Annotated in this window: 46 protein-coding genes; 23 read left to right on the top strand and 23 right to left on the bottom strand. The window is 68.5% G+C overall.

Annotated features, from left to right (window positions below; all coding sequences use genetic code 11):
* The 4 genes from A5646_RS23455 to A5646_RS23440 all read left to right on the top strand — a co-directional run.
* Positions 1 to 643 (top strand): TOBE domain-containing protein (locus A5646_RS23455; protein ID WP_197498135.1); only part of this gene is annotated, 643 nt, incomplete at its 5' end.
* Positions 644 to 764: 121 nt separating this feature from the next.
* Positions 765 to 1,862, top strand: coding sequence for an alanine and proline-rich secreted protein Apa (locus A5646_RS23450; RefSeq protein ID WP_067024541.1), 1,098 nt, complete (start codon positions 765 to 767; stop codon positions 1,860 to 1,862).
* A gap of 146 nt (positions 1,863 to 2,008) precedes the next feature.
* Positions 2,009 to 2,311, top strand: coding sequence for a GlsB/YeaQ/YmgE family stress response membrane protein (locus tag A5646_RS23445; RefSeq protein WP_066872807.1), 303 nt, complete (start codon positions 2,009 to 2,011; stop codon positions 2,309 to 2,311).
* Between the two features lie 45 nt (positions 2,312 to 2,356).
* Complete coding sequence (locus A5646_RS23440) at positions 2,357 to 3,385, top strand: zinc-binding alcohol dehydrogenase family protein (RefSeq protein WP_066872810.1); 1,029 nt, start codon at positions 2,357 to 2,359, stop codon at positions 3,383 to 3,385.
* A 6-nt stretch (positions 3,386 to 3,391) separates the two neighbouring features.
* Here A5646_RS23440 and A5646_RS23435 read toward each other — a convergent pair whose 3' ends face one another.
* The 4 genes from A5646_RS23435 to A5646_RS23420 all read right to left on the bottom strand — a co-directional run bounded on the left by A5646_RS23435 (position 3,392) and on the right by A5646_RS23420 (position 8,560).
* Positions 3,392 to 4,153, bottom strand: a complete 762-nt coding sequence (locus tag A5646_RS23435; protein ID WP_067024539.1) for a CPBP family intramembrane glutamic endopeptidase — start codon at positions 4,151 to 4,153, stop codon at positions 3,392 to 3,394.
* Positions 4,154 to 4,234: 81 nt separating this feature from the next.
* Positions 4,235 to 6,628, bottom strand: coding sequence for a phosphoketolase (locus tag A5646_RS23430; RefSeq protein ID WP_067024537.1), 2,394 nt, complete (start codon positions 6,626 to 6,628; stop codon positions 4,235 to 4,237).
* 44 nt (positions 6,629 to 6,672) lie between these two features.
* Positions 6,673 to 7,533: an SDR family oxidoreductase gene (locus A5646_RS23425; protein ID WP_066872817.1), complete on the bottom strand. Its 861-nt coding sequence runs from the start codon at positions 7,531 to 7,533 to the stop codon at positions 6,673 to 6,675.
* Between the two features lie 109 nt (positions 7,534 to 7,642).
* Entirely contained in the window at positions 7,643 to 8,560 is a 918-nt protein-coding gene (locus A5646_RS23420) for an undecaprenyl-diphosphate phosphatase (protein WP_066872820.1), read from the bottom strand.
* A gap of 214 nt (positions 8,561 to 8,774) precedes the next feature.
* Between A5646_RS23420 and A5646_RS23415 the strand changes: the two genes are divergently transcribed.
* The 3 genes from A5646_RS23415 (at position 8,775) to A5646_RS23405 (ending at position 14,973) form a co-directional block, all read left to right on the top strand.
* A complete protein-coding gene (locus A5646_RS23415) occupies positions 8,775 to 11,177 on the top strand; it encodes a CoA transferase (protein WP_067024535.1) in 2,403 nt (800 codons plus the stop codon).
* A gap of 83 nt (positions 11,178 to 11,260) precedes the next feature.
* Entirely contained in the window at positions 11,261 to 12,745 is a 1,485-nt protein-coding gene (locus A5646_RS23410; protein WP_067024532.1) for an acetyl-CoA acetyltransferase, read from the top strand.
* Positions 12,746 to 12,858: 113 nt separating this feature from the next.
* Entirely contained in the window at positions 12,859 to 14,973 is a 2,115-nt protein-coding gene (locus A5646_RS23405; protein WP_067024530.1) for an NAD-dependent epimerase/dehydratase family protein, read from the top strand.
* A 13-nt stretch (positions 14,974 to 14,986) separates the two neighbouring features.
* Here the strand turns inward: A5646_RS23405 and A5646_RS23400 are convergent, their stop codons facing one another.
* The 7 genes from A5646_RS23400 to A5646_RS23370 all read right to left on the bottom strand — a co-directional run bounded on the left by A5646_RS23400 (position 14,987) and on the right by A5646_RS23370 (position 21,420).
* Positions 14,987 to 15,712 carry a DUF72 domain-containing protein gene (locus tag A5646_RS23400; protein WP_067024527.1) on the bottom strand — a complete coding sequence of 242 codons (726 nt, stop codon included), beginning with the start codon at positions 15,710 to 15,712 and terminating at the stop codon, positions 14,987 to 14,989.
* A gap of 7 nt (positions 15,713 to 15,719) precedes the next feature.
* Positions 15,720 to 16,346 carry an endonuclease gene (locus A5646_RS23395; protein WP_067024524.1) on the bottom strand — a complete coding sequence of 209 codons (627 nt, stop codon included), beginning with the start codon at positions 16,344 to 16,346 and terminating at the stop codon, positions 15,720 to 15,722.
* Between the two features lie 41 nt (positions 16,347 to 16,387).
* Complete coding sequence (locus A5646_RS23390; RefSeq protein WP_067024521.1) at positions 16,388 to 16,720, bottom strand: TfoX/Sxy family protein; 333 nt, start codon at positions 16,718 to 16,720, stop codon at positions 16,388 to 16,390.
* 7 nt (positions 16,721 to 16,727) lie between these two features.
* Positions 16,728 to 17,117, bottom strand: a complete 390-nt coding sequence (locus tag A5646_RS23385; RefSeq protein ID WP_066870781.1) for a nitroreductase family deazaflavin-dependent oxidoreductase — start codon at positions 17,115 to 17,117, stop codon at positions 16,728 to 16,730.
* A gap of 65 nt (positions 17,118 to 17,182) precedes the next feature.
* A complete protein-coding gene (locus tag A5646_RS23380) occupies positions 17,183 to 17,533 on the bottom strand; it encodes a hypothetical protein (protein WP_066870779.1) in 351 nt (116 codons plus the stop codon).
* Between the two features lie 230 nt (positions 17,534 to 17,763).
* On the bottom strand, positions 17,764 to 20,085 hold the full coding sequence (gene lon / locus A5646_RS23375; protein WP_067024546.1) for an endopeptidase La: 2,322 nt from the start codon (positions 20,083 to 20,085) through the stop codon (positions 17,764 to 17,766).
* A gap of 93 nt (positions 20,086 to 20,178) precedes the next feature.
* Positions 20,179 to 21,420 (bottom strand): alpha-hydroxy acid oxidase, encoded by a 1,242-nt coding sequence (locus tag A5646_RS23370; RefSeq protein WP_067024518.1) that lies wholly within the window; start codon positions 21,418 to 21,420, stop codon positions 20,179 to 20,181.
* An 18-nt stretch (positions 21,421 to 21,438) separates the two neighbouring features.
* Between A5646_RS23370 and A5646_RS23365 the strand changes: the two genes are divergently transcribed.
* Positions 21,439 to 21,876: a DUF1810 domain-containing protein gene (locus A5646_RS23365; protein WP_067024516.1), complete on the top strand. Its 438-nt coding sequence runs from the start codon at positions 21,439 to 21,441 to the stop codon at positions 21,874 to 21,876.
* Between the two features lie 22 nt (positions 21,877 to 21,898).
* Here the strand turns inward: A5646_RS23365 and A5646_RS23360 are convergent, their stop codons facing one another.
* Genes A5646_RS23360 through A5646_RS23350 form a run of 3 tightly spaced genes read right to left on the bottom strand, consistent with a single transcriptional unit; the run spans position 21,899 to position 24,402 of the window.
* On the bottom strand, positions 21,899 to 23,227 hold the full coding sequence (locus A5646_RS23360) for an alpha-amylase family protein (RefSeq protein WP_156765681.1): 1,329 nt from the start codon (positions 23,225 to 23,227) through the stop codon (positions 21,899 to 21,901).
* Between the two features lie 10 nt (positions 23,228 to 23,237).
* Entirely contained in the window at positions 23,238 to 23,774 is a 537-nt protein-coding gene (locus A5646_RS23355; RefSeq protein WP_066870770.1) for an alkyl hydroperoxide reductase, read from the bottom strand.
* 40 nt (positions 23,775 to 23,814) lie between these two features.
* Entirely contained in the window at positions 23,815 to 24,402 is a 588-nt protein-coding gene (locus A5646_RS23350) for a peroxiredoxin (protein ID WP_066870766.1), read from the bottom strand.
* A 101-nt stretch (positions 24,403 to 24,503) separates the two neighbouring features.
* On the opposite strand from A5646_RS23350, the gene A5646_RS23345 reads away from it, so the two are divergent.
* The 4 genes from A5646_RS23345 to A5646_RS23330 are packed head-to-tail and all read left to right on the top strand — an operon-like array spanning position 24,504 to position 27,397.
* Entirely contained in the window at positions 24,504 to 25,439 is a 936-nt protein-coding gene (locus A5646_RS23345) for a hydrogen peroxide-inducible genes activator (protein ID WP_067024513.1), read from the top strand.
* A 35-nt stretch (positions 25,440 to 25,474) separates the two neighbouring features.
* Entirely contained in the window at positions 25,475 to 26,176 is a 702-nt protein-coding gene (locus A5646_RS23340) for an EthD domain-containing protein (protein WP_066878165.1), read from the top strand.
* Between the two features lie 9 nt (positions 26,177 to 26,185).
* A complete protein-coding gene (locus A5646_RS23335; RefSeq protein ID WP_067024510.1) occupies positions 26,186 to 26,629 on the top strand; it encodes a TIGR03618 family F420-dependent PPOX class oxidoreductase in 444 nt (147 codons plus the stop codon).
* 18 nt (positions 26,630 to 26,647) lie between these two features.
* Positions 26,648 to 27,397: an enoyl-CoA hydratase/isomerase family protein gene (locus tag A5646_RS23330; RefSeq protein WP_066870755.1), complete on the top strand. Its 750-nt coding sequence runs from the start codon at positions 26,648 to 26,650 to the stop codon at positions 27,395 to 27,397.
* Positions 27,398 to 27,417: 20 nt separating this feature from the next.
* Here A5646_RS23330 and A5646_RS23325 read toward each other — a convergent pair whose 3' ends face one another.
* Positions 27,418 to 27,603 carry a bacterioferritin-associated ferredoxin gene (locus A5646_RS23325; RefSeq protein ID WP_066870751.1) on the bottom strand — a complete coding sequence of 62 codons (186 nt, stop codon included), beginning with the start codon at positions 27,601 to 27,603 and terminating at the stop codon, positions 27,418 to 27,420.
* 339 nt (positions 27,604 to 27,942) lie between these two features.
* Here A5646_RS23325 and bfr point away from each other — a divergent pair, with 339 nt between their 5' ends.
* The 10 genes from bfr (at position 27,943) to A5646_RS23280 (ending at position 38,475) form a co-directional block, all read left to right on the top strand.
* Positions 27,943 to 28,422: a bacterioferritin gene (bfr, locus tag A5646_RS23320; RefSeq protein ID WP_066870748.1), complete on the top strand. Its 480-nt coding sequence runs from the start codon at positions 27,943 to 27,945 to the stop codon at positions 28,420 to 28,422.
* Between the two features lie 36 nt (positions 28,423 to 28,458).
* Positions 28,459 to 30,528 (top strand): MDR family MFS transporter, encoded by a 2,070-nt coding sequence (locus A5646_RS23315; RefSeq protein WP_067024507.1) that lies wholly within the window; start codon positions 28,459 to 28,461, stop codon positions 30,526 to 30,528.
* Positions 30,529 to 30,593: 65 nt separating this feature from the next.
* Complete coding sequence (locus tag A5646_RS23310; RefSeq protein WP_066870794.1) at positions 30,594 to 31,088, top strand: carboxymuconolactone decarboxylase family protein; 495 nt, start codon at positions 30,594 to 30,596, stop codon at positions 31,086 to 31,088.
* 102 nt (positions 31,089 to 31,190) lie between these two features.
* Positions 31,191 to 32,072, top strand: a complete 882-nt coding sequence (locus A5646_RS23305; protein ID WP_067024504.1) for a TIGR03854 family LLM class F420-dependent oxidoreductase — start codon at positions 31,191 to 31,193, stop codon at positions 32,070 to 32,072.
* 57 nt (positions 32,073 to 32,129) lie between these two features.
* Entirely contained in the window at positions 32,130 to 33,482 is a 1,353-nt protein-coding gene (locus A5646_RS23300; protein ID WP_067024502.1) for a glutamine synthetase family protein, read from the top strand.
* 9 nt (positions 33,483 to 33,491) lie between these two features.
* On the top strand, positions 33,492 to 34,625 hold the full coding sequence (locus A5646_RS23295; RefSeq protein WP_067024500.1) for an amidohydrolase family protein: 1,134 nt from the start codon (positions 33,492 to 33,494) through the stop codon (positions 34,623 to 34,625).
* A 92-nt stretch (positions 34,626 to 34,717) separates the two neighbouring features.
* On the top strand, positions 34,718 to 36,676 hold the full coding sequence (locus A5646_RS23290) for an adenylate/guanylate cyclase domain-containing protein (protein WP_156749310.1): 1,959 nt from the start codon (positions 34,718 to 34,720) through the stop codon (positions 36,674 to 36,676).
* A gap of 135 nt (positions 36,677 to 36,811) precedes the next feature.
* Positions 36,812 to 37,066 (top strand): DUF3761 domain-containing protein, encoded by a 255-nt coding sequence (locus A5646_RS30500; RefSeq protein WP_156749311.1) that lies wholly within the window; start codon positions 36,812 to 36,814, stop codon positions 37,064 to 37,066.
* Between the two features lie 141 nt (positions 37,067 to 37,207).
* Complete coding sequence (locus tag A5646_RS23285) at positions 37,208 to 38,041, top strand: lysophospholipid acyltransferase family protein (RefSeq protein ID WP_066870792.1); 834 nt, start codon at positions 37,208 to 37,210, stop codon at positions 38,039 to 38,041.
* Positions 38,041 to 38,475, top strand: a complete 435-nt coding sequence (locus tag A5646_RS23280; protein WP_067024495.1) for an SRPBCC family protein — start codon at positions 38,041 to 38,043, stop codon at positions 38,473 to 38,475. The genes A5646_RS23285 and A5646_RS23280 overlap by 1 nt, the downstream gene beginning before the upstream one ends.
* A 64-nt stretch (positions 38,476 to 38,539) precedes the next feature.
* On the opposite strand, the gene A5646_RS23275 is transcribed toward A5646_RS23280, so the two are convergent.
* From A5646_RS23275 to ag85B, 8 genes are all read right to left on the bottom strand, one after another.
* Complete coding sequence (locus tag A5646_RS23275; protein ID WP_066878151.1) at positions 38,540 to 38,983, bottom strand: nuclear transport factor 2 family protein; 444 nt, start codon at positions 38,981 to 38,983, stop codon at positions 38,540 to 38,542.
* 47 nt (positions 38,984 to 39,030) lie between these two features.
* A complete protein-coding gene (locus A5646_RS23270; protein ID WP_066878149.1) occupies positions 39,031 to 40,353 on the bottom strand; it encodes a cytochrome P450 in 1,323 nt (440 codons plus the stop codon).
* A 57-nt stretch (positions 40,354 to 40,410) separates the two neighbouring features.
* A complete protein-coding gene (locus tag A5646_RS23265; protein WP_066878146.1) occupies positions 40,411 to 40,833 on the bottom strand; it encodes a lipoprotein LpqH in 423 nt (140 codons plus the stop codon).
* 12 nt (positions 40,834 to 40,845) lie between these two features.
* The gene (locus A5646_RS23260; protein WP_066878144.1) at positions 40,846 to 41,679 is read right to left on the bottom strand and encodes an SDR family oxidoreductase; all 834 of its coding nucleotides are present in this window, start codon (positions 41,677 to 41,679) and stop codon (positions 40,846 to 40,848) included.
* Between the two features lie 5 nt (positions 41,680 to 41,684).
* The gene (locus tag A5646_RS23255) at positions 41,685 to 42,161 is read right to left on the bottom strand and encodes an SRPBCC family protein (RefSeq protein WP_197498137.1); all 477 of its coding nucleotides are present in this window, start codon (positions 42,159 to 42,161) and stop codon (positions 41,685 to 41,687) included.
* A gap of 35 nt (positions 42,162 to 42,196) precedes the next feature.
* Positions 42,197 to 42,634: a resuscitation-promoting factor RpfC gene (rpfC, locus tag A5646_RS23250; RefSeq protein WP_066870708.1), complete on the bottom strand. Its 438-nt coding sequence runs from the start codon at positions 42,632 to 42,634 to the stop codon at positions 42,197 to 42,199.
* Between the two features lie 105 nt (positions 42,635 to 42,739).
* A complete protein-coding gene (locus A5646_RS23245) occupies positions 42,740 to 43,315 on the bottom strand; it encodes a chorismate mutase (RefSeq protein WP_369806985.1) in 576 nt (191 codons plus the stop codon).
* A gap of 23 nt (positions 43,316 to 43,338) precedes the next feature.
* Positions 43,339 to 44,331 (bottom strand): diacylglycerol acyltransferase/mycolyltransferase Ag85B, encoded by a 993-nt coding sequence (gene ag85B, locus A5646_RS23240; RefSeq protein WP_066870705.1) that lies wholly within the window; start codon positions 44,329 to 44,331, stop codon positions 43,339 to 43,341.
* Positions 44,332 to 45,062: 731 nt separating this feature from the next.
* Here ag85B and A5646_RS23235 point away from each other — a divergent pair.
* A partial coding sequence (locus A5646_RS23235) for a hypothetical protein (protein ID WP_156765680.1) occupies positions 45,063 to 45,968 on the top strand: 906 nt, incomplete at its 3' end.

Genomic DNA, 45,968 nt, shown 5'->3' with positions numbered 1-45,968 from the left:
CGCCGAACCCGACGTGTTGCTGCTCGACGAACCGCTGGCCGGGCTCGACGTCGCCGCGGCGGCCGCGATCCGGGCCGTGCTGCGCAGGGTGATCACCCGCACCGGCTGTGCGGCGGTCCTGGTCACCCACGACCTGCTGGACGTGTTCACCCTGGCCGATCGCGTCCTGGTGCTGGAGTCGGGCACAATCGCCGAAATCGGGCCGGTGCCAGACGTTCTCACCGCACCACGCAGTCATTTCGCGGCCCGGATCGCGGGCATCAACCTGGTGAACGGAACCGTCGGCCGGGACGGCTCGCTGCGCGCGGACTCCGGTGTCCGCTGGTATGCGGCCCCTGCACAGGGCGGCGAAGCCTTTTCGCCCGAGCAGCATGCGATCGCGGTGTTTTCGCCGACGGCGGTGGCCGTCTACCGCGATCGGCCGCACGGCAGCCCCCGCAACACCGTCGAGGTCACCGTCGCGGAGCTGGATGTCCGCGGCCCCGCGGTCTTGGTGCGCGGTACTCAGCAACCCGACGGCGCCCCGGGCCTGGCCGCGGAGATCACCGTCGACGCCGCTTCGGAGCTGCAGTTGGCGCCCGGCGACCGGGTGTGGTTCTCCGTCAAGGCGCACGAAGTGGCGCTGCATCCCGCCGCCCGGTGACGGCGCCGCGCGGGGCCGCGCCGCCCGACGAAGGTTGCACATTGGCAACATCGGTAAATCCGCGCAGCATTCGTCGCAATGCATCCTTGCGTCACAGCGGTAACACGGTAGGTTCGTCGCCATGGAGCAGGTGGATCCGACCTCGACCCGTCGCAAAGGATTGTGGACGACCCTGGCAATCACCACGGTGACCGGCGCCAGCGCCGTCGCCATCGCGTTGCCGGCAACCTCGAACGCCGATCCCGAGGTGCCGACCCCGGTCCCGCCAACCACGGCCACGGCCCCACCCGGCGCCCCGGCGCCCACGGTGCCGCCGGCCGCCCAGGCGCCGAACGGGCAACCGGCACCCGGCGATCCCAACGCCGCCCCGCCGCCGCCGATCAACCCGAACGGCGCACCGCCGCCGCCCGTCGACCCGAACGCCCCGCCGCCACCGCCGGCCGATCCGAACGCCGGGCGGATCACCAACGCGGTCGGGGGATTCAGCTACGTCCTGCCCGGCGGCTGGGTGGAGTCGGACGCGTCGCACCTCGACTACGGCTCGGCGCTGCTGAGCAAGGTCACCGGCCCGCCGCCGGCGCCCGACCAGCCACCGGCCGTCGCCAATGACACCCGCATCGTGATGGGCCGCCTGGACCAAAAGCTCTACGCGAGCGCGGAAGCCAACAACGCCAAGGCCGCCGTGCGGCTGGGCTCGGACATGGGCGAGTTCTTCATGCCCTATCCCGGCACCCGGATCAACCAGGACGCCACGCCGCTCACCGGGAGCAACGGCAGCACCGGCAGCGCGTCGTATTACGAAGTGAAGTTCAGCGACGCGTCCAAGCCCAACGGCCAGATCTGGACCGGGGTCATCGGCGCGGCCAACGGCGGGACCGCCCAACGCTGGTTCGTGGTGTGGCTCGGAACCTCGAACGACCCGGTGGACCGGGGCGCGGCCAAGGCGCTCACCGAGTCGATCCAGGCGTGGACACCGCCGGCGGCACCGGCGCCGGCTCCGGGAACCCCCGCGGCGCCGGGCGCCCCGGCTGCGCCCGCACCGGCACCCGGGGCAGTGCCACCGGCCGCCCCGGCGGCGCCGGCCGCCCCTGGTGCCCCAGCGCCGGCTCCCGCGGCCCCCGCGGCGCCCGGAGCACCGGCGCAGGCTCCGGGTGGGGCGCCCGCCTCCGAGGTGAGCCCGCCCCCCACGCCGACACCGCAGCAGACCCTGTCGGCCTGACAGCTCCGCCGACCGGTTCGGCCGCGACGGAAAACCGACTGGTCAACCGTCTCCGATTCGGCACTCATTTCGTGACCCAAACTGGGTATACCGGAATGACGCCCAGCAAATAGCTGGGCTTTGCCAGCGATTGCAAGGAGACTTTCATGACTGTCATGGCAGCAACCGAATTTCTTGCCCGCTCCACCACTTTGACCAGCGTCGGCTGGATCGGCTACATCATCATCGGCGGTCTCGCCGGAGCGCTCGCCAGCAGGATCATCCGGGGCAGCGGGGCCGGCATCCTGATGGACATCGTCATCGGCATCGTCGGCGCCCTGATTGGTGGGTTCATCCTGAGCTTCTTCGTCAACACCGCGGGCGGCGGGATCATCTTCACCTTCTTCACCGCGCTGCTCGGCGCCGTGCTCCTGCTCTGGGTCGTCGGCTTGGTGCGACACAGGACGTAGGGCTTAACCCGTTGCGGCCGTGGTGGTTAGCGGCATGATGGATTGATGCCTCCACCGGTGACCACCACGGCAATGCGCGCCTGGCGCGTACGTCGACCCGGGCCGATGAACACCGGCCCGCTGGAGCAAGTCACCACCGAGATACCGCGCCCCGGACCGTCCGAACTGCTGGTGGCCGTGCGCGCCTGCGGCGTCTGCCGCACCGACCTGCATGTCACCGAGGGCGACCTGCCGGTGCACCGCGACCGGGTCACTCCCGGCCATGAGGTGGTCGGTGAAGTCATCGAGATGGGCGCCGAGGCCGCCGGCGAATTCCGGGTGGGGGATCGGGTCGGCATCGCCTGGTTGCGCCACACCTGCGGCGTCTGCAAATACTGTCGTCGCGGCGACGAGAACCTGTGCCCCCAGTCCCGCTACACCGGTTGGGACGCCGACGGCGGCTACGCCGAATTCGCCACCGTCCCGGCGGCATTCGCGCACCCACTGCCGAGCGGCTACAGCGACAGCGAGCTGGCGCCGCTGCTGTGCGCGGGCATCATCGGCTACCGCTCGTTGTTGCGCGCCGAGCTGCCACCCGGCGGCCGCCTGGGCCTCTACGGCTTCGGCGGCAGCGCGCACATCACCGCGCAGGTGGCGTTGGCGCAAGGCGCCGAGGTGCACGTGATGACCCGCGGAGCCCCGGCGCAGGAACTGGCGTTGCAGCTCGGCGCCGCGTCGGCTCAGGGCGCGGCCGATCCACCGCCGGTGCCGCTGGACGCCGCGATCCTGTTTGCCCCGGTGGGGGATCTGGTGCTGCCCGCGCTTGAGGCGCTGGACCGCGGCGGGACCCTGGCCATCGCCGGGATCCACCTGTCCGATATCCCGACCCTGAACTACCAGCGCCACCTGTTCCAGGAACGCCAGGTCCGATCGGTCACGTCCAACACCCGGGCCGACGCGCGGGCCTTCCTCGACTTCGCGAGCAAACACCACATCGAGGTGACGACGCCGGAATATCCGCTGGGACAGGCCGATCGGGCGCTGGCGGATCTGAGCGCCGGGCGCATCGCCGGTGCGGCGGTGCTGCTGGTGTGAACCCGGTCAGGCGGACAGGTGCCACACCAGTGCGGCCGCCAGCGCGCCAAGGCCGTTCAATGACCAGTGCAACGCGATCGGCGCGATCAGGCTGCCGCTGCGCCGGCGCAGCCAGCTGAAGACGAACCCGGCCGCCCCGGTGGCCAGCACCGCGCCGGTCACCCCCGCCGCCATCCCCACGATCCCGCCGCCGAACAGCCGGGTGAAGCCGACGTTGCTGCTGGTCAACCCGAACGACGTCGCGACGTGCCACAGCCCGAACAACAGCGAGCCGGCCAGCGCGACGCCGCGAAAGCCCCAGGCCCTGTTGAGCGTTCCGTGCAGCACGCCGCGGAAGGCCAGTTCCTCGGGAATCACGGTCTGCAGCGGGATGATGACCATCGAGGCGATCAGCGCCCCGGAGATGGTGGCGTAGCGGTTGTTCATGAACATCGGCCGGGTGGCCGGCAGCAGGACGCCCACCGCGATCACCGCGGCCACGACGACCACGGCGGCCACCGCGTAACCCAGGCCGGGCTTCCAGTGCTCGCGGCCCAGACCCAGGTCCGCCCAGCCCAGGCCGCGCCACCGCATCAGGACCACCAGGCCGACGGCCGCGGCGGGCACGGTCGCGATGCTCGCCCACGGCGTGGTGAAGTGCGCGATCAGGTTGGTCAGCACCAGCACCGCGACGACGACGGCGATGTCGAGGTGGATCCGGAATCGGTGCGGCGCCGCCAGCGGGGACACCAGGGGCTCGATGCGGGCGGTCCCGGTGGCGTCAGGCATCCGACCAGTTTACCGGCGCCGGTCCCGCCTCGACGTTCGACGAGGTGGCCGTCACGGTCGCGGTGGCGCCGAAACGCGGTGTCAGTCCTGGTCGCTCGGCGACCAGGTCCAGCCGGAGATCTTCGGGTCGTCCTCGCCGTGTTCGCGGGTGTACATCCGCGCGGCCAGGCGGGCGTCGACCATGCGCTGGCGCAGCATGGCGGCGCGACTGGCCAGCCCGTCCACCCGGTCGATCACGTCGATGACCAGGTGGAAGCGGTCCAGGTCGTTGAGCATCACCATGTCGAAGGGCGTGGTCGTGGTGCCGCGCTCCTTGAAGCCGCGCACGTGCAGGTGGGCGTGGTTGGTGCGGCTATAGGTGAGCCGGTGGATCAGCCAGGGATAGCCGTGGTAGGCGAAGATCACCGGCTTGTCCCGGGTGAACAGCGCGTCGAACTCGCGGTCCGGCAGGCCGTGTGGGTGCTCGGAGTCCGGCTGCAGCCGCATCAGGTCGACGATGTTGATCACCCGCACCCCCAGGTCCGGCAGCTCGCGGCGCAGGATGTCGGCGGCGGCCAGCGTCTCGAGCGTGGGGATGTCGCCCGCGCAGGCCAGCACCACGTCGGGTTCGTCGGTGGCGGTGCTCGCCCAGTCCCAGATGCCCAGGCCGCGGGTGCAGTGCGCGATGGCTTCGTCCATGCCGAGGTAGGCCAGCGCGGGCTGCTTGCCGGCCACGATGACGTTGATGTAGTCGCGGCTGCGCAGGCAGTGGTCGGCCACCGAGAGCAGCGTGTTGCCGTCCGGCGGCAGGTAGACGCGGGTCAGCTCGGGACGTTTGTTGGCGACGAGGTCGATGAACCCCGGGTCCTGATGGGACGCGCCGTTGTGGTCCTGGCGCCAGACGTGCGAGCTCAGCAGGTAGTTGAGCGACGCGATGGGGCGGCGCCACGGCAGTTCCCGGCTGGTGGCAAGCCATTTTGCGTGCTGGTTGAGCATCGAGTCGACGATGTGCACGAACGCCTCGTAGCAGTTGAACAGCCCGTGCCGGCCGGTCAGCAGGTAGCCCTCCAGCCAGCCCTGGCACAGGTGCTCGGAGAGCACCTCCATCACCCGGCCGTCGGGGGCGAGGTGTTCGTCGTCGGGCTCAACCTCCGAGAGCCACACCTTGTCGGTCGAGCCGTAGACGGCGTCGAGCCGATTCGACGCCGTCTCGTCGGGCCCCATCAGCCGGAACCGATCCCGGTTGCGGGCGATCACGTCGCGCAGGAACGTGCCCAGCACCCGGGTGGCCTCGTGCGTGGCGGCCGCCGGCCGCTCGACGGCCACGGCGTAGTCGCGGAAGTCCGGCAGGTCCAGGTCGTGCAGCAGCAGGCCGCCGTTGGCGTGCGGGTTGGCGCTCATCCGCCGATCGCCGGTGGGCGCCAGGACCCGCAATTCCTCACGTAGCCTGCCGTTTTCGTCGAACAGCTGCTCGGGGGCGTAGCTGCGCAGCCACTCCTCGAGCTGGGCGCGGTGTTCGGGATTGTCGTGCGTCTCGGACAACGGCACCTGATGCGAGCGCCAGGTGCCCTCCACCTTCTTGCCGTCCACCACCTTGGGTCCGGTCCAGCCCTTGGGCGTGCGCAGCACGATCATCGGCCACACCGGCCGCTCGACCTCGCCGCCGCCGCGGGCCGCGCTCTGGATGGCCGCGATGTCGTCGAACGCGTCGTCGAGCGCCGCGGCCAGTTGCTGGTGCACGTCGGCCGGGTCGTCCCCGGCAACCGTGATCGGCCGGTAGCCGTAGCCGCGCAGCAGCGCTTCCAGCTCGTCGTGGGGGATGCGGGCCAGCACCGTCGGGTTGGCGATCTTGTAGCCGTTGAGCGCCAGGATGGGCAGCACCGCGCCGTCGGTCACCGGGTTGAGGAATTTGTTGGAGTGCCAGCTGGCGGCCAGCGGCCCGGTTTCGGCCTCGCCGTCGCCGACCACGCAGGCCACCACCAGATACGGATTGTCCAGCGCGGCGCCGTAGGCGTGCACGAGCGCGTAGCCCAGCTCACCGCCCTCGTGGATGGAGCCCGGCGTCTGCGCGGCGACGTGGCTGGGGATGCCGCCGGGGAAGGAGAACTGCCGGAACAGCTTGCGCAGGCCCTCGGTGTCCTCCTCGATGCCGGTGTACACCTCGCTGTAGGTGCCCTCCAGGTAGGCGTTGGCGACCAGCCCGGGGCCGCCGTGGCCCGGGCCGGTCACGTAGATGACGTCGGCGTCGCGGTTGCGGATGATCCGGTTCAAGTGCGCGTAGACGAGGTTGAGCCCGGGCGTGGTGCCCCAGTGCCCCAGCAGGCGCGGTTTGACGTGTTCGGTGGACAGCGGCTCGGTGAGCAGCGGGTTGTCGAGGAGGTAGATCTGCCCCACCGAGAGATAATTGGCGGCGCGCCAGTATTTGTCGATGAGAGCGAGTTCGTCGTCGGAGAGCGGAGATTGCGCGGGCACGGAGGTTCGGGTTTCTAGGCTCACTGGGCCGATTGTGCGCGCCTTCGGCGCACAATGCTCGTGCGCGGCTAGTCTTCGCCGCGGGCGCGGGCCTCGTACGCCTGCCGCTTGGCCACGTCGACGTCGTCGGTGAAGACGTGATCGCCGCCGAGCATCCGGTTGAGCCCCTCGGCGATTCGACGCGGCCAGAACTTCTGGGAGACCACCATCGCGCCGGCCGCCTTGGTGATCCGCACCCGCGGCTTGGGGTGGGCGACCAGGTTGACGATCGCGTCGGCGATCTCGGCGGGCTCGGCGTTGCGGAAGCCCTTCATGCCGGGGGTGCCGGCGACCAGCTCGGTGTTGACGAACGTCGGTAACACCAGAGAGAACTTCACCCCGGCCTTGCGGTACTCCAGCCGGGCCGAGTCGGTGAACGCGACCACCGCGTGCTTGCTGGCGCAGTAGGTGGCCAGGCCGACGATGTAGAGCTCACCGGCCAGCGAGGCGACGTTGATGATGTGCCCCGTGCCGCGGGGGACCATGCGCTGGGCGGCCAGCTTGCTGCCCAGCATCACGCCATAGACGTTGATGTCCAGAATCCGGCGGGTGACCGCGTCCGGCTCGTCGATGACTCGGCCGACGGGCATGATGCCGGCGTTGTTGATCAGCACGTCGATCGGGCCGAGCTGCCGCTCGACCTCGTCCAGGAAGTCGGCGAACGAGTGGGGGTCGGTGACGTCGAGTTTTCCGTAGACGTCGAGGCCCAGGTCGGCGCCCGACTCCTTCACCCGCACCTCGTCGACGTCGCCGATGGCGACCTTGGCGCCCAGCTTGTGCAGCGCGGTCGCGGTGGCCAGTCCGATTCCCCGGGCGCCGCCGGTGATCACGATGACCTTGCCTTTCAGCCGGCCCCTGCCCTTCACGCCGACGGAAGCCGTATCTGCCATTCCTGGTCCCCTCCAGATTCTTGACGGGTGTCAACTTCGCCAGTGGGCTAAGCACAGCACTCGAAGTCGCCCCGCGCAACAATCCCCAGATGACCGGTAGCCCGCCGGTTCAGCGCAGGGCAAACCAAACCAGGCTGGCCCCGCCGGCCAGGGCGCAGTAGATCGCGAACGGCGTGAGCGTCCGGGTCTGGAAGTAGCGCGTCAGGAAGCGCACGGCGAGGTAGGCGCAGACGAAGGAGGCGACGCTGCCGGCCAACACCTGGCCCCCGATCCCGGCGCCGAGCGGCCCGAAGAGTTCCGGGATCTTGTACACCCCCGCGGCCAGGATGATCGGGGTCGCGAGCAGGAAGGAAAACCGCGCCGCGTCCTCGTGCGACAGGCCCCGCCACAGCCCGGCGACGATGGTGATTCCCGAGCGGCTGATGCCGGGGAACAGCGCCAGGATCTGCGCCGCACCGATCACCACGCCGCGGGGCAGCGGCAGTTGGGCGAGCCGGCGGTCCGACGCCTCGTCGCCGTGTTCGAGTTCCTGGCCGGTCGCCGCCGGCCCATCCGGTTCGGGCGCGACCCGCCGGCGCAACACTTCTCCCGCGTAGAGCGCGATCCCGTTGAGCAGCAGGAAGGCCGCCGCGGGGACCGGCTTGCCCAGTGTGGTGCGGAACAGCTGTTCTAGCGCCAGCCCCGCCAGGCCCACCGGGATGGTGCCGCCCACGATCAGCCAGGCCAGCCGCTCGTCGGGCGTCCGGATCCGGCGATGACGCAGCGAGGTGAAGAACCCGGTCAGGATGCGCACCCAGTCACGCCAGAAGAACAGCAGCAGCGCCGCGGCGGTGGCCACATGCAGGCCCACGATGAACGCCAGGTAGGGCGATTTGGGGGCCGAGACGCTGAGGTCCTGGGCCCATCGCCCGCCGGCCAGCGCGGGCACCAGCACCGCGTGCCCCAGGCTGGACACCGGGAACAGCTCGGTGACGCCTTGGAAGGCGCCGACCACCACGGCCTCGAGGTAGCTCAGGTGCGCGGTCATACGGGATGCCTCCATGAGACGACGGGTGGGCCTGGCGGATCGGCCTGTGACGATAGCCGACGCCGCACCGGCGCGGGTCTTCGACCGACCACCGACCACCATCACCGGTGCGCCGAATCAGCTTGCCCACCCGGCACTTTGGCCGCGCCGGCGATCGATCCGCATGGGGAATGCCCGACGGGCAGCCGCCTGACCAGGCAGGTACGGTGTCCAGATGGCCGACGGGCTGCTCGATGCCGTGCGTGTGCTCGACTTGTCGAGCGGCGTCGCCGACGCGGTCACCCGCCTGTTCGCCGACCTGGGTGCCGACGTCCTCAAGGTGGAACCGCCGGGCGGATGCCTGGGACGCGATGCGCTGCCCACGCTGCGCGGCGCCAGCATTCCGTTCGCCGTGCACAACGCCAACAAGCGCAGCACGGTGCTCGACCCCTTCGATGACGAGGACTGCGCCCGCTTCCTGGCACTGGCCGCCGAGGCCGACATCCTGGTGGACACCGGCGCCGACGAGCGCGGTGCCATGTTCGGGACCTCCGGTGAGGAGCTGGCGGCCCGCTACCCACACCTGGTGGTGCTCTCGATCACCGACTTCGGTGCGACGGGGTCGCGGTCGTCCTGGCGCGCCACCGATCCGGTGCTGTACGCGATGTGCGGCGCGCTGTCGCGGTCGGGCCCCACCACCGGGACGCCCGTGTTGCCGCCGGACGGCATCGCTTCGGCGACCGCCGCCGTCCAGGCGGCGTGGGCCGCGCTCGCGGCGTATTACAACCGATTACGCTGCGGCACGGGCGATTACATCGACTTCTCGTGGTTCGACGCCGTCGTGATGGCGCTCGATCCCGCGTTCGGCGCGCACGGGCAGGCCGCCGCCGGCGTCCGCCGCAGCGGGCGGTGGCGGGGCCGGCCGAAGAACCAGGACGCCTACCCGATCTATCCGTGCCGGGACGGCTACGTCCGGCTGTGTGTGATGGCGCCGCGGCAGTGGCGCGGCCTGCGGCGCTGGCTGGGGGAGCCGGAACAGTTCCAGGACCCGAAATTCGACGCGATCGGCGAGCGGTTCGCGGCCTGGCCGCAGATCAGCGAGCTGATCCGGGAGCTGTTCGCCGGGCAGACCATGCAGGATCTGGTGGCCGCCGGGCAGGCCAACGGGGTGCCGATCGCCGCGGTGCTGACGCCCGCACGGATCCTGGGGTCCGAACACTTCCAGGCGGTGGGCGCGATCACCGAGGCCGAACTGGTCCCCGGCGTGCGCACCGCCGTGCCGACCGGATATTTCGTCGTGGACGGCCGCCGCGCGGGTTTCCGGACGCCGGTCCCCGCCGCGGGAAGCGACGAACCGTATTGGAGCGGCAACCCGTCGGTGGTGCCGTCGTCCTCGGGCCGGCTCGGCGACTATCCCTTTGCCGGGCTGCGGATTCTGGATCTGGGCATCATCGTGGCCGGCGGCGAGCTGAGCCGGTTGTTCGGCGACCTGGGCGCCGACGTCATCAAAGTCGAAAGCGTCGACTACCCGGACGGACTGCGGCAGGCCCGGATCGGCGACGCGATGAGCGAGTCGTTCGCCTGGACGCACCGCAACAACCGGGGCCTCGGATTGGATCTGCGCAGCGCCGAGGGCAAGAAGATCTTCGGCCGCCTGGTGGCCGAGGCCGACGCCGTCTTCGCCAACTTCAAGCCGGGAACCCTTGGGGCACTGGGGTTTTCCTACGACGAGCTGCGCGCGCTCAACCCGCGCATTGTGCTGGCCGAAAGCAGCGCGTTCGGCGACACGGGGCCGTGGAGCGCGCGGCTGGGCTACGGCCCACTGGTGCGCGCCACCACCGGGGTCACCCGGCTCTGGACGTCGGACGAGGCGACCGACGAAGCCGCCGCGGGCCGGCACGGGTTCTACGACGCGACGACGGTCTTCCCCGACCACGTGGTGGGCCGGGTCACCGCGATCGGGGCGCTGGCCGCGCTGATCCACCGCGACCGGACCGGCCGGGGCGCCCACGTCCACATCTCGCAGGCCGAGGTCGTGGTCAACCAACTCGACACGCTGTACGTCACCGAGGCCGCGCTGGCCGCGGGCGTCACGCAGATCCGCGAGGACACCGGGCTGCATGCGGTCTATCCCTGCGCCGGTGACGACGAATGGTGCGTCATCTCGATCCGGTCGGACGACGAATGGCGCCGCGCCGCTTGGGTTTTCGATCACGCCGGGTGGGCCGAGGACCCGCGCTTCGCCACCGGCGAGGCGCGACTGGCCCATCGCCGCGAGCTGGTGGAGCTGGTCTCGGGGTGGACCCGCACCCGTACCCCGTTGCGGGCCGCCGAACTGTTGCAGTCGGCCGGGGTCCCGGCGGGGCCGATGAACCGCCCGCCGGACGTGCTCGAGGACCCCCAGCTGGTGGCGCGGAACGTCTACAGCCCCATGACGCATCCCCTGATCGACAACCCGTTGCCGGCCGAGACGGGTCCGGCGCCGTATCGCCACATCGCGGCGGCCCGGCACGTCCCGGCGCCGCTGCCCGGCCAGCACACCGTCGAGATCTGCCGGGAGGTGCTCGGGATGAACCCCGCGGACATCCAGCGGCTGCTCGACGACGGCGTCCTGTCCGCCCCGGCCGACACCGTCTAGCGGTCGAGCCCGCAGCGCCACCCCGCGGCCGCCACGGCGAGGCCCGACGGGACCAGATCCATAGCCACGCTAAATTCGTTCCCATGAGCGTCGACCCCACGACCCCGGTGTTGATCGGCTACGGCCAGGTCAACCATCGCGACGAGATCGACCCGCAAGGCCGCTCGGTCGAGCCGATGGACCTGATGGTGGCCGCGGCCGGGAAAGCCGCCGACCCCGCGGTGATCCAGGCCGTCGACTCCATTCGCATCGTCAACATCCTGTCGGCCCAATACCGCGACCCGGGCCTGTTGCTCGGCCAGCGGATCGGGGCGACGGACTTCAGCACGCTGTACAGCCCCGTCGGGGGCAACGTGCCACAGTCGCTGGTCAACCAGGCCTGCCTGGACATCCAGCGGGGTCACGCCCGGGTGGTGCTGCTGGCCGGCGCCGAAACCTGGCGCACCCGGCGCGGGTTGCGGGCCAAGGGCGCCAAGCTGGTGTGGACCGAGCAGGACCACTCGGTCCCGATGGCCGAAATCAGCGGCGACGACGTCCCGATGGCCGGTGACGCCGAGATCAGGATCTCCCTGGACCGGCCCGCCTACATCTATCCGCTGTTCGAGGAGGCGCTGCGGATCGCGAACGGCGAGTCGATCGACGATCACCTCGAGCGCATCGGGGCGCTGTGGGCCCGGTTCAACGCCGTCGCAGTGGACAACCCGAACGCTTGGATCCGCAAGCCGTCGAGCGCCGACGAGATCCGCAGCGCCGGTCCGCAGAACCGCATGATCAGCTGGCCCTACACCAAGCTGATGAACTCCAACAACATGGTCGACCAGGGCGCGGCGCTGGTCCTGACCTCGGCCGGGGAGGCGACACGGCTCAAGATTCCGGCCGAGCGGTGGGTTTACCCGCACGCGGGCACCGACGCCCACGACACGCCGTCGGTCGCCGAACGTCACGAACTGCACCGCTCGACGGCGATCCGGATCGCCGGCGCGCGGGCGCTCGAGCTGGCCGGCGTGGGTGTCGACGACATCGACTACGTCGACCTGTACTCCTGCTTCCCCTCCGCGGTTCAGGTGGCGGCGGCCGAGCTCGGGCTGAGCGTCGACGATCCCGCCCGCCCGCTGACGGTGACCGGCGGTCTGACGTTCGCGGGCGGGCCATGGAGCAACTACGTGATGCATTCGATCGCCACCATGGCGGAGTTGCTGGTGGCCAATCCGGGCCGGCGCGGCCTGATCACCGCCAACGGTGGCTACCTGACCAAACACAGCTTCGGCGTGTACAGCACCGAGCCACCGGCCGAATTCCGTTGGGAAGACACGCAACCCGCCGTCGATCGGGAGCCGACGACCGACGCGGCGGTCGGGTGGGAAGGCGTCGGCACCGTGGAGGCCTGGACGACCCCCTTCGACCGCGAGGGGCGGCCCGAGAAGGCTTTTCTGGCCGTCCGGACGCCCGACGGGGCGCGTGCGCTGGCCGTGGTCACCGATCCCGCCGCGGCGCAGGAGTCGGTGCGGGAGGACATCGGTGGCGCCAAGGCCGCCGTCGCCGCGGACGGCAGCGCGACGCTGCGATAGCCCGGCCGGCAACATCACACCAGGTCGGCCGAACCGTTACCGGACCAACGGTCGCGTAGCCCACGCCTACTTGCCTATTGTTGAATGCTGAGGGTTGGGGGAGGTGAGCCCAGGTGCACATCCTGGTTACCGACGCCACCGGCGCACTCGGGCGGCTGGTCGCTGGGCAGCTGATCGCTGCCGGGCACACGGTCACCGGCATTGCTGAACTGCCCCATCCATGCCTGGACCGCAACGTCGAGTTTGTTTGCGCGTCGCTGCGCGATCGGGTCCTACGGGACCTGACCGAGGAGGCCGACGCGGTGATCCACCTGGCCCCCATCGACCCGACCGCCCCGGGCAGCGCGGACATTGACGGCCTCGCACGGGTGACCGATGCCGCCGCCCGCGCCGGGTCCCGGCTGCTGTTCGTGTCGCAGGCCGCCGGCCGGCCCGAGCTGTACCGGCCGGCCGAGGACCTGGTCTCGTCGAGTTGGGGCCCCACCGTCGTGGTCCGGATCGCGCCACCGGTCGGTCGCCAGCTCGACTGGATGGTGTGCCGCACCGTGGCCACCCTGCTGCGCGCCAAGGTCTCGACCCAACCCATGCGGGTGCTTCATCTCGACGACCTGATGCGCTTTCTGGTGTCGGTGCTCGACACCGACCGCACCGGTGTGGTGGACCTCGCCAGCCCGGACACCGTCAACCTGGTCACCGCCTGGCGGGTGCTACGTGCCGCCGACCCGCGGTCCCGGCTGCATCGGGTGCGTAGCTGGTCGCAACTGGTCCCCGAGATGGATGTTTTTGCCGCACAAGAAGATTGGTCGTTCCAGTTCGGCTGGCACGCGCTTGACGCGGTCGCCGACACCGCGCGCGGACTCGTCGGTCGCCGAGTCGACACCGCGGGCGCGATCAATCACGGCGGGCGGCTCGCGCTCCCGGTCGAGGTGCTGGCCCACTCCCGACGGCCTTCCGAGGACGCCCGCAGTGCGGCACCGGAAGGCATCGAGGGCGAATTCGACGACCAGATCGATCCGAGGTTTCCCGTCTTCAGTGCGTCCCCCCTCAACGAGGCGCTGCCCGGACCGCTCACCCCGATCACGCTTGACGTCCAACTGAGCGGATTGCGCACGGCGAGCAGGGTATTGGGCCAGGCGCTCGCGCTCGGCGGCGCGGTGGACGAGGAATGGGCCAGCCGGGCCGTCGCGGTGTTCGGCCATCGTCCCTACATCGGGGTCTCGGTCAACATGGTCGCCGCCGCTCAGCTGCCCGGCTGGGATCAGGAGGCGCTCGCCCGCGACGCCCTGGTCGGCCAGCCCCACATCGGGGATCCGCTGCCGTTCGGTGAGCCGGCCCTGGTAGGCGGCGCCCTGGGCTCGCTGGCCAAGGCCGTCGCGGCGGGTCGATCGGTGGCGCTGCTGCGCCACCTGCGGTCCGACACCCGCGCCTACGGCGCCGCCGCGGCCGCGGAACACCTCGACACCGGCCAACTGGCGCTGCTACCGGAGGCCGCACTGGAAGTTCGGCTGCGGCTGCTGCGCGATCGCATCCATCAAGGGTGGATCCTCAACGCGCTGTGGCTGATCGACGCCGGAGTCAGCGCCGCGACACCGGTGCGCGGCCAGGCGGGGCGCAGTGTGTCCGGGGTGGGCATGATCGCCGACAGCCATCTCGTCGACGCCGAGATCGCCGAGTTGGCGGCGGCGCTGCGAGCCGACCCGCCGTTGCGCGCGCTGGCCGCCGACGGCAACCTCGCCAGCATCCGCGCGCTGTCACCCAAGACGGCTGCCGCCGTCGACGACGCCGTCGCGCGAATCGGGCACCGCGGGCCGGGAGAGGCCGAGTTGGCCGCCACGACATTCGCCGACGATCCCACCATGTTGCTGATCGCCGCGGCCACCTGCGAACAGCCGCCGACGCCGCAGCAACGGCCGGCGCGCGCCGCCCGTGGTTCTCGGGAGCTGGCCTACGACACCACGATGCGGTTCACACACGAACTCCGTATGACGTTGCGCGCCTTGGGTTCGCTGCGGGTCGAGGCGGACCTCATCGACGATGTCGAGGACATGTACTACCTGACCTGCAACGAACTGGTCACCCTGCCCGGTGATGCGCGGTTGCGGATCAAACGCCGCCGCACCGAACGCGAACGGCTGCAGGCGCAATGCCCACCCGAGGTCATCGACGGGGCGTGGACCCCGGTGCCGCGCGGCGCTGACGGCTCGGACCCCGAGCGCACCGCGGGCTAGTCGCTCGGGTGCGTCAACCCAAAAGCTCGCGCAGTGCCAGCGCGTTGCGGACCGCGTGGCCGCCCAGGTCGTTGTTGAAGTACATCCACACGTCGCGTCCCTCGCCGTCCCAGCCTGCGATTCGCTCGGCCCAGCGCCGTAGGTCGTCATCGGAGTAGGAGCCGGCATAGTTGGCTTCCGGATCCGGGCCGTGCATCCGGATGTACACCAAATCCGTCGTGGCACGCGGGATGCACTCCAGCCCGAGGCCACTCATCACCACATAGGCGGCGCGGCGGCGTTCCAGCAACTCGAACACCGCGGGGTCATTCCACGAGGGGTGGCGCAATTCGACGGCGACGCGGATCGATTCGGGCATCAGTGCCAGGAACGTATCCAGGCGCGCGTCGTCGCGCTGTTGCTCGGGGTGCAACTGCGCGAGCAGCACCCCGTGCCGATCTCCCAGCAGGCGCCAACAACGTTCGAATCGTTCGATCCACGGTTCGGGTGAGGCCAGCCGGCGATAGTGGGTCAATCCGCGATGAGCCTTGACCGACATGGTGAAACCCTCCGGCAGTTGGCGGCGCCAGCCCGTGAAGGTCGAATCCTGCGGCCACCGGTAGAAACTGGCGTTCAGCTCGACGGTGTCGAACACCTCGACGTAGCGGGCCAGGCGGCGCCCCGACGGCGTTCCCGTCGGATACAACACATTCGCCCAGTGGTTGTAGGACCACCCTGAGGTACCGATGCGTATGGTCACGGGCCGCTCAGCCGGTCACCCGCTGACGCACATCGTCGTCCAGCGACGCCCTGACCAGCGCGGCGGCCAACCTCGCATTGGCGTGCGGCGCAAGGGATCCCAGCATCGCCGGCGCGGCGGGCAGACCCAATTGCTTGGCGGTGCCGGTGGCCCGGTCATCGAAATACGGGCGCACCCAGGTCCACACGTCTTGAACTTCGCGCAGGTAGATGTCGGCGCCGGTGTCGCCGATTCCCTTGAACTGCTTGAGCATCCGTTTGGCCGCTGCGGCATCATGGCGGCTGCGATCGGCCAGACGGCGCAGATCGCCGGAGTAGTCGTCGCGAACCCGGTCGGCCATATCCGCCAGCCGGGTCGCCGAGCTCTCGTCGTAGCGCACGTAGTGGGCACGCCCGAACGCCTCGATCATGGTGTGCCGGTCGGCCGCCTGCACGGCTTTGGGTGTGCGCAGGCCGGCTTTGAACAGCTCACGCGCGGCGGCCGTGGCGATGCCGGCGTCGATCGGCTTGCTGGCAAGCATGCACAGGACCAGCAGCTGAAACAGCGGCATCGGCTTGTCGCTCAGCTTGATACGCGCCTGCGCCGCATAGGTCGTGCCGGCAACGTCGAGAAGTCGTCGCACCCGCTTGTCCATACGCACCCGCGTACCCGCGCCCCGCGCGAGCAAACCGCACGCTACTTGGGCGGCAGGGTGCGCGCGTAGCCGACCCCACGGTTCACCCACCCCTGCAGCTGCCGCTTGGTCCGCACCCCGGCGGCCTCGACACGCAGCCAGCCGCGCACCTCTCGGCCGCCCATCACCATGGGGTGGACGTGCGCACGCCGCAGCAGCGACTCGAACACGGCGGGGGACGCGCGTACCAGCAGTCCGCCCTGCCCGCTCACGGCGACCGACATGTTGCCGTCGACCAGGAACGCCAGGCCGCCGAACATGCGCTTCTCCTCGACGCCGGACTCCGATCCCAACAGTTCGCGGATCCGGTTGGCCAGGTCTTCGTCGTAGGCCATGAACCCTTCAGTCCAGATCGACGCGGATGGTGAGCAGGTCGCTGCCCATCAAGCGCACCATCGCGCTGTTCATCCGCGGCAGCTCGCCCAGCCGCCGCACGGCATCGTCGTCGGGCAGCAGGTGCGCGGTCCCGCTGCGCCACCGCCCGCCAACCCGCACGCGCACAGCCGGATTCGCTTTGATGTTGCGAACATAGTCGGAGTGCTCGCCGTGTTCGGCGACCATCCAGAACCGGTTGTCCACGACGCGGCCACCCACCGCGGTCCGGCGCGGTTGCCCGCTCTTGCGCCCGGTGGTTTCCAGCATGGTCGTCGGCAGCTGCCGGCCCACCGGGTTGACGAGCAGCCGCTGAACCCGATGGACCACTTGCCGTTTCAATGTCGCGAAGTCGCTCATGCCGTGGATTCTGCCGCAAACGAGAACAGCCGCCACATGCGCGGCGGCTGTCTCGTTATGCGGTTTTACGTGGCGTAGGCCACGAATTGGCCGCCGGGCAGGAACACGCCCCACTGGTTGAAGTCCGGGTTGAATACCACCGGGTAGTCGCCCGGTTGGCCCGGCGGAGTCCAGCGAGCCGGGTACCCGTAACCGATCGGGTCGTTGAAGTGCCCCGGCGGCGGGAATCCGCGCTGCCCCGGCGGAAGCGGGGTGCCCGGGCCGTTGCAGTTGGCGCCGGGGCCGCCGACGCAACCCGGCACCGGCGGATTCGGCCCATGCGGGTCGGCCTGCGCCAACCCGGCGCCGATTCCGAGCGCACCGGACGTCAAAGCACCCGCGATCGCGGCGCTAGCAGCAATTCTGTTCAACCTCATGATGAACTCCTTATCCGGCCGGTCGACCGCCTACGGCGGCGTCACGGCAGTGATCTGTTGTTCGTCCACCCGCGCCGTTTGACGTCGGGTTAGAGGTCATTCCCCCCTCGGCTGGTCTTCCCTCTGCGCTGACAGATACCCGGCCCCGGGGGAAGCCAAAACTTCTTGCCTTGCCCGGGGCCATGGCGTCGTCACTAGCTCGACACGGGATCAACGCCGCCTAGACAGCGTCATGCGGCCACGGTGGCGGCCTGCGCCGCCGGCTCCAGGGCCTGCGCAACGATCTCGGCGACATCGGTCATGGGCCGCACGTCCAGCACCTCGAGCACCTCGGCGGGCACGTCGTCCAGATCGGGCTCGTTGCGCGCCGGAATGAAAACCGTTGACAGACCGGCACGTTGGGCCGCCAGCAGCTTCTGCTTCACCCCACCGATCGGCAGCACCCGACCGTTCAGCGTGACCTCACCGGTCATGCCGACGTCGGAACGGACCTGACGCCCGGTCGCCATCGACACCAGGGCGGTCACCATGGTGACACCGGCCGACGGGCCGTCCTTGGGCACCGCACCCGCGGGGACGTGGACGTGGATGCGCCGGTTCAACGCCTCGGGCTCGACACCGAGCGCGTCGGCGTGGGAGCGCACGTAGGACAGCGCGATCTGCGCCGACTCCTTCATCACGTCGCCCAGCTGGCCGGTCAACTGCAAACCCGGTTCCCCGTCGGTGGCGCCGGCCTCGATGTAGAGCACGTCACCACCCAGGCCGGTCACGGCCAGGCCGGTGGCCACCCCGGGCACCGCCGTGCGTTCGGCCGATTCCGGCGTGAATCGCGGGCGGCCAAGGTAGCCAACCAGATCCGGCTCGTCGATGGTCAACGGCTCCGGGTTGGCGGCCAGCTTGGTGGTGGCCTTGCGCAGCGCCTTGGCCAACAGCCGCTCGAACTGGCGCACGCCGGGCTCGCGGGTGTAATCCGCCGCGATCTTGCGCAACGCCGCGTCGGTCACCGCGACCTCGTCCTCGGTCAGCGCCGCGCGCTGGCGCTGCCGGGGCAGCAGGTAGTCACGCGCGATGACGACCTTGTCGTCCTCGGTGTAGCCGTCGATCGCAACCAGCTCCATGCGGTCCAGCAGGGCGGACGGAATGTTCTCGATCACGTTGGCGGTGGCCAGGAACACCACGTCGGACAGGTCCAGGTCCAAATCCAGGTAGTGGTCGCGGAAGGTGTGGTTCTGCGCGGGGTCGAGCACCTCGAGCAGCGCCGCGCTCGGGTCACCGCGATAGTCGGCACCGACCTTGTCGATTTCGTCCAGCAACACAACGGGATTCATCGATCCCGCCTCACCGATCGCACGCACGATCCGGCCCGGCAACGCTCCCACATAGGTGCGCCGGTGCCCGCGGATCTCGGCCTCGTCGCGCACACCGCCCAGGGCGACGCGGACGAACTTGCGGCCCAAGGCCCGGGCGACGCTCTCGCCCAGCGACGTCTTGCCGACGCCGGGGGGACCGGCGAGCACCATCACCGCACCGGAGCCGCGGCCGCCGACGACCTGCAGCCCACGCTGGGCGCGGCGCGCCCGCACGGCCAGGTACTCGACGATGCGGTCCTTGACGTCGTCCAGCCCGTGGTGGTCGGCGTCCAGGATTTCCCGGGCCGCCTCCAGGTCCGTGGAGTCCTCGGTCCGGACGTTCCACGGCAGGTCCAGGACGGTGTCCAGCCAGGTGCGGATCCAGCCGCTTTCCGGGCTCTGGTCGCTGGACCGTTCCAGCTTGCCGACCTCGCGCAGCGCGGCCTCACGCACCTGCTCGGGCAGCTCGGCGGCCTCGACGCGGGCACGGTAGTCATCCGAGCCGTCCGGTTCGCCCTCGCCCAGTTCCTTGCGGATGGCGGCCAGCTGTTGGCGCAGCAGGAACTCCTTCTGCGTCTTCTCCATGCCCTCGCGCACGTCCTCGGCGATCTTGTCGTTGACCTCGACCTCGGCCAAATGCGAGCTGGTCCAGTCGATCAGCACGCGCAGCCGCTCGGTGACGTCGACGGTCTCGAGCAGTTGCCGTTTCTGCGCGTTGGTCAGGTACGAGGCGTAACCGGAGGTATCGGCCAGCGCCGACGGGTCGGTCAGCCTGTTGACGTAATCGATGATCTCCCACGCTTCGCGGCGTTGCAGCATGGCCAGCAGCAGCTTCTTGTACTCCGCCGTGAGCGCCTTGATCTCGTCGGTCGTCTCGCCGTCGGGGACCTCAGTCACCTCGACCCACAGCGCCGCACCGGGCCCGGACGCGCCCGCCCCGATCTGCGCCCTGCGCTCACCGCGCACCACCGCGGCGGTGCCACCGCCGGCGATGCGCCCGACCTGCAGGATTTTCGCGATCACGCCGTGCGAGGGGTAACGGTCGTCCAGTCGAGGGGCGATCAGCAGCTGTCCCGATTCGCTCGCCGCAGCGGCATCGATCGCCGCTCGGGCGGCGTCGTCCAGCGCGATCGGCACCACCATTCCGGGCAATACGATGGTGTCAGTGACAAACAGCACCGGCACCGACTTGGCTTCAGCCATCAAATCCTCCAAAAGTTGAGTCTGATGCGCTTAACCCAGCCGGGCGCCGGTTTGTTCCCGGGGACCCCGGCCGTTGCGGGTGTGCGGCCGGCGTCACACCGGCGGCAACGGGCCCAGCCGTCGCAGTTGCGTGACGTGCTGGGGGGAGAGCTCCTCGAGGCAGGTGACGCCGAGCAGCGCCATGGTCCGCACAATCCCGCTGCGGAGGATGTCGATCGCGCGGCTCACTCCCGCCTCACCGCCGGCCATCAGGCCGTACAGGTAGGCGCGCCCGACCAGCGTGCAGCGGGCCCCCAGCGCGATCGCGGCGACGATGTCGGCGCCGGCCATGATGCCGGTGTCCACCAGGATCTCGGTGTGTTGCCCAAGCTCCCGCGCGACCGTGGGCAGCAGGTGAAAGGGCACCGGGGCCCGGTCCAGTTGGCGCCCACCATGATTCGACAAGACGATGCCGTCGACGCCGCGGTCGACGACGGCGCGAGCGTCCTCGAGTGTCTGAATCCCTTTCACGACGAGCTTGCCGGGCCATTGCGCCTTGATCCACTCCAGATCGTCGAAGGTGAGGCTGGGATCGAACATGGTGCTCAGATACTCGGCGACGGTGCCGGGCCAGCGATCGAGCGAGGCAAACGCCAGCGGCTCGGTGGTCAGCAGATCGAACCACCATTTCGGGTGCGGCACGGCATCGAGCACGGTGCGCAGCGTCAGTGTCGGCGGAATCGTCATGCCGTTGCGGTTATCCCGTAGCCGGGCACCGGAGACCGGGACGTCGACGGTGGCCAGCAGCGTGTCGAAGCCCGCGTCGGCGGCGCGCCGCACCAGGGCCATGGAGCGCTCGCGATCGCGCCACATGTAGAGCTGGAACCACTTTCGGCCCTGCGGGACGGCGGTGACGAGATCCTCGATCGCGCAGGTACCCAAGGTGGACAGCGAAAACGGGATCCCCGCGTCGGCCGCCGCTTGTGCTCCGGCGATCTCGCCCTCGGTGTGCATCAAGCGGGTGAATCCGGTGGGGGCGATCCCGAACGGCAACACGACCGGCTGCCCCAGCACATTCCAGCCGGTGGTGACCTGGGAGACGTCACGCAGAATCGTCGGATGAAACTCGATGTCGCGGAACGCTTGTCGTGCGCGTTGGATGGATAGTTCGTCGTCGGCGGCCCCGTCGGTGTAGTCGAACGCCGCCCTCGGGGTGCGGCGCTTGGCGATGGCTCGCAGGTCCTCGATGGTGTACGCGGCGTCGAGGCGGCGCCTGGTCGCGTTGAGCCGGGGCCGCTTGAACTGCATCAGCGGCGCGAGGTCGCGCACCTTGGGCACTCGTCGTTGGACCGCCATGTGTGCAACCGTAGTCAAATGGACTCGACAGGCGACCCCTTCGATCTCAAACGTTTTGTGGACGCGCAGCGCCCGGTGTACGACGATGTCGTCGCCGAGCTGCGCGCCGGCCGAAAACGCAGTCACTGGATGTGGTTCGTCTTCCCGCAGCTGCGCGGCCTGGGCGGCAGCGCCATGGCGGCCCGGTTCGGCATCGCCTCGCTCGACGAAGCCGGCGCATACTTGCGCCACGAGCTGCTGGGGCCGCGGTTGCACGAGTGCGCCCGGCTGGTCAGCGCGGTGCAGGGGCGCTCCATCGGCCAGATCTTCGGTTCGCCGGACGACCTCAAGCTGTGCTCGTCGATGACGCTGTTCGCCCGCGCGACCGAGGACAACGCCGACTTCGTCGCGGTGCTGGACAAGTATTACGACGGCCGCCAGGACCGGCTGACCTTGGAGCGGCTGGCGACGCCCTAGGCGACGCCGTGAAAGCCGGGCTCTAGACCGGGCGCAGGATCCGCCAGCCGCGGGGCTCAACGGCGACGGTGTCGACGACCTCCTGCGGCGGGGCGGCCGATCCGCCGATCACCTCGGCGCGAGCGGTGCCCAGCTTCGGCAGCGACACCCGCAGCGGCTCGTCGTCGATGTTGAGCGCCACCAGCAGGGCATCGTCGCCGTGGCGCGTCTCGTACACGTAGCGCCGGTTTTCCAGCAGCCGGGCGGTGGTGGTCGCCGCATGTAACCACGGGTAGCGGCGTCGCAGCCCGACCAGGTATTGGTGCAGCCGCCAGGTTTCGACGCCGAAGTCGTCGAGTTGCATTGGGGGAGAGCCGAACTCGGGGCGAACCGCGTCGTCACCGCCGAAGCGTTCCTCCTTGACCCCCCGGAATCCCAGTTCGTCGCCGGCGTACACGCTGGGCACCCCGCCGACCGTCAGCAACAGCACCAGCGCGTGGGCGACGTGTTCGGGATTTTCCAGCCGGCTGGCGATGCGGGTGACGTCGTGGTTGCCGATGAAGGTCAGCGGCGCGAAGCAGGTCAGAAACTCGTTGTGGCGCTGCAGCGCCCAGTCCAGCTCGAAGAAATTGCCGTCGTTGAGGCCGCTCCAGATCGCCTTCCACAGCTCGTATTGCGTGGCCGAGTCGAAGGTGGCGGCCTCCACGACCGCGGCGTAGTCGCCGTGGATGAGCTCCCCGACGAACCAGGCGTCCGGGTAGCGCTCCCGCACCCGCGGCAGCGTCGATGCCCAGAAGTGTTGCGGCACGGCATAAGCCGCGTCCAGTCGCCAGCCGTCGGCGCCGCGACCCAGCCAGTGCGCCATGACGTCGACGGCATAGTCGGCCACCTCGGGGTTGTCGTGGTTGAGGGTGATCAGTCCCTCGTGGCCTTCGAAGGTGTGAAATCGGCCGGGCCGTCCGCGAAACCAGCCTGCGGCCGCCTCGTCGTCGGCGGCCTCGCGGTAGCGCGCGAAATCCTGGCCGACGTGATTGAACACCCCGTCGAGCAGTACCCGCAGTCCGCGGCGATGAGCCTCGGCGATCAGGTGGTCGAAGTCGTCGTCATCGCCCAGCCGGGGGTCGATGCGGTAGTGGTCGGTGGTGTCGTAACCGTGTGTGCGCGAGGCGAAGACGGGTCCCAGCGCGAGGCCGGAAGCCCCGAGTTCGATGGCGTGGTCCAGCCAGTCGACGAGCCGCCGCAACCGGTGCTCCTCCGGTTGCGGCGGCTCGTCTGCCTGCGGTGCGGGAAACGCTCCCACGAACCCCAGGGGATAGACCTGCCACCAGATCGCGTGCTGGACCCAGGCGGGTCCGGTCACGGTTCTGGTCACGACGGCGCGATCAGCCGACGGTGGCCAGCGTCTGGGAGGCGATGATCGCTTGCGCCACGCCGGAAATGATCGCCGCGGCCTTCAACGCCTCCTGGATGGTTTCCCGGCTGACGCCGGCCTCGCGCAGCGTGTGCTCATGAGCGGCCACGCAGTCCGGGCAGCCGTTGATCGACGACACCGCGAAAGACCACAGCTCGAAGTTCGCCTTCTCCACGCCGGGGTTGGCGATGATGTTCATCCGCAACCCCGCGCGCAGATCGTCGTACTTGCCGTCCAGGAAGCCCCGGCCACGGTAGAACACGTTGTTCATGCCCATGATCGATGCGGCTCCCAGCGCCGCGTTGTAGGCCTCGGCGGACAGGATGTCGGCCGCCTCGGCCCCGATCTCGGCGAGCACCTGGGTGTTGCGCGTCGCCGCGGCGCTGGCCAGCAGGGTGCCCCACAGCTGCTCCTCGTTGAGCTCGGTCGTGCGAGTGATCGAGCCCAGGTTGAGCTTGAGGTCCTTGGCGTACTCCGGCAGCGCTTCTTTGAGGTTTTCTACGCTCATCTCGCCTCCTTCTCCGAACCTTATGCGATCCAGGCCGGGATCAGGCCGACTGCTTGAGCAGCTCGGTGGCGTCCAGCGTCGGGTCACCCTTGCGCCAGTTGCAGGCGCACAGCTCGTCGGACTGCAGTGCGTCCAGGACGCGCAGCACCTCTTCGACGTTACGACCCACCGAACCCGCGGTCACCGAGACGAACTGGATCTCGTTGTTCGGGTCGACGATGAAGGTCGCCCGGTCGGCCACGCCGTCGGCGTTGAGCACACCGGTGGCCAGGCTCAGCTCCCGCTTGATGTCCGCGAGCATCGGGAACGGCAGCTTCTTCAGGTCCTCGTGCTGGGCCCGCCAGTTGAAGTGCACGAACTCGCTGTCGATCGAGACACCCAGCACCTGCGCGTCGCGGTCGGCGAATTCGTCGTTGAGCTTGCCGAACGCGGCAATCTCGGTCGGGCATACGAAGGTGAAGTCCTTCGGCCAGAAGAACACCACGCGCCACTTGCCGGCGTGGTCCTCGTTGGTGATGGTGGTGAAGTAGTCCCCAGGCTGCTTGGCGTCGACCTTGGACAGATCGCCCGCGATCAACGCAGTGAGCTCGTAGGCGGGGAACTGGTCGCCGATGGTCAGCAGAGGCATATCGCTCCTTATCTGGAATTACTCAAGATTAGATGTCCTCCACCATGTTGCCGCGTAGCCTTATTGAAGTAAAGGTGATATTTCCCACTAGACTCATAGGCATGACCGATAAGACTTATCAGCCCACTATCGCCGGCCTGCGCGCGTTCGTGGCGATCGCCGAGAAGCGGCAATTCAGCAGTGCCGCAACGGATCTCGGCGTCAGCCAGTCGACGTTGTCGCAGGCGCTGGCGGCGCTGGAGGCGGGCCTGGGCACCCAGCTGGTCGAGCGGTCGACGCGGCGTGTCTTCTTGACAGCGCAGGGCACGGAACTGCTCCCGCGCGCCCAGGCGGTCGTCGAGGCCGCCGACGCGTTCAGCGCCGCCGCGGCCGGGTCCACCGACCCGCTGCAGACCGGCGTGCGGCTGGGGCTGATACCGACGGTGGCGCCCTATGTGCTGCCGACCGTGCTGGCCGGCGTCGCCGAGCGGCTGCCGGGCCTGACGTTGCGGGTGACCGAAGACCAGACCGAACGGCTGTTGGCGGTGCTGCGTGAGGGCGCACTGGATGCGGCCCTGATCGCCCTGCCCGCCGAGGGTGCCGGTGTCACCGCGATCCCGATCTACGACGAGGATTTCGTCCTCGCCCTACCGCCCGGCCATCCGCTGGCTGGCAAGCGCCGGGTTCCGGCGACCGCCCTGGCCGACCTGCCGCTGCTGTTGCTGGACGAAGGCCACTGCCTGCGTGATCAAGCACTCGACGTCTGTCACAAGGCGGGGGTGCGGGCAGAGCTGGCCAATACCCGGGCGGCCTCCCTGGCGACCGCGGTGCAATGCGTGACCGGCGGCCTGGGCGTCACGCTCATTCCACAGAGCGCGGTGCCGGTCGAGGCCTCGCGCAGCCGCCTGGGCCTGGCGCAGTTCGCCGCACCCCGCCCGGGGCGGCGGATCGGCTTGGTCTACCGGTCATCGAGCGGGCGCGACGAGTCCTATCGCCGGCTGGCCGAGCTGATCGGCACAGTGATCAGCAGCCAGCACCAGGTGCGGCTGGTGAAGTAGGCCTACCCGGCGCCCGCCCCGGGTAGGTTCTGCCTATGGAAAAGGTGATCGCGGTGCTCAGGCGGGCCGAGCCGGATGACGCGTGGTGTGCCCGGCAACGGGGTCACGTCGCCGACGCGCTGCTGCAACTGGGCGTCGCCGGGCTGCAGATGAATGTTCGGGACAGCACCGTGCGCCACTCGCTGATGACGCTGACCACCCTGGACCCGCCGGTCGCGGCGGTGGTGAGCATGTGGACCCAGCAGTGCTACGGCGAGCAGATGACGGCGGCGTTCAAATTCCTCGCCCAGGAATGTGAACAGCTCGCCGCGTATCTGGTGACCGAATCCGTCCCGCTGATGGCTCCAACCGTCGAATCCGGCGCTCGCACACCGGGTTTGGCCAACGTCGCGCTGCTGCGCCGGCCCGCCGACATGGACCAGGCGACCTGGCTGACGCGGTGGCAGGGTCACCACACCTCGGTGGCGATCGAAACGCAGTCGACGTTCGGCTACACCCAGAACTGGGTGGTGCGGGCGCTGACCCCGGACGCGCCGGGAATCTCCGGCATCGTCGAGGAGTTGTTCCCGATCGAGGCCATCACCGACCTCCACGCTTTCTTCGGAGCCGCCGATGACGACGACCTACAGGACCGGATGGGGCGAATGGTCGCCAGCACCAGCGCCTTTGGCGCCAACGAGAACATCGACACGGTGCCGACGAGCCGGTACGTCTTCGCCAGCCCGTTCAACGGATGAGGGGCTCTCATGACGACACTGCGCGACGCGGTCGCCTTGGCCGCGACGGAAAGCGGCCTGGCGGTGGTGTCGACCGTCCGCGCTGACGCGACGGTCCAGGCTTCGCTGGTGAACGTGGGGCTGCTGGCGCACCCCGCGGACGGCCAGCCAGTTCTCGGCTTCACCACCTACGGCAAGGTCAAGCTGGCCAACCTGCGGGCCCGACCGCAGCTGGCCGTCACCTTTCGCAACGGGTGGCAGTGGGCGACGGTCGAGGGCCGCGCCGAGCTGGCCGGCCCGGCCGACAGCCGGCCCTGGCTCACGGACGCCGATCAGTTGCGGCTGCTGCTTCGCGACGTGTTCACCGCCGCGGGCGGCACCCACGACGACTGGGACGAATACGACAGGGTGATGGCCGCCGAGGGTCGCGCCGTGGTGTTGATCGCGCCAACCCGCGTCTACAGCAACGGCTAGCCTGGTTAGGCTGCTGGCGTGACGCTGCAGATCGATGACGACAAACGGGTACGTACCCTCACACTGAACCGGCCCGAGGCGCTCAACGCGTTCAACGAAGCTCTCTACGACGCCACTGCCGAGGCGTTGCTGGCCGCCGCCGACGATCCCGAAGTCGCGGTCGTGCTGCTGACCGGCGCGGGCCGTGGTTTCAGCGCCGGTACCGATCTGGCCGAAATGCAGGCACGCATCACCGACCCGGACTTCACCCCGGGCAAGCATGGCTTCATCGGACTGATCAGCGCGCTCAGCGCTTTTCCCAAGCCGCTGATCTGCGCGGTGAACGGCGTCGGCGTGGGCATCGGCGCCACCATCCTCGGCTACGCCGATCTGGCGTTCATGTCGTCGACCGCCCGCCTGAAGTGCCCGTTCACCAGCCTGGGCGTGGCGCCCGAAGCGGCATCGTCATACCTGCTGCCCCAGCTGGTGGGCCGGCAGAACGCGGCCTGGCTGCTGATGTCGTCGGAATGGGTCGCCGCCGACGAGGCCCTGCGGATGGGACTGGTCTGGCGGGTCTGCGAACCCGACGAGCTGCTGACGCAGGCCCGTCAGCACGCGGAAATCCTTGCCTCCCGGCCGATCTCGAGCTTGATGGCCGTCAAGCACACCATGATGGAGCCCGTCCGGCCCGAGATTGTGGCGGCCACCGCCCGCGAGAACGCCCACTTCGCCGAGCTCATGGGCGCACAGGCCAACGCCGCGGCGCTGGCCGCGTTCAACAAAAGTTGAAGCACAAAGGCTGACGGCGGCTAGGCCGACTGGGCCGTCTGCAGCTTGGCCGAGGCGGCGAGGATGGCCCGCAGGGTGCGCCGGCAGCGGCCGCAGTCACCACCGGCCCCACAGGCGGCGGCGATCTCTTTGGAGGTCGATGCGCCCTGCGCGACGACGTCGCACACGGTCTGGTTGGTGGCCCCAACACAGAGGCACACGTACATCAGCGCACCTCCCGCATTTCGGCGTCCCCTTCGTCGAAAGCCCGGTCCAGCGTCTGCGAATCGTCCCGGCCGCCGGCGTTCCGAGTCATCAGGCACCGGGGCGATGGGGCCGAGTTCATACGCCGCATATTAGTGGAGTCTAACCTAAGTTCGTTAGCCGAGTCTAACCTAACCAAGGGGTGACTTACCCCACTCGGGGACCCACTGAGCGCAGCCAAACCTTGCTGGAACATTCCCGGCGGCCGTGGCAAAGTGCTGCTACAGCCCAGGTTTGTGCGCTCCAGCCCAGCGTGCCCGCCGCGGCCACATACGACAGCCGCTCACACCATAGGAGTGACAATGCAAGGGGATCCGGAAGTTTTGCGTCTGCTCAACGAGCAGCTGACCAGCGAGCTCACCGCGATCAACCAATACTTCCTGCACTCCAAGATGCAGGACAACTGGGGTTTCACCGAGTTAGCTGGGCACACCCGGGCCGAGTCCTTCGACGAGATGCGACACGCCGAGGCGATCACCGACCGCATTCTTCTGCTCGACGGCTTGCCGAACTACCAGCGCCTCTTCTCGCTGCGCATCGGTCAGACGCTGCGTGAGCAGTTCGAGGCCGACCTCGCCATCGAGTACGAGGTGATGGAGCGGCTCAAGCCGGCGATCATCCTGTGCCGCGAAAAGCAGGACTCCACCACCGCGACGCTGTTCGAGAACATCGTGGCGGACGAGGAAAAGCACATCGACTATCTCGAGACCCAACTCGAGTTGATGGACAAGCTCGGCGTGGAGTTGTACTCGGCGCAGTGCGTGTCGCGCCCACCCAGCTGACCCGGCCGGCGGCGAAATAGGTAACGTCGCCGAGGTATGACGAGCCCAAGGGCAGCGACCCAAACTCGCCCGGCTTCCGGTGCCGCATCCAGCGGCGAGCTGATCAGCCCGCAACGACGCAATCTGATCTTCATCGCGATCGTGCTCGGCATGCTGCTCGCGGCGCTGGACCAGACCATCGTCGCGACGGCGCTGCCGACCATCGTCGCCAACCTGGGCGATGCCGGGCATCAGTCCTGGGTGGTCACCAGCTATCTGCTCGCATCGACCATCGTCACGGCACTGGTGGGTAAGCTCGGCGACGTCTTCGGCCGCAAACGCGTATTCCAAACGGCCATAGTCTTTTTCGTCGTCGGCTCGATACTGTGCGGACTGGCCCAGTCGATGGCAATGCTGGTGGGTGCGCGCGCACTGCAAGGGATTGGCGGTGGCGCCATCACCGTCACGGCCAGCGCGCTGATCGGCGAGGTCGTCCCCCTGCGCGAGCGGGGCCGATATCAGGGCATCCTCGGGGCGGTCTTCGGCGTCACCACGGTCATCGGCCCGCTGCTCGGCGGCTACTTCACCGACTACCTGACCTGGCGGTGGGCGTTCTGGGTCAACGTGCCGATCTCGGTCGTGGTCATCTTCGTTGCCGCAGCGGCGATTCCCGCCCTGACCGCGTCCGCCAAGCCCGCCATCGACTACGCCGGCATCACGTTCGTGGGCCTGGGCGCCGCGGGCCTGACGCTGGCCACCAGCTGGGGCGGCACCCTCTACCCGTGGGGATCACCGACCATCATCGGTCTGTTCGTCGGCGCCGCGATAGCGCTCGGCGTGTTCGTGATGGTGGAACGGCGCGCGGCCGAACCCATCTTGCCGATTCGGTTGTTCGGGAGCCCGGTGTTCACCGTCTGCTGCGTGCTGTCCTTCGTGGTGGGCTTCGCCATGCTGGGCGCGATGACCTTCCTGCCGACCTATATGCAGTACGTCAACGGGGTTTCGGCGACCACCTCGGGCCTGCGCACCCTGCCCATGGTGCTCGGCATGCTGGTCACCTCGACAGGCAGCGGCACCATCGTCGGCCGGACCGGGCGCTACAAGGTCTTTCCGGTGGCCGGCACCGCGCTGATGGCGTTGGCCTTCCTGCTGATGTCGCGCATGCAGCCGTCCACCTCCGCCCTGATCCAGTCTCTTTACCTGGTGATCCTCGGCGCCGGCATCGGATTGTCCATGCAGGTGCTGATCCTCATCGTGCAGAACACGTCGAATTTCGAAGACCTCGGCGTCGCCACCTCGGGTGTGACGTTTTTCCGGACCATCGGAAGTTCGTTCGGCGCGGCCATTTTCGGCTCGCTGTTCGTGAACTTCCTCAACGGCCGCATCGGTGCGGCCCTGGCGGCCAGCGGCGCGCCGCCCAGCGCGGTCAGTTCACCCGGGGCTCTGCACCGGCAACCGCACGACGTGGCCGCCCCGATCGTGGCGGCCTACGCCGAGTCGCTCACCCAGGTCTTCTTATGGGCGGCGCCGGTCGCCCTGGTCGGATTCGTGCTGGCGCTGTTCTTGCGCGAGATCCCGCTGCGCGACATCCACGACAGCACAATCGATCTCGGCGACGCGTTCGGCATGCCGACCACCGAGACTCCCGACCAGATGCTGGAGAACGCGATCGCGCGGATGCTGCGCGGCGAGACCGGCATGCGGCTGCGCAGCATCGCCATGCGACCCGATTGCCGGCTCGACGTCGCCGGACTGTGGGGGGTCTTGCGGATCAATCGCTACACCGAGATGTACGGGACCGCCCGGCTCACCGACATGGCCGACTACCTCCGGATACCGTTCGAGGTGCTCGAGCCCACCTTCGCCCGCCTGGTATCCGGGGGTTATGCGCAGCGCGACGGCGAGCGGATGTGGCTCACCCCGGCCGGGGGACAACAGGTCGCGTACGTGCACTCGCTGCTGTTGGCCTGGCTGGTCGACAAGCTCGCCCGGTCACCGGGATTCGAGGGTCGCCCGGACCGCCGCGCGGTGGAGGCGGCGCTGGACCGCGTCGCGCATCGTGTGCTGGCCCAACGGGATTGGCATGAGGAACAGCCGACCGTGGCAATCCCGTCGGCCGCTCGCTAACCGGTGCCGATACGCATTCGCCGACATCCCCAACCCGGGTGATGACGCGGGCGTACCATCACGCCATGAGCCGAATCGGAACTTTTGCTGACGACGACCTGGCCGGCTGGTTTGTGAAGTCCCCGGACATCGGCGGCGCGCTCGGCGGCTTCAGCCAGGCGGTGTACACCAAGAACCGGTTGCCGATCCGCACCCGCGAACTGGCCCGCGCCGTGATCGCCCACCGCAACGAATGCGTCGTCTGCGTCAACACCCGCGATGAAGACGGACCGGCGGCGGGTGTGGACGAGGAGCTCTATGACCACGTCCACGAGTGGCGCACCTGGCCCGGCTACAGCGAACAGGAGCGGCTGGCCGCCGAGTTCGCCGACCGCTTCGCCACCGAGCACACCGCGCTGCGCGACGACGAAGACTTCTGGAGCCGGTGCGCCGCACACTTCTCCGACGAACTGCTGGCCGACCTGGCACTGTCCTGCGCGCTGTGGGTCGGCATGGGCCGAGTGCTGCGGACCCTCGACATTGGCCAAGCCTGCAAGCTGACCATCCCCAGCCGCGGCTAGTTTTCGTGTGGCCCGGCCATCCGGCGATGGCGCGCGCCGCGGGCACAAAAGACGCGCCGCCGATGTTGCGGTGTGGGTGAGGGAACTCGGAGGGAGGCGGCGGTGAAGATTCGCTTCGGCGTCGGCCTGGGTGCCGATACCGCGCCGGATCAACTGGCCGCCATCGTGGATCACCTCGAGGCGAACGGGGTGGACTCGCTGTGGTTTTCCGAACTGGTGTACTCCCCGGCGGTCGATCCGATGGTCGGCATGGCGTACGCGCTGTCCCGGACGACCCGGTTGAAGGTGGGGACCTCGGTGGCCGTGCTTCCGGGCCGGCATCCGGTGCTGGTGGCAAAGCAGTTGGCGTCGCTGGCGGCCGTCGCGCCCAAACGGGTTCTTCCCGTGTTCGGCTTGCGTTCGGCGATACCGGCCGAACGCGAGGTCTTCGTGGTCCCCGACGGCGAGCGCGCGGCGGTGTTCGACGAGTCGCTGCGGCTGTTGCGCGCGGCGCTGGTGGAGGATTCGACGACGTTCACCGGCCAATATTTCAGCGTCACCGACGTGGCCGTCGCACCGAAACCATCACCGCCGCTTGATATTTGGGTGGGCGGCTCGGCGCCGGCCGCCTTTCGGCGCATCGGCGCGCTCGGCGACGGCTGGCTGGGCAGTTTCCTCACCCCCGCCGAGGCGCGGGCCGGGCGCGAGGCGATCGAGCGAGCCGCCGCGCACGCCGGCCGCAGCATCGAGCCAGACCACTTCGGCATCTCCCTGGCCGTAGCCGACGGGGAATTGCCCGCGGAGTTGGCCGCGGCCGTGCACCGGCGCCGCCCGGACCGGGACCCCGGCGAGCTCGTCGCCGCCGGGTGGGATCGGCTGCACCGGCAGCTGGACGCCTACCTCGAGGCGGGCCTGACGAAATTCGTCATCCGGCCGGTGGGCAAGGCACCCGTGGATGGTTTCCTCGATCGCTTCGTCACCGAACTCGTCGGCCGGCAGAACTGAGCGTGCGGTGACGCCGTTTGCCGTCCGGGTCGGCGCGAGGTGGGGAGAATGGCTGCCATGACCGGCACACCGCTCGCCGCCGCGGCAATCGCGCAGCTGGAGGCCGAGGGCGTCGACACGGTCATCGGCACGGTGGTGAATCCGGCCGGGCTCACGTTGGCCAAGACGGTCCCGATCCGGCGGACCGACACGTTCGCGGATCCCGGCCTGGGGGCCAGCCCGTCCTGGCATGCGTTCGCCATCGATCAGACCGGGATCGCCTTCACCGCCGATGCGGGCGTGGTGGGGGACCAGCGCCTCCGGATCGATCTGTCGGCGTTGCGCATTGTGGGTGACGGGCTGGCGTGGGCACCCGCCGCATTTTTCGAGCAGGACGGCACCCCGGTGCCGACCTGCAGCCGTGGCACGCTGCGGCGCGTCGAGGCGGCGCTCGCCGAAGCCGGCATCGAGGCCGCGGTCGGGCACGAAATCGAATTTCTGTTGGTCGGCCCGGACGGCGCCCGGCTGCCGTCGACCTTGTGGGCGCAGTACGGCCTGGCCGGTGTGCTCGAACACGAGGCGTTCGTTCGCGATGTGATCGGGTCGGCGACGGGGGCCGGCATCGCGATCGAACAGTTGCACCCCGAATACGGCGCCAACCAGTTCGAAATCTCGCTCTCGCCGCAGGCCCCGGTGGCCGCCGCCGATCAGCTGATACTGATGCGGCTGATCATCGGGCGCGCGGCGCGTCGGCACGGGCTGCGGATCAGCCTGTCGCCCGCGCCCTTCGCCGGGGGCGCGGGATCCGGTGCACATCAGCACTTCTCACTGTCGACGCCGAAAGGCCCGCTGTTCTGCGGCGGCGACGCGAGCCAGGGCATGACGGCCGCGGGGGAGAGCGCGGTCGCGGGTCTGGTGCACGGACTGCCGGAAGCTCAAGGCGTCCTGTGCGGGTCGATCGTGTCCGGCTTGCGGTTGCGGCCGGGCAACTGGGCCGGCGCCTACGCCTGCTGGGGTACCGAAAACCGGGAGGCCGCAGTGCGGTTCGTCACCGGCGGGCCCGGCACCCCGCGCGGCGGCAACGTGGAGGTCAAGATCGTCGACCCTTCCGGGAACCCGTATCTCGCGTCGGCGGCCATCCTCGGCCTGGCGTTGGACGGGATCAAGTGCCAGACGACGCTGCCACCGGAGGTCACGATCGACCCGGCCACCGTGCCCGAATCCGACCGGGTGCGCGACGGTATCGTGCGGCTGACCGATTCGCAGGCCGAAGCGATTGCGGCGCTTGACGGTTCGGAGGTGATGCGCCGCATCCTGGGCGATCCGGCCGTCGACATGGTGGTCGCGGTGCGCCGCCTGGAGCGGGAGCGCTACGGCGACCTGGCGCCCGAGCAGTTGGCGGACAAATTCCGCATGGCCTGGAGCCTGTGACGGCCGGTCATGGTCTCCGACACTCGCGCCCTGTCCCAGCACATCGGCGGTCTGGCGCTGATTGATCAGCATGTCCACGGATGCTGGTTGGCGCCGGCAGACCGGCCGCGATTCGAGAACGCGCTCAACGAGGCCAACAGCGAACCCATTACCCATCCGGGTTTCGACTCTCAACTCGGGTTCGCGGTGCGCGCCCATTGCGCTCCCGTCCTGGGTTTGTCCAAACACGTTGACCCGCAAGAGTATTGGGAGCGCCGTAGCCAGTTCGACGAGCATGACTTGGCGCGGCTGTTCTTGTCGGCCGCCGGGGTGAGCGAGTGGCTGGTGGATACCGGGATCGGCGGTGGCGGTGTCGCCGGAGTCGCGGATATGGCCCGGCTGTCCGGCGGTGATGCGCGCGAGGTGGTGCGGCTCGAGGAGGTGGCCGAGCAGGCGGCGCAAGCCCGCGGCGACTACGCGGCGGCGTTCGGGGAGATCTTGCACCGGCGCGCGGCCGGCGCGGTCGGCACCAAATCGATTCTGGCGTACCGGGGCGGGTTCGAGGGCGACCTCAGCGCTCCGTCGCCGGCCGAGGTCGCCGAAGCCGCGAGCCGCTGGCGCGACCGCGGCGGTACCCGGTTACAAGACAGGGTGCTGCTGCGGTTCGGGTTGCACCAGGCACTGCGACTGGGCAAGCCACTGCAGTTCCACGTCGGGTTCGGCGACCGCGATTGCGATCTGCACCAGGCCAATCCGCTGCTGCTGCTTGACTTCCTGCGCAGCACGAAAGACGTGCCGATCGTGCTGTTGCACTGCTACCCCTACGAGCGCGAGGCCGGCTATCTGGCCCAGGCGTTCAACAACGTCTATGTCGATGGCGGGTTGAGCGTCAATTACCTGGGGGCGCGGTCACCGGCGTTCCTTGCGCGTCTGCTGGAAATGGCGCCGTTTTCCAAGATCCTCTATTCGTCGGACGGATTCGGTCCGCCGGAGCTGCATTTCCTCGGCGCGATCTTGTGGCGCAGGGGCATGGAGTGGGTACTCGGCGAATTTGTGGACCGCGGCGAGTGGAGCGAACCGGACGCCATCCGGGTGGTCGACCTCATCGCCCGCGAGAACGCCGCACGCATCTACCGGCTGACGCATCGCGGCGGCCGGCCGTGACCGCCCGTTCGAAGCCCGCCGACTGCCGGCGACGCAGGCCGCGGGCCGTTCGCCGGGGATCGAGGCTGCGCACGGCGAACTGGGTGATGCACATGGCGCTGCCCATGCTCGCGTTATGGCTGCTGCTGGGCATACCCAAGGTCGACCTGGAATGGGACAACCGGGTGGCCCATTTCATCTTGGTGCTGACCGCCTCGGCCGTGAGCGTCGTGCTGGGCGCCCTGATCGCGCGGGCGTCACGCGCGCGCGACGACGCCCGGCTCTGGCTGGTGTCGCTCGTATTCATGACGACCGCCGGCTTTTTCGGCGTGCACGCCGTCTTCACGCCGGGGGTCCTTTTCGACACCTCCGATGCGGACTTCATGTTGCCGACCCGAGTGGGCCTGGTGCTGGCCGGGCTCGTGGCGCTGGCCTCGTCGATCACCTTCGACCCGGCCAGGAGCGCCCGCCTCTGGTCGGTGCGCCCCGCCCTGGCTTTGACGGTGGGAGCGCTGATGGCGGCCTGCGCGGTGACCGTCCTGTACGGACTGCTCGACCGGCTGCCGAACCAGGAGCTGGTGCAACGCGTGGAACAGGCCTGCGCGCTGGTCGGCGCCGCACTGTTCGCCCTCGCCGCGCTTGCCTACCTGCCGGTCTACCGGCGCCGTCCCGCGGTGGTCGTGATCTCGGTGCTGACCGCGTTCACGTTGCTGTCCGAGGCGGCGGTGGCCCTCGCGTTCGGGATGAGCTGGCATGCCTCCTGGTGGCTGTGGCACGTGCTGATGACGATGGCCTTCTGCTTCATCGCCTACAGCGCGCGGGTCCAGTTCCGCCGCGAAGGCACCGTCAGAGGTCTTTTCGACGCACTCGCCACCCAACAGACCATCGCCGGCCTGCGCCGCGATTACACGGCGGCATTGGAGACGATGGTCGACATGTTGCAACGCCGGGAGCGGGGCGAGCAGGTTCCGCCCGGCGCTGCCGCCGCCGCCCTCGCCGACCGGTTCGAACTCACCGAGCAGCAGGTGGCGGTCCTCAAACGCGGCGCGGAAGCCCTGGGCGCCGAACGCGAACGCGTCCGCAAGCTCGGCGAACTCGTCGCGCTGGGCCAGGAATCCAGCGTCATTCAGGACGAGGACGCCCTGCTCAATCGGGTGCTGGTCGCCCTCTCCGACGCGTTCCCGGGCAACCATTTCCGGCTGGCTCGGGTGCGTGCCGGCGAGCTCTACTTCGACGACGGCGCGGCCGACGGGTCGGAGTCGACCGCACCGCAGGGCACCGTCCTCGAGCTGCCGCTGATGGTGAAGGGCCAGGTCGCGGGCGTGATCGAGGCGCGTGCACCGGATGGCGCCTTCTCCGATGCCGACAGCGCCCTGCTGTGGTCGTTCGCCATGCAGTCCTCGATCGCGTTGGAGAACGCCCGGCTTTACCGGAACCTCGATGGACTGTTCCGTAGTTACATGTCACCCGCGGTCGCGACGGCCCTGCTCGCCGATCCCGATCAGGCGGGCCTCGGCGGTGCGATCACCGACATCACGGTGCTGATGGCCGACCTGCACGGCTTCACCGCGTTCACCGAGGCGACCAGTCCGCAGCAGGTGGTCGGCATGCTCAATGCCTACTACGGCGCGATCGTTCCGGTCATCCTCGAAGCCGGCGGTACCGTCCTGCCCTTTGCCGGTGATGCGGTGGTGGCGATTTGGAATGCCCCTGTGCGCCAACCTGATCACGCGGTGCGCGCCGCGCGCACCGGACTCGCACTGCATGCCGCCGTCGAGCAGGCGGCGGCCGAACGCGACGACTGGCCGCGCTTTCGGGTGGGAATCAATACCGGTCCCGCGCTGGTGGGCAATGTCGGTGCGCAGCAAGTACGCAACTTCACCGCGATCGGCGACACCATGAACCTGGCGGCACGGCTGGAGGGCCTGGCTGAGCCGGGGCAAGTGGTCATCGGACCCAATACCGCGGTCGCGCTTGGTGAGTCCGCACGCGTGCGGATGCTCGGCTGGGTTGACGTCAAGGGCAAGCGCGATCCCGTTCGGGTCCGGGTGCTGGACGGACTGGCGCAGTAGCGGCGCTGCCCTCGCCTCGACAGCGGGAAATTTTTCAGAGATTCGCCTGTGGGCAACGGTCCGGGCGCATAGGCTTCGATCGACGAATCGGGCAAACGTCGCCAACCTGATGATGGACAAGGGAGGTTTGGGCACGTGTTGTCCCGTGCTGCGTTTGTCATCGCAGCCGTCGTCTTCGGCGCCGCCGCTGTGGCGCCATCGGCCTACGCGTCACCCAGCGGCGGTTGCTACACCGCCAGTTCTGGTGACTGCGTGCCATATCCGCAAAAGGGTGGCTCACAACCGCAGGCTGCCACGGCCCAGTGCTCGGATGGGAGTTGGTCTTTCAGCGAACATCCCCATGCCAGTGGGACCTGTCACGGTCACGGTGGCGTCCAGCGGTACTTGTAGCCGTCGGCTGCCAACAACACTGGGATGGTCAAAACACGAGGGGTGACCATCCCAGGTGTTGCGGCGGCCCGGTAATTTTCGTGCCCGGCCGGTTGCATCGCGGCGTTTGACCCCCGGTGACGCCGGGGTATGCGTGCCGACATGGCGACCGCGAAGGACGTCTTGAATTGGGCTCGCGACAAAGTTGTGTCGTGGGTGCCCAAAGCCGACCTTGACCAGCGAGATCCGGATTACATCCGCGATCAACTGCCGGGAACCTGGTTGCTGGCGTCGTTCTATTTCAGGGCGGACGTGCGGGGCTTGGACCGCATTCCGGCCGAGGGACCGGTGCTGCTGGTGGGCAACCACAGTGGCGGCAATGTACCGCCCGACACCTTCGTGTTCACGCTCGCCTTCTGCTCGTATTTCGGCGTTGAGCGGCCCTTTTACCAGTTGGCCCACAACCTCGTCGTGTCCGCGCCGCCGCTCGGCTGGTTGCGCAAATTCGGCACCGTCGCCGCCAACCCCGAAAATGCCCGTCTCGCGCTGGATTCCGGCGCAGCACTGCTGGTCTATCCCGGTGGCGACTACGAGGTGTTCCGGCCCTCCTGGGAACGTCACAAGGTCGACTTCGGCGGGCGCATGGGCTATGTCAAGCTGGCCCGCGAGGCCGGGGTGCCGATCGTCCCCGTCGCGAGCATCGGTGGGCAGGAGAGCGCGCTCTTTCTCAATCGCGGGCAGTGGCTGGCCAAGTTGCTGATGGCCGACAAGTTGCTCCGGCTCAAGAGCGTCCCGATATCGCTGGCGCTGCCCTGGGGACTCAACATCAGCGACCTGGCGGGCCACATCCCGTTGCCCACCAAGATCGTGATCGAGGTTCAAGACCCGATTGAGGTCGACGGCGACGATCAAGCGGTGCACGACAAGGTGATGGCCTCCCTGCAGGGGGGCGTCGACCGGCTGGCTGCCGAACGACGATTCCCGGTGATCGGCTGATGCGCGTCGAACGCCGTTGCGTCATCAACGCCGACCGTGCCGCCGTCTGGAAAATCGTCAGCGACCCGGACTGTTACCCGTCGTTCATGGCGAGCCTGGAGCGGTGGGAGTCGTCGAACGACAAACCACCCGGCGTCGGTGCGCGGTACACCGTCCATTGGAAGATCGGCTCCGTACCCGTTGGCGGCGTGATCGAGGTGGTCGAGTTCGACGACGGCCGCGACCTCGCCTGGGTGGGAATTACCGGCGTAACGCTGCGCGGGCGGATACGGTTGCGCGACAAAGGCGACGGCTGCACACGGGTGACATTTCGGCTGTCGTATCAGGCGCCCGGGGGAATACTTGGGTACATCGCCGATCGGATCGCCGTGCGCCAGGTGGGACGCGCACTGACGGAAACGTTGAAACGCCTCCGGAAACTGGCCGAGTCGTAGCCGCCATCATGCGTTCCAACGGGCGTGGGCGGCAGACGGTCGGGGTGCCGTGGAGCGGCCTTCGTCAAACCAGCGATGAGGCGTCGAATATCCAACTGGTGTCGCCGGTCGCCAAACCCTCGAAGTGGTTCGGGGGAGCGAAGGCCACCAGGCTGTTCATGTCCCAATAGTCTTTCCAGACGGTGATCTTGCCGTCGACGACCTTGTGGACCGTCACGAAGCGCAGCACACCCTGCTCACCTGTCGCGAAAGTCCACGTCTCGGAGTGCTCGTAGAGCACGTCGGACCCGTTGCACACCAGCACGCCGGGGTGGTTCTCGTAGCCGGCCAACTGCTCGAGTCCCATCCTGAGGCGTTGCACGATGCCCTCGGGACCGCGCGCCGACAGTGCGGGGACCGGCATGTCGACGTAGAGGCAGTCGTCGGACAAAAAGGTTTTGATCGCTTCCCAATCTCGCCGCGAAAGCGCCTGCCACAGCCCACGTACGACGTCCTCGACCGCGATCATAGAAGCCTCTGTCATAGCGGCAAATAAACCTCGTCGCCGCCCCGGTGTCAACCGGTTCGGTCGTACTCGCGTACGTACGGCCCCAGAGCCACCGGCAACGACGACCATCCGCGCAGCACCCGGGTTTCGCGTCTGCTTCCGGCGCCCGCCGCGCGTACCTCGGGAAAACGGTCGAAAAATGTGCGCAGTCCGACTTCGCCCTCGGCCCGGGCAAGGGCCGCGCCCAGGCAGAAGTGCCGGCCACCGGAGAAGGCGAGATGCCGTCCGGCGTTGTCCCTTTCGATGTCGAAGCGGTGCGGGTCGGGAAAAACCGATGGATCCCGGTTGGCGGCGGCCAGATACACCAGCACCAGATCGCCACGATGTAACTGCCGGCCGGCTATCTCGACGTCGCCCCGCGCCATCCGCGCGGTCAGCTGCACCGGCGATTCCAGCCGCAGGATCTCTTCGACGGCGTTCGGCCACAGTTCGGGACGTCGGCGCAGGGTGTCCAGATGCTCCGGCGCGTCCATCAACATCCGGATCCCATTGCCGAGCAGGTTGACCGTAGTCTCGAAGCCGGCGGCTAACACCAGCCCGGCGATCGCCTGAAGCTCCTTCTCGTCGAGATAGGTTTCCGCAGAACCACTTTCGGCCGTCTGGATCAGCTGGCTCATCAGATTGTCGCTGGGATCCAGGCGTAGCCGCTGCAGGTGCTCGGCGAGCCAGGCGCTGAAGCCGGCGATCCCGTCCTGCACGCTGCGGTATTGCCGCCATGGCAAGCCGATGTCGAGGCTCGGTGCGGCCAGTTCGCCGAATTCGAGGACGCGCGGGCGCTCCGACTCGGGCACGCCGAGAATGTCGCTGATGATCGCCACCGGAAGCTGCGAGCAGTACCGTCCGACGATGTCCACCACGCCGGACTCACCGGCCAGCCGATCCAACAGCTCGGCGGCCGTCTGCTCGACCCGATCCCGCAGGGCGGCAACGGCTCTGGGGGTGAACACCGCCGACACCGTCTTGCGGTAACGGGTGTGATCGGGCGGTTCGACGGCCAACAACGATGGCGCACGCAGTGGATGCAGCAGGCCGTCGCGGGTGCGGCGCTCCACCCATCGCAGCGGCGCCGGCAGATTCGATCCGAAGATCAGCACCCGAAAATCGTCGGACCGCAGCAGTTCATGCGCCAGCGCGTGATCGGCCGTCAGATACGCCACGCGGCCCTTCACCAGCTTGCCCCGGGCACGGACTTCGTCGTAGTAGGCGACCGGGTCGGCGGCCACCGCCGGATCGGCGATCAGCCTGGCCTGGACGTCGCCTCGCCGGGCTCCGAGGGCCGCGGCGCCCCGGATGAAGCCATGCATCGCGAACCAGTGCAACCGTTCCTTCACCGGCCCCCTCCCTCGATCAGGCGTCGTTTCGAGCCTAGGCCCCGACCAGCTGTGGAGTCAGCACTCGGCGACGATTTTGAAGTCGGTGGTCACCACTTTGTTGGGGTTGCTGCTGTTGATGCCGTAGGCGCTGCCGGTGATGGTGTAGGCGTCGTTGTTGAGTTCGACGTGCGCGTCGCCCACCCCGCCTTGCCAGAAGCTGCCGCTGAATCCGTCGACATTGCGAATCTTGACCCACTGCGGCATCACCCGGTAGCCGCTGAGCAGCACCACCGCTTCGACCCCACCGTCGCGGTCGGGGATGTTGATGGTGCGGTACATCTGGTCTTGCCGGCACGCCGGGGGACGCGTCGTGTGCGTGGCGCCGTCGATGGTCAGCCGCGCGGCCCGACGAGGCGTCGTCGGCGCCGCGCTGCATCCCGCGACACTGACGACGACCGCCGCCGAAACCAAAGCGACTGTGAGCAAACGGTTTTCCACCAGCCGACCTCCTTACTGCCGCTTCGGCGCAAGCGCGGGTAGGGACTTGACGATGCTGCGTCGCACGAATTCCGGGCTCACGCCCTTGAAAAAGTCGATCAGGCGGATGCTCTTGGGCACATACCAGTGCAACCGCTTCGGATGGTGATAGGCCTGCCACGCCGTCTCGGCCACGCTGCTTGCCGGCATCAACCGGAGCATGCCCTTCTTGGGTGCGGTGGCCCGCAATTGCTCCGCCGTCATGGGTGCGCGCCCGTCGTCGGAGTGATTGGTCGTGGTCGTCAAGATGGCGGTGTCGATGAGCCCGGGCAGCACGTCGGCGACGCGCACGCCGTGGCGCTGCCACTCCACGCTCAGCGCCTCGGTCAGACCTTTGACCGCATGCTTGGTCGACGAGTAGACGGCCAGGCGCGGCATGCCGTAGGTCCCCGAGGACGACGACGTGGAGAACATCAGGCTGCCCGGGGTCTTCTTGAGGTAGGGCAGCGAAGCGTACGCGCCCGTCAGTACCGCCTTGAAGTTCACGTCGACGACACGCATCGCGGCGTCATAGGGCACGTCCTCGAACCAGCCGGATTCACCGATGCCGGCGTTGTTCCACATCATGTCCAGTCCGCCGCCGCTGTTGCCGGCGCAGAAATCGGCCAGGGCATTCTCGAGGGCCGCCTTGTCCGTCACGTCGACGGCGCGGGTCCACAGTCGATCGCCGCCGAGTTCGTCGTTCAGTGTCGCCAGGCCGTCCTCGTTGCGGTCGACCGCGCCGACGCGCCAGCCCTTGGCGTGGAACAACTTTGCGCCCTCGCGACCCATGCCGCTGCCCGCACCGGTGATGAAGACGGATTTCACGGGCGTCAGTCCGCCTCGACCACGTCTTTGATGCGGTTCAGCGTCTTGGTCATGTCGCGGATGTTGCGGCGCTTGCGCAAAAAGCCGCCGAACAACCAGTAGAAGGCGAGCCACGGCGCCGGGTTGAGCCGAAACGACTCGGTGACGTCGGTCCCGCCGCCGCCACTGGGCGCCAGGCGGTAATGCCAGTTGTTGACGGGCCTGTCACCGAGGAGCACCGTGAAGCCGAATTCGCGGCCCGGTTCGCAGGCGGTGACCTTGCACGTTGTCCAATACACCGGCCCCATCTCATTGCGCCGGACGTGACCGCGGAATTTGGCCCCCAGGGCGGGGCCCGTCGCATCGCCGAGCCACTCGGCTTCAAAGACTTCCGGGGAAAACTTTCCGGTGTTGCGGACGTCCGCGATGAGATCCCAGATCTTGGCCGCAGGCGCCGCCATGTGAACAGTCGCCGAACCTTCCATGGGCTGATCCAAACACAGCGTGGCGCCCGGTCATAGAGCGCAGGTGCGTTTCATCAGTGCGGGACGGCCGCCTGAATCAGCCCGTTGATGATCTGCTTGATGCCCTGGGCCGGGTGCGAGTACCAACCGATCGGCAGGCCGGATTGCGCGCCGCACTTTGGCCAGGCCTCCACACCCTCCTCGGCGAAAACCCGGTTGGCCACAGCGATTTGCTGCTCTCGGGACGCGGCGGCCGGGTTGCCGACACCGCCGTAACGCGCCCAGGTGGCTGGTTTGAATTGCAGTCCACCGTAATTCCCGTTTCCGGTGTTGGCGTGCCAGTTGCCACCGGATTCGCATTGGGCAATCGCGTCCCAGTTGGGAGCGGGGTCTGCGCTCACCACACCCGTGGACGAAGCCATCGACGCTGCAACGACCCCGCCGACCACTACGGACTTGACGAGAAGCTTGCAGAGATTCTTCATGTCCGGGATTTCGGCGCGTGTGGCCAAAGCGTTACCTATTCGAAAATGGCGCGAGATATGCCATCTATCTGCGGAAACCGCCTTATCGGCGGGCCAAATCGGACCGTTAGAAATCGGTGAGGAAAAATTAAGTTATTGCTGGCAATACGACTGCGTCGCTGATGACAGGGCCTTTTGGTACAGGTCGTCGAGCTGCCGCCCGCGGGTGACGCCGCTTCGCGCGGCGTCGAGTTGGGCGCCACATTCCGGCGAATGCAGCACGCCCCAGTTGCCCGACAGCTGGGTCAGCATCGTCTGGTTGAGGGCGTCGATCGCCGACCGCGACGACGACAGGTCCGGTGCGTCGGGCGGAGCGCTTCCCGGATTGAGCTTCCAGTCTGCGAACCGGCCGTATTCGACGGCCTCGGTGGCGCTGATCTGGTCTCCGAACACCCGGGTGACGTAATCGCGGTCGATGTGTTGGGCGACGGCCTCGTCACCCAGCCTGGCCAGTTCCTGCTGGACGCGCGCCGGATCTTCGATGGCGCCGTGCTGGTGCCACTTGTAGGCGGCGACCGGGTCGGCGATCTGCAGCCGTTGCGCGGCCGCGTCGACTAACGGGGTGAGCGGACTCGCGGTGTCGGCCCGGGCGGGCGCCACCAGCATCGCCAGGCTCACGACCGCGATCCCCCAACGCACTACTGCGCCTGACGGAGACGTCAGGCGCAGTAGTGACCGAGCGGGCGGTTGGGTTATCCGCCGCCGCCAGGCGAAGCGCCCAGAGTGCCCTGCAGGTCGGGCTTCATGGCGTTGAGCTGGGCTCCCCAGTACTCCCAGCTGTGCGTTCCGTTGGCGTTGAAGTTCCACACCGCGTTGTGGCCGCCGGCGCCGTTGTAGGCGTCCTGGAACTTCAGGTTGCTGCTGCGCACGAAGTTCTCCAGGAACTCGGCCGGCATGTTGGCCCCGCCGAGCTCGGACGGCGTGCCGTTACCGCAGTACACCCAAAGCCGGGTGTTGTTGCCGACCAGCTTCGGGATCTGCAGGGTCGGGTCGTTGCGCGCCCACGCCGGGTCGCTCGACGGACCCCACATGTCGTTGGCCTTATAGCCACCGGCGTCACCCATCGCCAGACCGATCAGGCTCGGCCCCATTCCCTGCGACGGGTCCAGCAGCGCCGACAGCGAGCCGGCGTAGATGAACTGGGCCGGGTGGTAGGCGGCCAGGATCATCGCCGACGAACCGGCCATCGAGATGCCGACCGCCGCACTTCCGTTCGGCTTCACACTCTTGTTGGACTGCAGGTACTGCGGCAGCTCGCTGGTGAGGAAGGTCTCCCACTTGTACGTCTGGCAACCGGCCTTACCACAGGCCTGGTTGTACCAGTCGCTGTAGAAGCTGGATTGACCACCGACCGGCATGACGATCGACAGGCCCGACTGGTAGTACCACTCGAACGCAGGGGTGTTGATGTCCCAGCCGTTGTAGTCGTCTTGGGCCCGCAGACCGTCCAGCAGATAGACCGCGGGGGAGCCGCTGCCGCCGCTTTGGAACTGGACCTTGATGTTGCGGCCCATGCCGGCGGACGGCACCTGCAGGTACTCGACTGGCAGGCCCGGCCGCGAAAACGCATTCGCGGTTGGAGCGCCGCCGGCAAGACCGATCAGGCCCGGCAGTGTGGCTGCCGCCGCTGTGCCGACCAAAAGCCGGCGCCCCCAGGCCCGGACCTTCTCGCTCAGATCTGTCATACCTGCCCCTTGTCGATGTGATCAGTGTGATCGTGGTCTCACAGGAATTTACCGTGTGAGTCCGTCAAATGTCGATTGGGACGCGAACGCGTCTCGTTTCGGCATCGCTTTTCACTTCACAATTTCGCCACCCGGCGCAACCGGGCGGCGTCGGGCCCCGCGTACCCGCTGTATGACCGCCCCACACACCGGGTGAGAAAACGCCAGGCCGCAGCGGGTTTACGTCGAGTCGAGCTCTCGCGATGCCCCACGCTTTTAGAATCCCCCGAAATGAAGCCCGGACCGGATTCGCTGATCGCCACCGGCGCGCCGCGCGTCGGCAGTTTGATCGTTTGACGGCACCACGGTCGCGCGGTGCGGGGCATTTAATTTGCGCGGCCGATAAAGCCTGGTTTGGCGACCCAGAGGCCCCCCGCACTACGGCCCTCGCGGCCCTCGCGGCCCTCACCTCGTCGGAGCTCTGCAACCGGCGGCAACCGGCTGAAGCGGCGAACCCGCCTGCGGCCCAGCTCCGTTTCACCGCGCCGCCCTTTCATCTGGCGATTCCGCGGTCATGCCCGACCGGGGCAGCCGGACTTGCGCCGACCGCGTAGGCTGCTCTCGAAGCAAGCCGATGAAGACCACGCTATCCCGCGTCTGTTCCGGCTCTCTCGAATCACCGCGCCCGCGGCTTCATGGTGCGCGTAGATGCGGCTGAGGGCGTCGGACGCGGGACCGATTGGGGCATAGATTTGGACACGGTTCTTGGCCTGTCAGTGACGCCGACCGCCGTTGGTTGGGTCCTCGCCGAAGGACATGGCGCCGACGGCACCATCCTCGATCACCAAGAGCTGGTGTTGCGCGCGGGCCACGGTGTGCGCGCCGTGGGCACCGCAGAACAAGTGGTGGACGAGGTATTGCGGGTCGACACCGAGGCGGCCGCGAGCGATCGCCGGCTGCGTGTCATCGGAGTGACCTGGAACGACGAAGCATCCGCACAGGCCGCGCTGGTCTTGGAGGCCTTGACCGACGCGGGATTCGACAACGTCGTGCCGATCCGGTTCCTCGAAGCCATCGAGACGTTGGCTCGGGCCATCGCGCCCGTCATCGGCTACGAGCAGACCGCCGTCTGCATCCTCGACCGGGACTCGACGACCGTGGTCATGGTCGACACGCACGACGGTGAGACCCAGACGGCCACCAAGCACGTGCGGGGCGGCTTCGACGGCCTGACCCGCTGGCTGACCGGCATGTTCGAGCGCAACGGATGGCAGCCCGGCGGCGTCGTCGTGGTGGGCGGCCACAGCGACATCGACGGCCTCTCCTGGCAGCTCGAAACGACTTTGCCGGTACCGGTTTTCGTGCAATCGATGGCCCAGGTGACGATCGCGCGCGGCGCGGCGCTGTCGGCGGCTGCAAGCACCGAATTCACCGACGACCAGCTGGTCGAGCACATCAGCGAACCCGTTCCGGCGCCCACTCAGAAGCGGCAGTTGTCCTACGCCGGGGCCATGACCGCGTTGGCGGCCGGTGCCATCACCTTCGTCGGGTCGGTATCACTCGCGGTGGGGATCCACGTGGGGCCGGCCAGCGCCGCCGGCGCGCGATCGTCACCTGGGCCATCGATTGCACGAAAACCGGTACCGGCAAAGTCGTTT

The organism is Mycobacterium sp. 1245499.0, from assembly GCF_001673615.1.
GTDB lineage: Bacteria > Actinomycetota > Actinomycetes > Mycobacteriales > Mycobacteriaceae > Mycobacterium > Mycobacterium europaeum_A.
This window is presented reverse-complemented; position numbering and strand designations above follow the sequence as displayed.

Bases quoted from the DNA above. Each gene is read 5' to 3' on its own strand.
- A5646_RS23450 (WP_067024541.1), top strand. From the start codon at position 765: ATGGAGCAGGTGGATCCGACCTCGACCCGTCGCAAAGGATTGTGGACG.
- A5646_RS23445 (WP_066872807.1), top strand. From the start codon at position 2,009: ATGACTGTCATGGCAGCAACCGAATTTCTTGCCCGCTCCACCACTTTG.
- A5646_RS23440 (WP_066872810.1), top strand. From the start codon at position 2,357: ATGCCTCCACCGGTGACCACCACGGCAATGCGCGCCTGGCGCGTACGT.
- A5646_RS23435 (WP_067024539.1), bottom strand. From the start codon at position 4,153: ATGCCTGACGCCACCGGGACCGCCCGCATCGAGCCCCTGGTGTCCCCG.
- A5646_RS23425 (WP_066872817.1), bottom strand. From the start codon at position 7,533: ATGGCAGATACGGCTTCCGTCGGCGTGAAGGGCAGGGGCCGGCTGAAA.
- A5646_RS23420 (WP_066872820.1), bottom strand. From the start codon at position 8,560: ATGACCGCGCACCTGAGCTACCTCGAGGCCGTGGTGGTCGGCGCCTTC.
- A5646_RS23415 (WP_067024535.1), top strand. From the start codon at position 8,775: ATGGCCGACGGGCTGCTCGATGCCGTGCGTGTGCTCGACTTGTCGAGC.
- A5646_RS23410 (WP_067024532.1), top strand. From the start codon at position 11,261: ATGAGCGTCGACCCCACGACCCCGGTGTTGATCGGCTACGGCCAGGTC.
- A5646_RS23395 (WP_067024524.1), bottom strand. From the start codon at position 16,346: ATGGACAAGCGGGTGCGACGACTTCTCGACGTTGCCGGCACGACCTAT.
- A5646_RS23390 (WP_067024521.1), bottom strand. From the start codon at position 16,720: ATGGCCTACGACGAAGACCTGGCCAACCGGATCCGCGAACTGTTGGGA.
- A5646_RS23385 (WP_066870781.1), bottom strand. From the start codon at position 17,117: ATGAGCGACTTCGCGACATTGAAACGGCAAGTGGTCCATCGGGTTCAG.
- A5646_RS23380 (WP_066870779.1), bottom strand. From the start codon at position 17,533: ATGAGGTTGAACAGAATTGCTGCTAGCGCCGCGATCGCGGGTGCTTTG.
- lon (WP_067024546.1), bottom strand. From the start codon at position 20,085: ATGGCTGAAGCCAAGTCGGTGCCGGTGCTGTTTGTCACTGACACCATC.
- A5646_RS23370 (WP_067024518.1), bottom strand. From the start codon at position 21,420: ATGGCGGTCCAACGACGAGTGCCCAAGGTGCGCGACCTCGCGCCGCTG.
- A5646_RS23365 (WP_067024516.1), top strand. From the start codon at position 21,439: ATGGACTCGACAGGCGACCCCTTCGATCTCAAACGTTTTGTGGACGCG.
- A5646_RS23355 (WP_066870770.1), bottom strand. From the start codon at position 23,774: ATGAGCGTAGAAAACCTCAAAGAAGCGCTGCCGGAGTACGCCAAGGAC.
- A5646_RS23350 (WP_066870766.1), bottom strand. From the start codon at position 24,402: ATGCCTCTGCTGACCATCGGCGACCAGTTCCCCGCCTACGAGCTCACT.
- A5646_RS23345 (WP_067024513.1), top strand. From the start codon at position 24,504: ATGACCGATAAGACTTATCAGCCCACTATCGCCGGCCTGCGCGCGTTC.
- A5646_RS23340 (WP_066878165.1), top strand. From the start codon at position 25,475: ATGGAAAAGGTGATCGCGGTGCTCAGGCGGGCCGAGCCGGATGACGCG.
- A5646_RS23335 (WP_067024510.1), top strand. From the start codon at position 26,186: ATGACGACACTGCGCGACGCGGTCGCCTTGGCCGCGACGGAAAGCGGC.
- A5646_RS23325 (WP_066870751.1), bottom strand. From the start codon at position 27,603: ATGTACGTGTGCCTCTGTGTTGGGGCCACCAACCAGACCGTGTGCGAC.
- bfr (WP_066870748.1), top strand. From the start codon at position 27,943: ATGCAAGGGGATCCGGAAGTTTTGCGTCTGCTCAACGAGCAGCTGACC.
- A5646_RS23315 (WP_067024507.1), top strand. From the start codon at position 28,459: ATGACGAGCCCAAGGGCAGCGACCCAAACTCGCCCGGCTTCCGGTGCC.
- A5646_RS23310 (WP_066870794.1), top strand. From the start codon at position 30,594: ATGAGCCGAATCGGAACTTTTGCTGACGACGACCTGGCCGGCTGGTTT.
- A5646_RS23300 (WP_067024502.1), top strand. From the start codon at position 32,130: ATGACCGGCACACCGCTCGCCGCCGCGGCAATCGCGCAGCTGGAGGCC.
- A5646_RS23295 (WP_067024500.1), top strand. From the start codon at position 33,492: ATGGTCTCCGACACTCGCGCCCTGTCCCAGCACATCGGCGGTCTGGCG.
- A5646_RS23290 (WP_156749310.1), top strand. From the start codon at position 34,718: ATGGCGCTGCCCATGCTCGCGTTATGGCTGCTGCTGGGCATACCCAAG.
- A5646_RS23285 (WP_066870792.1), top strand. From the start codon at position 37,208: ATGGCGACCGCGAAGGACGTCTTGAATTGGGCTCGCGACAAAGTTGTG.
- A5646_RS23280 (WP_067024495.1), top strand. From the start codon at position 38,041: ATGCGCGTCGAACGCCGTTGCGTCATCAACGCCGACCGTGCCGCCGTC.
- A5646_RS23275 (WP_066878151.1), bottom strand. From the start codon at position 38,983: ATGATCGCGGTCGAGGACGTCGTACGTGGGCTGTGGCAGGCGCTTTCG.
- ag85B (WP_066870705.1), bottom strand. From the start codon at position 44,331: ATGACAGATCTGAGCGAGAAGGTCCGGGCCTGGGGGCGCCGGCTTTTG.